The organism is Paenibacillus sp. FSL R7-0345 (assembly GCF_038595055.1).
Lineage (GTDB): Bacteria > Bacillota > Bacilli > Paenibacillales > Paenibacillaceae > Paenibacillus_AQ.
Window position 1 is genome coordinate 5,550,001 of the sequence record NZ_CP152002.1, and the last position, 57,671, is coordinate 5,607,671.

The window sequence follows — 57,671 nt, forward strand, 5'->3', positions numbered from 1 at the left end:
TCCGAAGAGGGGCACTATCTCTAATGCTTTCATCGGGATGTCAAGACCTGGTAAGGTTCTTCGCGTTGCTTCGAATTAAACCACATACTCCACTGCTTGTGCGGGTCCCCGTCAATTCCTTTGAGTTTCAGTCTTGCGACCGTACTCCCCAGGCGGAGTGCTTACTGTGTTAACTTCGGCACCAAGGGTATCGAAACCCCTAACACCTAGCACTCATCGTTTACGGCGTGGACTACCAGGGTATCTAATCCTGTTTGCTCCCCACGCTTTCGCGCCTCAGCGTCAGTTACAGCCCAGAAAGTCGCCTTCGCCACTGGTGTTCCTCCACATCTCTACGCATTTCACCGCTACACGTGGAATTCCACTTTCCTCTTCTGTACTCAAGCCACCCAGTTTCCAGTGCGACCTCAGGTTGAGCCCAAGGTTTAAACACCAGACTTAAATAGCCGCCTGCGCGCGCTTTACGCCCAATAATTCCGGACAACGCTTGCCCCCTACGTATTACCGCGGCTGCTGGCACGTAGTTAGCCGGGGCTTTCTTCTCAGGTACCGTCACTCCGGTAGCAGTTACTCTACCGGACGTTCTTCCCTGGCAACAGAGCTTTACGATCCGAAAACCTTCATCACTCACGCGGCGTTGCTCCGTCAGGCTTTCGCCCATTGCGGAAGATTCCCTACTGCTGCCTCCCGTAGGAGTCTGGGCCGTGTCTCAGTCCCAGTGTGGCCGTTCACCCTCTCAGGTCGGCTACGCATCGTCGCCTTGGTGAGCCGTTACCCCACCAACTAGCTAATGCGCCGCAGGCCCATCCCTTACCAGCAGATTGCTCCGCCTTTCATTCTCTCCTCATGCGAAAAGAGAAATTATCCGGTATTAGCTACCGTTTCCGGTAGTTATCCCAGACTAAGGGGCAGGTTGCCTACGTGTTACTCACCCGTCCGCCGCTAAGCTTATCCCGAAGGATAAGCTCCGCTCGACTTGCATGTATTAGGCACGCCGCCAGCGTTCGTCCTGAGCCAGGATCAAACTCTCCAATAAGGTTTTTCCGAGCAGCTACTTCACCCGAATGACTCCGAGGAAATAACCATCCGAAAACTATCGAAAAGAGCGATTGCTCATTTTGAAACATCTGACGAGAATTTACATTCTCTACTTTGGATCTCACCGAAGTGATTTCCTATACTCACTCGTTGTTCAGTTTTCAAAGATCAAGCTCGTCGTCGACTTCGATATTATCGTCATCAGCAACTCTTATAATATATCATGTTCTTCGATTTAACGCAACACTTTTTTTCAAAGTGATTTACAATGGTTTCGAAAAACATATTTCAATCTTTAGCAGTTATTAGCTGCTTGTGACTGGATTTATAATATACCATGGCATGTCCTAGAAAGACAACCCACAATATTTCCCAATTAAAAAATTGTTGCATTAGCCCAAAAGCTCTATACGTACTATATCTCTTTTACCATAATAAAAAAAGCATGCAGGACTGCTTAATGCATCCCGCATGCTTCCTTCAGACTATTTATTTCTAGTCCCGGTTAATTCGAAATCCATGGATTCTTGCTTTTTTTACTCTCCCGGCTTGTTCCCTGTTTAGACGTTGTTTTCGACGATCTACCCTCGCTGTGGCTGGAGACCTTGGCTTTTGCTCCAGTGGACTTACCGCTGCGCGCTTTCGCCTTCGCTGCAGTCTCTTTTAGTTCAGCGGATGCTTGAGCGGGCTCCTGTACAGCAATCTCCGGTTCCAAAATTTCCGGCACACGGTTATGCACAGCGTTCTCCATCCCCGGATACACCGGATAGGCCGGAATGCCGGCAACCGCCGGACTTGAATATGTCCCTAACGGTGCTGCAGCATTAATGCCGGGACCAGAAACTGAATCTGCCATAACTCCATATGGAGAAATTCCGCTTGGCTGAGGCGTATACGCAGGATAAGTGCCGTATACCGGCTGCTCATAGCTGTATGGCTGAATCACAGGTTCACCCCCGCAGCCGCAGGACGGCCAAGGCAAATTCACCTGCTGTTCGCCGTATTGCGGAATACCATAAGACGGATATTCGGCAGCCGGATTCACACCGGAAACCGGCAATGTCTGATAATCAGGCATCATTGCCGGATACCAGGCACCTTGCGCCTCAGGAACTGGATAGATGCTGTCGTGGCAGCCATACGGCACACCGTAAGGGATCATATATTCCGGCCCATACATAGCGGGATGAACCATATTATCCAGCGGATTCACCCCTGTTACCGGCAGAGCCTGCTCATAGTACGGATATACAGGAGGGCAATCATAGGCATACGGATTCTCATGCAGTCCGGGATAACCCGCTGCAGGATCACAACCCTTTTCCTTGCTTGCCGGAGCCCATGTTGCTGGTTCAACCGCCGTTTTCCCCTTTTCCTTCGGCTCGTAGACTACCGCTTCCTGAGCAGGAACGGAAATCTGCACAAACAGGCTTTGTGATTCATGAACCATCTGCACAGGTGCAACCTCAGGAGCTTTATTCACTATAGGAGCTACGTTCACTTCCGGAGCTACGTTCACTTCCGGAGCAACATTCACTTCAGGCGCTTTATTAATTACAGGCTCAGGAACCGTTTCAGCCACAGGAGCCGTCTCTGTTTCCTTGGCAGGCTCTGTTATAGGTCCGGTATAGGTTTTCCCGCCAATTTTTGTCTTGTCAACAATAGCCGGTGATCCGCCTTCAGCTGGAAGTGTTGTGGCACCTCCCTGGACCGCCTGTGGCTGAATGGAGGTTGCATTCGACTTCTTGGGGATATTCACAATCTCACCGGTCAAAAGCGCATTCGGATTTTTGAGCTGCGGGTTGGCATCGATCACTTCCTTGAGGGTAATTCCCCAGGCTTTGGATAATTTCCACAGGGTATCCCCTTGCTTGACCGTATGCTTATAAAAAAGCTCGCTTGCTTCCGGCACCGAGGCCGGAGCTGAAGGGATCTTAACCTTATCCCCTACATTAAGCACCTCCGGATTACTGATCTGCGGATTAGCCTCAATGATTTTTTGCAGCGGTACTCCGTACTTTTGCGATAATGCATAGAGCGTATCGCCTTGTTTAACAATGTGTATTTTCACGCAGCATTAACCTCCCAAAAAATGCGTAATTGTTGGAGCGCGTTGCAAGCTTTACAGCCATGTCGTCCTTTATCCGGCTGTAAATTCCGGCTCAGAGAAGCATCCGTCCCCACTCCCGGGTAACTGCTCCCTGAGCATCGTTATATGCGGTACAGCTGTCTCCTTCGTTACTACATCTTATGCAGCCCATGGGCGATTGACATCCCTGCAGCAAAAAAAATCCCCACATGCCTTAGACGAGACTGATCATTTGTCGATGAACAAAGACCAATCCGCCTGCATGAAGGGATTTATAATATCAATTCAAAGGTTACACTGCGCGGAAAAAGTTACTCCCAGACTTTATAGCCGTCTTTATCCACGGCGTTACGGAATTCTTCAAGCAGCTGCAGCGTGATCGGACCGGCATGTCCTTCGCCGATAATCCGCCCGTCGATCTCGCGTGCGGCGATAACTTCGGCAGCAGTTCCGGTGAAGAACACTTCATCAGCAATATACACGTCATGCATAGTGAAAGGCTCTTCCTTTAAAGGCAGACCCAGCTTCTCACACAGCTCAATGATTGCAAGACGGGTGATGCCTTCCAGCGCGCCCAGGTAGCAAGGCGGCGTGTACACGACTCCTTTTTTAACGATAAAGATATTATCACCGGAGCCTTCAGTTACGTAGCCCTGGGCATTCATCATGATCGCTTCGTCAGCTTCAGCCAGGTTAGACTGGATTTTGACGAGGATATTGTTCAGATAGTTAAGCGACTTGATCTTCGGATTGAGCGCATCCGGAAGGTTGCGGCGCTGGGATACAGATACGGCACGCAAGCCGTTGAGGTAAGCCTGCTCCGGATAGATCGCAAGCTGCTCGACAACGATGATTACACTGGCCTTAGGACAGCGGCGCGGATCGAGTCCAAGATTACCTACACCGCGCGAAACAATCAGACGGATATAGCCGTCGCGCATTTCATTCAGGCGGATCGTTTCCGCCATGGCTTCCAGCATCTCATCATACGTCAGCGGAATGTCCAGCATAATAGATTTGGCCGAATCATACAGCCTGTCCAGATGCTCTTTGCATTTAAAAATGTTGCCGTTATAAATACGGATGCCTTCGAAAATACCGTCACCGTAAAGAAAACCATGATCAAATACGGATACCTTTGCATTTTCCTTATTTACGTGTTGTCCATCCAGATAGATCCATTGCTCAGCCATGAACTACTGCACCTCCGCTTTCTCTTCTTCATAGGTGTATGTGGGATACGAGCCCAGAATCCGTACCTGGCAGCCCAATGCCTTGATCTCTTCGATCGCAGCAGGCAGCAGGACCGATTCGATCGGTTCCAGCACATCAATGTAAAAATAATAAGTACCCAATTTCTTCTTGGTCGGCCTTGATTCAATGCGTGATAAGTTCAGCCGCCGCCAGGCAAAGGCAGCCAGCACCTGATGCAGGGCTCCCGGGAAATCCTCCGGCAGCGTTACAAGAATGCTGGTCTTGTCCCCGGAGCTTTTCTTCTGAAGGCTCAGCTTCTGCGGTCCTACCAGAACAAAGCGCGTGTAGTTATTATGGTGATCCGTAATTTTGCGCTCGACAATCTCCAGGCCGTGTGTGGCGGCTCCAAGCGCTGTGCCGATAGCGGCCCAGCCCCGGCCAGGATTGTTCTTCACAATTTCCACAGCCTCGGAAGTGCTTCCCACTGATTCGAGCTCAGCCCATGGCGCATGCTCACGGATAAACTGCAGACACTGTGCCATAGCAACGGGATGAGAGAGGATCTTCACAATTCCGGAATAGTCCTTTTCGCCGCTGCTATTCTTGAACTCTCCGGGATGACCGATCAGATTCTGAATGGACGGAAAGATCCATTCCGCCTGCATAGGCAGATTCACTTCATTGATAAGCCAGTCAATATGCAGGCTTACCGAACCGTCGATCGTATTCTCAATCGGAATCACACTATAATCCGTAGTTCCGCCTGCCGTCGAGAGAAAAACATCGGAGATCAGCTTGTGATGATTAATGCTGACCGGCTCGTCACCAAATAAATGCAGCAGCGCTTCGTGGGATACCGTACCCTGCGGCAATACCGCTATTGATTTCATGACTATACTTCTCCTTTTATCATATCCAAAAATGAGCTGTTTTGCATCCCGTTTCTTTCCACCAGCTCTGCCTTCACGCCGTCAATACACGGAGGCAGCCAGCGGGTCTGAGCCGGAATCCCATGTTCGGCCATTGTCTCCTTCAGGAACAGCTCCAGCTCCTGCTTCCTGCTGCTGCCGGCATCCACCAGACAGAGCAGCGTCGGGCCTGCGCCGCTAAGCGCAATTCCCAGCGCACCGTGCTGCGGGGCTTCTTTAAGCAGCTTCTCCATGCCGGGAACGAGCGGCGCACGGTAAGGCTGGTGCAGCCGATCCTGCATCGCCCGGCCGATCAGATCAAGCCTGCCTGCGGCAAAGGCAGCAGTTAACAGCGAGCTGCGGCTGATATTATACACGGCATCGCTGACGGTAATCTCAGTCGGAAGCACACCCCGTGCTTTGGTCGTAGCCAGCTCGAACTCCGGAATAACGACGAGTACCTCCATGTCCCCAGGCGGCTCGATCCGGATATAATCGGCATGAGTGCCGTCCCAAACCGCTGCAATGATCCCGCCGAACAGGGAGGCCCCGACATTGTCGGGATGCTTTTCGAGGGAGCAGGCCAGATCAAACAGTTTGGCGTTATCCAGCGGCGACCCGATCATCGCGTTGGCTGCAGCGAGTGCACCGATAATTGCCGATGCGCTGCTGCCCAGCCCCCGGGTCAGCGGAATATCCGAATACATCGAAATGGACAGCTCGGGAACAGAAACGCCCGCTTCGTCAAATACCATCTGGGCCACCTGGTAGAGCAGATTGCTTTTATCACAGGGAAGCCCGTTCATCTGATCGCCGTAAAAGTGAAACACCGTCTCTTCGGCTTCTTCCATCTCAATCCAGGCATACAGCGACAAGGCCATCCCAAGCGTATCAAAGCCGGGTCCCAGATTGGCGGTACTGGCGGGTACTTTTACTCTAGACCTTCCATACATACTCATAGCGGGTGAAATCTCCTTCGTCTTTTTTGCGAGTACTATCCCTCTACACGGTAATGGCTCTTGATTCGGTGAATAACCGGAAGCTCCTCCAGATGGCGCAGCACCTTATTCATGCTTGCCCGGCTGGCATTATGCGTTACAATAATGATTTCTGCATCCGGATTATTCGGATTAGCCTGCTGAACCACGGAATCGAGACTGACGTCATATTCTGCGAACACCTGGGTAATTTTGGCCAGCACACCCGCTTTGTCATCAACATGCAGCAGCAGAAAGTTTTTATAAAAAATATCTTCGTCGCTCTTCAGCTTCTTCTGCTTGTAAGGCACAATCTGCTTCAGGCCGTTCACGCCCAGCTTCAGGTTCTTGATTACCGCCACCAGGTCAGCCACGATAGAGGTTGCTGTAGGCATTGCCCCTGCACCTGCGCCGTAGAACATCGTCTCACCAACCGCCTGCCCGTATACATAAACCGCATTAAAAACGCCATTCACAGAAGCGAGCGGATGGGAGGCGCGGATCATCGTCGGCTGTACACTGATGCTGAATTCCTCGTCTTCACACTCGGCAATCCCCAGCAGCTTCATATCATAACCAAGACGTTTGGCAAAGGCGATATCCTCCTTGCTCACGCCGGAAATCCCGCTGACACTGACATCATTCAGCTCCACATTGGTGCGGAAGCCGAGCGTGCCCAGAATAGCCATTTTGCGTGCTGCGTCAAGGCCTTCCACATCAGAGGTCGGGTCTGACTCGGCATAGCCCAGTCCCTGCGCTTCCTTCAGCACATCATGATAAGAGGCGCCTTCTTGACTCATTTTGCTCAGTATGTAATTGGTTGTACCGTTTACGATCCCCATGATTTTCTTGATTTTGTCCGAGGAAAAGCCTTCGATCAGCGTACGGATAATCGGAATCCCGCCGGCGACGCTGGCCTCATAAAATACGTCACACTGCTTCTCCTGCGCCTTAGCCAGGATCTCCGACCCGTGGAGTGCCATCAGGTCTTTATTGGCGGTTACGATATGCTTGCCGAGCTCCAGTGCCTCCAGAATATATTCCTTGGTGCCGGCGATGCCGCCCATGACTTCAACAATGACATCAATTTCCGGATCGCGGATAACCTCCCACGGATCGGTAGTGATCAGCGCTGCATCGACTTCGATGTCCCGCGGCTTATCAACATTTTTTACAGCTATGCGTTCAATAACGATCGGGGAACCCACCTGACTGCTCAGGTCCTCCTGATTTCCTTCGACGATACGGACTACGCCCGCACCGACCGTGCCAAGTCCTAATAATCCAACTTTAACCGGCTTCATGTGGTTCCTCCTAAAAGTTTTATGAAGCTATACTCCTTTGAACTTCTACGCAATAAAACTTGCTTCGTAAGCATCCGCTTAGTTTTATGAAGCTACACTTCTTATCCCTGACCTATAATTACAGCCCGCTTCACACCGGATATTTCCTTCAGACCGTCCAGCATGTCACCCAGCTCATGGTTCATATGCGAGATTTCCACAGAGATGACGACATTTGCCCGCCCCTGCAGAGGAATACTCTGATTGATCGTCAGCACATTCGCCCCATGAACCGCTACACAGCCGAGCACCTTGGACAGCATGCCCGATTCATGCTCCAGATCAAGGGAAATGGTTACGATCCGTTCCCGCTCCAGCTGATGAATCAGATGAATGCCGTCTTTGTATTTATAAAAAGCGCTGCGGCTAAGTCCAACCTGCTCCACACCCTCATGCACCGTCTTGGCGTCTCCTGCTTCCAGCAGCTGTTTGACCTGCATCGTCTTCAGCACTGCGTCAGGCAAAATGTCCTCCCGGACCAAATAATAGCGCTCTTTCACGAACGTCCTCACCCCAAAGACTTTTGTGTTTACATAGTGGACATTATACTGGAAAAGGCCTGAAAAAAGCAATAGATTTTCATCAGGGAAAAGAGTCCGGATACAGCAAAGCCCCGGCACAGGCCGGGGGCTACTGACAGCCAGCCGCTTCGCAGTTAACCGTAGGACAGGGCGGTTCCGCAATAGTCACAGCTTTTGGCCTGTCCGGGTGACACCGTATTTTGGGCACCGCAGCTTGTACAGCGGACGGACTCAGGCAGCTGTTGCGCGGCTTGAGCTTGTGTTCTGTCTGCCGTTTCGGCATGCCAGCGGGCTGATCCGGGAGCCGGACTGCCGGCTCCGGCAGAGCTGCCTGCGGCAGAAACCTCCGGGGCAGAATCTTCCGCAGCCGGAGCTGTACTCCCCTCCTGGAATACCAGTCTCCGGTCGAGAACGCCACAGTTCTGCAGATACAGCAGATCTCTGCGTACATCACTTTCGCTCTGGCCGGTCTCTCTGGATATAGTGCCGGTATGGCGGATAGCACGGCTGGCAGCCAGCTGCACATATTGTGCGGCAAGCCTGGAAAATTCATGCCTGCTCACAGCTGCCACATACGCAAATACAGCCGCCGGCACCAGAAAAAGCACACTGAAGGCAATCAAAAGGCTGATCAGCATCACTGTTCCGCCAAAGTCATACTGCTCACCCGCAACCAGATAAATTATAAAAATAATGATTTCGGCAAACCCGCCGGCAAAGGCATGATACAGCAGGCTGTAGTTAACCGGTTTACGGTAATTCTTATAATGGGAAAATATGAGCCGTACCAGCGCAAGCAGCAGACCGGCCGGCATGAACAGATAACATGCCGCTATTACAACATAATCAAAGGCGGTGCGGGCATATTTGGGGATATTAATTGAATCCCGGTTGCCCTGTCCGGATACCTGCCCTTCTGAATTCCCTGCAATGTTCACGTAGTATTCTTCCTCCTATTTTAACGCGGCAAGCTCCCTGTTCCGCCGCTGGAGCGTACCGGAAATACTGTCGGCCAGCTCGCTGGCCGTATTTTCCCAGTCGCTGCCCGGGTCCCTCAGCGCCAGCAGCAGCGCGACCTGGTCATGCAGCAAAGAAATCTGCCGGGTAAGCATATCCTCGGTATCATGCAGATCCGGCCGGGTAAGCGGATCGCTGTACCGGAACTGTTCCTCCAGCCCGGCGACAAGCTCAGTCAGCCATGGTGCCCCCGGGTTTCTCCAGCTTCCGGCAAGCTCCCGGATGTCCTGCAGCTCGGCCTGGTGCTGCCTGTGAGCCCTGGCGGCATCCGCAGACCGTCGCTCCCCTGCAGCGGCATTACGCCCGTACAGGCCTGTCACTGCAAGCAGAGCAATACCAGCCAGCAGCAGCGTCAGCTGCACGGTCATATAAATCAGCGGCTGCAGCTGCAGCCCCCAATCGAGCAGAACAGCGGCAATAATGACCGCAGACGCATAAACGCCTGTAATCCAGGCCTCGCTAATCAGCAGCGGCGAGGCATTCCGGTTCCTGCGGGCTGAGCCCAGCCAGAATAGGGCATAACCGTAGACTGCACTTTCAGCAACCAGTACGGCTACAACAGTAACAATGAAGCGAAGCCGCGGGCCGGGCGGCTCCAGGATGATTAAGAGAGCAATCGACAGAATGGCAGCTGCAGCATAGATTAGACTAATAATCCAGGTAGATCTCCTGTTCTTTTGCATAAATGCCCCCTTCAGCCTGTTCTTCTGCCACACTCGCCGCAGAACTTCTGCCCTGCTGCCAGTTCATGCCCGCAGCCCGCACATTTCAGAATCATACTCTCTCCGCAGTGCGTACAGAACCTGGCCCGTGCTGCCACCCGCTTTCCACAGCCCCTACAGGGAATGCTATCCTCCCCGGCTGAATCAGCCTCCTTGAACCCTTTGCCGCATCTGCTGCAGAACCGGGCGTAATCCGGGCTTACTTCCCCGCAGTCCGGACAGGCTTTGCCGTTAAAGCCGCCTGCGGCAGCTCCGCCCTGCTCCCTGATGCCCCTGGTCATCCGGCCGACCATGTCAGCAGCCGGGCCGGCAAAACCAAAGCCCATCCCCATGCCAAGACCGGCATTCATGATCCCGGCCCCTAAATTGCCGGGATTCCCTGCCGCTTCTTCAATCGTATCAAAGCTGCGTTCCTGCTGATAGGTATAGCCGATGATATCCATCTCTGCTTTTTTGGCCAGAGCTTCCTTCAGCCGCAGTGTAACCGGGTCATCTTCGGGAATGTTAATGGAGTCAATATAGAAATTGTTAAGTTCAATGCCATTGTCCAAAAAGGCAGGTGCCAGCCGGCCTTGAATGTGCCGGGAGATCTCCACTACATAAGCATTGATTTCCAGCACGCTGATTTTTTTATGAACCAGATAGGAGGAAATCAGCTCATTGATATTGGACATCAGCAGCCCGCGGAAATAACTCAGCATGGTCTCCTGGTCAAACCGGGGCAGTGTACCCACCAGCTTCAGCAGAAATTTGCGTGCATCGTCGATTCTTACCCCAAACTGTCCAAAGGAGCGGACCGACACCATCACATTATATTTAGGGTCCTGGAGCTGGAGCGGTGAGCTGGTGCCCCATTTGACGTTCATGGAATTGAGCTTGTTCACAAACCACACCTCAGCTGTAAAAGGGGACTTCCCTCCGAACGGCAGGTTCACAATGCTAGAAAGGACCGGGATATTTGCTGTACTGAGCGTATGTCTCCCGGCTGTAAAAGAATCCAGCGCCTGCCCTCCCTTAAACAGGATAGCCTCCTGCGATTCATTGACGATAAGCTGCGTCCAGGTACCGAGCTCCTGCTCAGGGTACTTCCAGGCGAACACGCCGGGAGGCCCGTCATATTTCACTACCTCAATAATAGCCATCCGCGCTTCCTTCTTTCCTGATCTTAAGTATGTATTTTATATATCGGCAGCTCTGCTCTGATAAAAAAGCAATCATCCGCTTATATGGAAAATCATGCATTTCCGCTTACCATTGTATACGATCTGCCGGCAGTTTGGGTGTGTTTTTTGATGACAAAATAACCCCGTCAAGCGCGGCCTCATGGATGCTGGCTCATGTGCTTTTTGGGGAACCGGATGCTTCTCTATTATCAAAAAAGCCGGCAGCGCCCTCCGCAAAGGAGAAGCACTGCCGGCTTTATATAGCTGCCTGCACGCAGACAGGCCAATGATTAATTAATAGTAGCTGCTGCTCTCAACAAACTCGAATTCGAAATCTCCGATCCGGACGATCGTCCCTTCCACAGCTCCGCGTTTGCGCAGCTCGGCATCGACACCCATATGACGCAGTGTACGGGCCAGCTTCAGGATCGCATCATGAGTGCTCAGCTGCATACGTTTGAGCATCTTCTCAATGCGCGGGCTGCTGACAACATAGGCTTCGTTGTCACGCGTGATAGTGAAGCTGTCATCCGCCTCGGCCTCCAGCTTGTACACCTTGCGCTCCACAATCTCGGCAACTTCCTCGACTACCGGTGCGACCGGAATGCTGTCAAGAATATCCGCCGCCCGGTAGAGCAGCTCCTGAATACCCTGCCGGGTAAGTGAAGAAATCGGCATAATCTCCAGATCCGGGCGGATCTCCGCGATTTTTTCACGGAAAGTAGCGAGATTGGCCTCCGAATCCGGCATATCCATCTTATTCGCCGCCACGATCTGCGGACGGTCAAGCAGATTAGCATTATACTGCTTCAGCTCGTCGTTAATCAGCACCCAATCCTCAAACGGATCGCGTCCCTCGGAGCCGGACATATCCACCACATGAATAATAATCCGTGTCCGTTCAACGTGGCGCAGGAATTCATGTCCAAGGCCCACACCTTCACTGGCCCCTTCAATCAGTCCCGGCAGATCCGCCATAACGAAGCTGCGCCCGTCACCTGCTGCAACCACACCAAGGTTCGGGGTAATTGTAGTAAAGTGATATGCACCGATCTTAGGCTGCGCCGCCGATACTACCGACAACAGCGTGGATTTGCCTACGCTCGGGAAGCCTACCAGGCCCACATCAGCCATAACCTTCAGTTCCATTACAATATAGCGTTCCTGGCCCTCTTCCCCATTCTCGGCAAGTTCAGGTGCAGGATTATTAGCAGTGGCGAACCGGACATTTCCGCGGCCGCCCCGACCGCCCTTCGCTACAACCACTTGCTGGCCGTGACGGGTCATGTCGGCAATCACTTCCTGGGTATCATCATCAATCAGTATGGTTCCTGGAGGAATCCTTACGATCATATGGTCAGCATTTGCGCCGTGCTGGCTTTTGTTACGGCCTTTAATGCCGCGGTCAGCCTTGAAATGGCGCTGATAACGGAAATCCATCAGGGTGCGCAAGCCTTCATCCACACGGAAAATAACGTCGCCTCCGCGGCCGCCGTCACCACCGGCCGGTCCGCCTTCCGGAACATATTTCTCACGGCGGAAGGCTACGAGACCATCCCCGCCGTCGCCGCCTTTAACATAAATCTTAGCTTTGTCTACGAACATTTAAGTTCACCTTCCTTACATCTCCAGCGGTACACGCAGTTCTACGTAAGCCTCGCCCGGCTTCGACTGCTCCGCCTTCATGATTTTTCCTTGGACTATATTATAAATTTGCCCCTGCAGCAGCTCGGGATTGCCATGCTCTCCCCTGCTTTCGAAAGAGATAAGAATGTCACCCTTATCCTGTATAAATCCCAGACGGAGTGTCCGCGTATCACCCTGTGACACCATTCCGCTGTATTGGTAAGCCCTTACCGTCTGCATAATCACGGAAGTCAGCTCGTCCCCCCGGCCGGGAGTCAGCTTGTCGTCCAGCTGCAGTCCTTCTTCGATCTGTACTTCGAGCTCCAGAGTGCTGCTGTAGGTACGGAAGGAATGCAGATAGAATACCAGTGACGGAATGCCCAGCTTGGAGATCCTGCTGTCAAGCGCAATTCGTTCCTTTATTCTTTCCACACATTGCACGGATTTATCAGGCTTGCCCAGCTGGATATATCCGTAAAGCACTTGCAGATCATTCATCCAGTCATGACGATGATGATTCAGTGTCCGGTTTGCCGCCTGCTGCAGAGTTTTCTCCTGTATATGCAGTTCCTCTTCATAATGACGCCGGTTGTAATAAAGGCTGAGAGCAAGCGCTGCAGCTGTCCATACGCCGAGCAGCAGGCATGTGAAAAGGGAGGTGTGCCAATACACGAGACCTAAAGGAAGCGTTACGGATAACATGACTGCCCAGATTATACTTTTCCAGGATTTCATTCTTTCTCCCCGTCCCTCAGTTCGCAAAATTGATGCCAAATTTAGTTATTCTTCCCCGAAGGGGCTTTCACCATTTTCCAGTATAACACACGCACCCGGGTGCAATCATCAGCATTCAGACACTTTCCGGGAAACCCCTAATCCGACCTTTACCACTTATCAAAAAAACCCCCGGCACTCAGGCCGGAGGCTTCTACATACAAATGTGGTTCGGAAAGCTTACGCTTCCACTGCCGCTGCTACCGGAGCGACATCAACCGGGTACACGCTCACTTTTTTGCGATCGCGTCCCCAACGTTCGAACTTCACTACGCCATCAACCAGAGCGAACAGCGTATCATCTTTACCGATGCCTACGTTAGTGCCCGGGTGAATCTTTGTTCCGCGTTGACGAACCAGGATGTTACCGCCGGTAACTGCCTGACCATCAGCACGTTTCACGCCAAGACGCTTGGAGTGGGAGTCACGTCCGTTCTTTGTGGAACCTACACCTTTTTTCGATGCGAATAACTGAAGATCCAATTTCAACATGTTGGTCAACCTCCTTCTTTAAATGATAACTTGCTGTATCTTAATATACTTCCCGTATGATTCTGCGATATCACTGAGCATTAAGACCATGGATTCCAGCAGCAGTTGAACTTTGACGGAGATTTCGGCATCCTCCACTGAACCCAGGGTTCCGCTTAAAAAGCCGTTCTTCATGGACGTATCCATGATAATTCCGGTCAGAGCCTCAATTGAGTTGACGGTGCCCACTGTAACAGCAGATACTCCGGCACACACAATATCTTCACCGCGTTTGGCATAACCTGCATGCCCTTCCACCTCAAAACCGATAACAGTACCTATGTCCGAAGCCCGTGTAATCCGCACGTTAATCATTAACGCACCTTCTTACGCCTGAATCTTCTCAATAGTTACTTTAGTGTACGGTTGACGATGGCCTTGTTTCTTGTGGTAGTTCTTCTTCGGTTTGTATTTGTAAACTACAACCTTCTGACCCTTACCGTGTTTCTCGACCTTAGCTGTTACAGACGCGCCGCTTACGAGCGGAGTTCCTGCAGTCAGACCGCCTTCGTTGGAAACAGCCAATACACGGTCAAACGTTACGCTTGCGCCGTCTTCAGCTTCCAGCTTCTCGATGAACAGAACATCGCCCTCTTGGACTCTGTATTGTTTACCACCAGTTTCGATAATTGCATACATTGTACTTGCACCTCCTCATGTCTCAGACTCGCCTAGTCTAGGTGGCAGACTCCCGGAGGAACTGCGCTTATGTACCCGATCGGAGCGGTTACAGCATGTGCAAGATTAGGATAACCAAACACACACTTGAAGATATTATCATACTTATCTACTATAGTCAACGATAGAAGCTGAATTTATTTACTCCAGCCAGGCACCGACTTTGCCTGTCCCTCCGCAGCACTGGCAGATTACCGGGGCAAAGCTTGCTTCGTCATGCCTTGCCTTTTTACGGGTCATTTCCAGCAGGCCAAGCTGTGTCCAGCCCAGAATATGTGTCTTGGTACGGTCATTGCAGATCACACGCTCCAGCCGTTCCAGCACCTGACGGCGGTGCTCTTCCAGCTCCATGTCAATAAAATCGACGATGATAATGCCTCCGGTATCACGCAGCCGGATCAGCCGGCCAATCTCCTCTGCTGCAAGAAGATTCGTCTGCGTCACGGTTTCTTCCAGTGTCGAACCGCCTGTATACTGGGCTGTGTTCACATCAATCACCGTGAGCGCTTCTGTTTCATCCCAGATCAGTGTCCCCCCGCCTTCGAGGACGATCTTGCGGCTGAAGCTTCTCTGCAGCTGCTCCTGCACGCCGTAAGCGGCAAAGATCGACTCCTGCCCGCGGTAGAAGCCGACCGGCTTATAGCCGTCAGGGGCCATTTCAGCCAAAAAGGCCTCTGCTTCCCGCACCGCTTTAGCCGAGTCAATCATCAGCTCATCCCGCTGCGGGTTAAAGGCATCGCGGATAAACCGCTGCACAATGCTCAGATCAGTATGCAGGAGAGCCGGAGCGGATGCTTCCTCTGCCCTGCGGAGAATCATTTCCCATTGCGCCCGCAGGAAGGAAAGATCGCCTTCGACCGCATCCGTCTGCTCATCCTCCGATACAGTCCGCATAATCAGCCCTTCTTCACGCCGCCGCAGCCGATCGCCGATCGACTTCAGCCGGTTCCGTTCGGATTCGCGGCTGATTTTTTTGGACACTCCGACATATTCGGCAAACGGCATGTACACCATCCAGCGTCCCGGCAGCGTATAGTGGGTGGTTACCCGTGCCCCTTTACCGCCGCGCGGCTCTTTGCGCACCTGGACAATAATCTCCTGGCCGGGCTGCAGCAGGGTATCAATGGAGGGCTTCACCTGCGGCTGCTTCTCCAGATGGGGATGAAGGACATCATCAACATATAAAAAGGCATTTTTCTTCTGTCCGATATCGACAAAAGCAGCCTGCATGCCTGGCAGAACATTCATAACCCGGCCTTTGTAATAACTGCCGACCAGCCCTTGCTGCTGATCGCGTTCAGCCGCATACTCCACGAGCCGCCCGTTCTCCAGAAGTGCCATCCGGGTAACATGCTGCGTGCAGTGAACGATCATTTGTTTCATGGCTTCACCTCTGGTCTAAATCTTCATTCGTCGCCATCCGCTGTGCAGTCCTGGGTCATGCTCTATCTCCCGAAATAGGAGGAAATCAGGCGCTGCTCCGGTACAACGGCTACCACATTGTTATCATCATTCATCACATAAATAAAATGATAATGGTTACGTTTAAATAGACGCAATATATCATCTAAAGGTTTCGCGGAAAAAGCAACTATCGGCTGCGCCGCGCTGCCCAGACGCAGATGACGTTCATAAGCAGCCTCCCTGTTCATCAGAAACGCCAGAAAGCGGTAAGGCAGATTGCGCTGATCTGTAGTATTGGAATAGAGCAGGAACGCTCCGATCATAAGCAGGTTGAGCCGCAATCCGGCCCCTGCAGTCAGCGGCAGCAGCGCATAGGCAATAACCAGCCCGCTTGCCGCAATGCTCACCCTTCCGCTCCAGAGCAGGGTATAGTAATAGGGCAGCAGCATACTCAGAATAGCCTGAACTACCTTACCTCCGTCCAGCGGGAGCACCGGCAAAAGATTAAACAGCGCAATGATAGCGTTGGCCTGGATAAAATAAGAGATAAAGGCGCTGTTCCCGTTCCCAAGATGCTGTAAGAGGAGCGCAATCAGAATCATAATTCCGTTCTGCAGCGGGCCGGCGAGCGCAATGGCAATCTCCCGGCCGGCATTCAGCCGTCCATGATCCTCAATAACAGCTACCCCGCCAAAAGGCAGCAGCTGGACAGACTTCACCGTAACCCCGTTCAGCAGAGCAGCACATACATGTCCCATTTCGTGGATAAACACGATTATAAATAATGTCAGCAGCTCCAGGAACTGACCAGTGATAACGGAAAGAAGCATAACCAGCACAAACAGCGGATGCAGCGACAGCTGTATTCCAAATACCCTAATCAAACGATACCACTTCGGCAGGATCAATATAAGTCTTGTCTTTCTTCACCGCAAAAAACAGCAGCGGCGCAGCTGTGCTCTCCGTCTCCTGCAGCCAGCCGACAGGATCCCCGCTCTCCACCCAGTCATCCGCCGACAGCCGGGTTCCGCTTAAATGCCCGTATTCCGCCGTTAAGCTGCCTGTATGGCGGATAACGACCCGGATGCCTCCCTGTGCTTCCTTGGACACAGACAGGACCCGGCCCGTATCTACACTTTTCACCGTGACACTTCCGTTTGAATCGGTCTTAGACGTAATTTCAACACCGTATAAAGTATCGGCAAAGGAACGCAGGACACTGCCCTCCAGCGGGGCACTCAGGGTATGCGAGGCATTAACCTTCTCAGCCGGAACCTCATTCTCCCCAAAGATCGGTATAAATGAGGGCGCACCGTTAAAATGGGTTTCATACCAGACCTGTGCAGCCGCAAAATCCATATCATTGCTTAGCGCATCTGTAATAAAAGCCTGTGCCTTAACGGCCCAGGGTTCCCGGGCGAGAAAAATCCCCCATACCGCCCCGAACACAAGCACACTTGCAACCGCTCTGCGGATAAACCCGGCAGTGAACCGCGGACTGCCGCCCCCGCCGCCGTCCTCGTCCATCCAGCCTCCGCGGTTCTGCTTCCACAGAAGCTCGGGATCCGGCTCGTAACCGGGTTCCCGCTCATCCTGCGGCTTGCCCCACTCCCTATAGCCGGGTGTATCCTCCAGTGTATATGGCGGTGGCGGTGCAGCTTCCGTATGCTCATCCAGCAAACTGCGGATACGCTCCTCGCGGCGTCCTTTGATCCCTGATCTCTGTTCCATACTGATCCCTCCGGCGGGCTTGTTTTACTGCTAGTTTATGAGAGGCCCGCACCTGTTTAGAACAAGCCCCCGGAGGGCACCATGCGCTAAAACCGTATAGCAAAAGGTCCACAACGATCATCGCGGTCAAAGGGGCCTGCCTATCTGCCTGCACCACAAAAATCCCGCCGCAGTGTGCCCCGCAGCGGGATTTTTCATTTCATTCATTATGATTGCTGAATAAGAGTTAGCCCATGCCGAAAAACTTCTTGAATTTCTTAAACGTGCCCATCTTCCGGTCCAGCTGCATTAGCGGAACGGCGTCGCCAAGAATCCGGCGGGCAATATTGCGGTAGGCAATGGCGGCGCTGGAGTCAGGATTCATGACGGTAGGTTCACCGTTATTGGCTGCCTTAATCACCAGCTCGTCGTCCGGAACGATCCCGATCAGATCAATATTCAGCACCTGCAGTACATCTTCAATATCAAGCATATCCCCGGATTTGACGAGTCCTGGCCGGATCCGGTTAACGATAAGCTTCGGTGACTCCACACTGGATTGCTCGAGCAGCCCGATAATCCGGTCTGCATCTCTTACAGCCGCATGCTCCGGAGTTGTGACCACGATGGCCTTGTCTGCGCCGGCTATGGCATTGCGGAATCCGTGTTCGATTCCGGCCGGACAGTCAATCAGGATGTATTCGTACTCCTTTTTCAGCTCAAGGATGATATCCTTGACCTGCTCCGGAGTAACAGAGGTCTTATCTTTGGTCTGGGCAGCCGGGAGCATATACAGCTCATCAAAACGCTTGTCCTTGACCAGCGCCTGGTTCAGGCGGCAGCGCCCTTCAGCCACGTCAACAAGATCATAAATGATCCGGTTCTCCAGCCCCATAACCACATCCAGATTCCGCAGTCCGATATCCGTATCAACCAGACATACTTTTTTGCCCTGCAGTGCAAGTGCGGTTCCAATATTGGCTGTTGTGGTCGTTTTGCCAACACCGCCTTTGCCCGAGGTTACGACAATCGCTTCTCCCATGGAGGCTACACCCCTTTAAACACATTTAAACCCTGACGTAATTTGACTATATTATGAATTTTGTCAATTTGCATAGCACCATCAGACAAATAGGCAAATTCCATATTGCTTTCCCGTGTCCCCCATTCATCCGGAGGCCGGCTGATCACATCGGCAATCCGCAGTTGGGTCGGGGTTAATAAAGAAGCGGCGATAATCGCCTCCTGATTACCGTCTACGCCTGCATGGGCAATGCCCCTGAGCGCTCCCAGAATATAAATATCACCCGTACAGGTAACCGATGCCCCAGGATTGACATCACCCAGATACAGCAGGTTACCGACATGATGAACCACTTGGCCCGAACGGATGATTCCGCTCATAATAAACAGGGCATCCTGATCAATCTCTACAGACTCGACAACCGAATCGATGGAACGGATCAGCAGATTACCCTGCCCCTTGAGAATATCCAGGACGGCCGCTTTATCTTCCTCGGTAACGAGACGGCTGCCCAGTTTGATATCCACATGTACAATGGGTCCGGTAAGAATATTCTGATGACTGTGCTCCAGCTTGTAGCGCAGCTCGCTTAAAAGGTCTTCAAAGGGACACTTGTCGTCTAGCAGGAATACCAGGCCGTCCTTGATGCCCTTAATCCTTACATGCTTGGATTTAACTGTCATATGCCTGTCCCCCCATCCTCATTCATTCGTTCCGGATCAGGTAAATTCCTGCTTTGCCTGAAAGAAAATGCGGAGCCCGGTTATGCTGACTCTTCCTTCTGTGTCTCTTTCTTAAGCAGCTCCAGCTGCCGCCGTACGGGAATGTATAGAAGCAGTCCAACCGCAAAATGAAAGAGCATTGTCGGCAGCATATGATTCAGAAGCGCCCAATTGTAAGGCTCCCTGTTCAGATTGAACACACTGTAAATACCGAACAGGATACTGTCTTCTAATAGGCTGCCAAGCAGCACAACCGTCATCATCAAAGGCAGGGGTGCACGTGGAATCTGGAAGATCAGACCGATAAGATAGGCGGACAGCCCCATCGCAAAGGAGTGGGCTCCGAGAATTCTGCCATAAAAAACTACATCATGCAGCATGCCGAAAGACAAGCCCAGTATAAGTGCTGTATGCCGGTGATGATAAATGGTTACAAACAGGATCACGATAAACACAAGGTTGGGAATAACCCGCATCTCCCAGACATTCGGCAGCAGCCAGGGCAAAAGCGTTCCCTGGACAATAAAGAGAAGAAACAACAAAAGGACAAGTACTGATCTGCGCATCCTCACTATTCAGCACGCTCCTCCGTAAACACCACGAACAGATCCTTCCAGTCCTGAAAATTGGCGCTCGGCTCAATCAGTGCAGTTGATGTATATCCGTAGGCCCCCTCTTGGACGCTCTTGACTGTACCAATGGTTAATCCCCGCGGATATACTCCGCCGCCGCCTGAAGAAATAACAGTATCACCTACCGCGATCGGATCGCCTACAGGGATTTTGTTCATTTCCAGCAGGCCGGTCTGCGGGTCATAGCTCTCGATCATCCCGAAGCTGTTCTGCTCTTTGTTGAGTGCAGTCCCGGCAATCGGAGGCTGGGAATTCGGGTCTTTACTGTCCATCATTGTCATCAGCTTCACCGTCGAGGTGAAATTACTCACCTGGCTGATGACACCGATCATTCCCTCTACAGAAATCACAGACATATTCGGCTTAATGCCGTCCTTCGAGCCAAGATCAATAACAACCGAACTGTTGCTTGGCTCTGTCGTCAGGCTGATTACCTGGGCGATATGCAGTTCATAATCATAAAGCACCTTTTGGGCATCACGGAATTCAAGTTCATCTTTATAATTCTCATTCTGCATTTTGGTAAAATTATAAATCGCTTTATCCCGCGCATACTGTGCGGCAAGAATTTTGAGCTGCTCATTTTCTTCAGCCAGATCATGCAAATTCGCTATATCTTGGAAGAAGCCCGCTACGTAACCAGCGGGCTTGTACACCAAATTTTGCACGAATCCGGTCGTATCGCGAAGGAAGTTCTCCGGCCAGGACAAGGACTTCCTTGTTCCCAGGCTGAACCCCATGACCACGATGAACATCACCAGTGTAATCAGCAGGATGAACAGACGTTTATTGTTAAACAATTTAAACAGTTTCAACACCCTCTAACAACCGTATTCCACCCCTATCAAGGGTTGATGTGCACAATATCAATATAACTTAGCGTTTCGTACGCAATCCTGTATTGTTGCGGCTCTTGAACAGATGAATGTTCTCCAGTGCCTTGCCTGTACCGATAGCAACGCAGTCCAGCGGATTCTCGGCTACAATGACCGGCATTCCCGTTTCACGGGCAAGCAGCTTATCCAGGTTGCGCAGCAGTGCGCCACCGCCGGTGAGTACAATCCCCCGGTCCATGATGTCAGCTGCCAGCTCAGGCGGGCATTTCTCCAGTGTTACTTTTACAGCTTCTACAATTGCATTTACAGTATCCGACAAGGCTTCGCAAATTTCGTCCGAAGTGATCGTCAGCGTCTTAGGCAGCCCGGTTACCAGGTCACGGCCGCGGATTTCCATCGTTTCAGCCTTCTCCAGCGGCAGAGCTGAGCCCACATCCATCTTGAGCTGCTCGGAAGTACGTTCACCGATCATCAGGTTATACTGGCGTTTGATGTACTGGATAATTGACTCATCCGCTTCATCGCCGGCCACACGCACAGAACGGCTGGTTACAATACCGCCAAGCGAAATAACCGCAACTTCCGTTGTTCCTCCGCCGATATCCACCACCATGCTGCCTGTAGGCTCCCATACCGGAAGATCTGCACCGATTGCAGCAGCAAACGGTTCTTCGATAATGTAGGCTTCGCGCGCGCCTGCCTGCTTGGTAGCATCCTCAACAGCACGCTGCTCAACTGCAGTGATGCCGGAAGGAACACACACCATCACGTTCGGGTGACGCTGGAACATGGAGCGCTGCTTCTGCGCCTGGCGGATAAAATATTTAATCATCGTCGCCGTCGTATCAAAATCAGCAATAACCCCGTCTTTCATCGGACGGATGGCACGGATGTTGCCAGGTGTGCGTCCGATCATTTTTTTGGCAGATTCGCCTACCGCTTCAATTGTCTTAGTATCAGTATTAATGGCAACCACGGAAGGCTCTCTCACAACAATTCCCTTACCGCGTACATAGACAAGCGTATTCGCTGTCCCCAGGTCAATCCCTAAATCTTTCGTAAAACCACCTAACATGCTTGTATTCTCCTTTTCCTAATGAATCTGCACAATTATATTACATATAGCCTTTTTCTTTCAAACTTACGAACCGGCTGTCGCCGATAATCAGGTGATCCAGCACGTCAATTCCGACAATTTCGCCTGCCTGAACCAGTCTGGACGTCAGGGCAATATCCTCGGGACTCGGCGTTGGATCGCCGCTCGGATGGTTATGAGCACAAATAATCGCAGCACTGCTGCATTTCATGGCAGCACGGAACACCTCGCGCGGATGCACGATTGATGCGTTAAGACTCCCCATCGACAAGGTTTCCTGCGATACTACATGATTCTTCGTATTCAGAAACAGGCAGACAAAATGTTCCTTCTGTAAATAACGCAGCTGCTCCGTCAGAATCTCTGCTGCGTCCTGCGGGCTGCGGATGATGACCGGCTCGGTAAGCCTGGAGTTCGCCATCCGCCTGCCCAGCTCTATGCCAGCTTTCAGTTGCACCGCCTTGGCAGGGCCGATGCCTTTAATATTCGTCAGTTCTTCAATGCTGAGATCCGCGAGCCCGCGGAGTCCGCCTGAATGTCCCAGCAGCTGCTGGGCAATATGAATGGCTGATTCCCGGCGCGTTCCCGTGCGCAGGAGGATCGCCAGCAGTTCCGCCTGGCTGAGTGATTCCGCCCCATAATGCATCATGCGCTCTCGTGGTCGTTCTTCATGGGGGAGGTCCCGCAGCATAAATGTGTGCGACTCCATCCCTATCCCTCTCTCCTGTACTATCCTTGCCGGCCCAGCACGGATATGCCAAACCGGGGCAGCATGCCGCCAAGCAGCGACAGCGGTAGTCCGACCACATTAAAATAGCAGCCGTGAATCTCTTCAACCAGTGTGGCACCAAGCCCTTGTATCGCATAGGAGCCGGCTTTGTCAGCAGGCTCTCCAGTCGCTATGTAGGCGGAGATTTCGTCTTCGCCGAGTGATCTCATGGTTACCGAGGTTACCCGGTGCGCTACTTCAGACCTGCCGTCCGGCAGCCCGATGCAGGCTACGCCGGTATACACTTTATGTGTACGGCCCTGAAGCATGCTCAGCATAGCATGGCTGTCCTGCGCATCCTTAGGCTTGCCCAGTACTTTACCGTCCAGCACGACAATAGTGTCGCTGCCGACAATGACTGCATTCCGCTCTCCGGCGGCAGGCAATACGGCTTCTGCCTTGCGCAAAGCCAGGGTATGCACGATCATCTCCGGTGTGTAATCTGCGGGCGTACTTTCATCCGCATCACTGACCAGCACCTCAAAAGGCAGGCCAAGATTGGATAACAGCTCCCGGCGGCGGGGTGAGCCTGAGGCAAGGATAATGATTCGTGAGTTGTCATGCTCCACTTGTATAAACGTCCCTTCTAAAGTCAGCAGCTGAAAGCTACAGCCTGCGGTACAGCCAGACGGCTGTAATCATACCGGCAAGACTGAGCAGGCACAATTTCAAATGAATGGTGATGTCGTAGGTAATGATGTCCAAATCGGCTTGCGGCGACCATGAGAGAACAGTCGAAGCGGTAAGCAGAGACAGGGCTTTTACAGGCTCCAGCAGCTTTGCGATCCACGCCCCGGCGAGCCAGCCCAGAATAAGAAATAACAGCAGTGTTCCTACATTTTTCTTCTTCATGCACGTCTTCCCTCGCCATTTTTTGACACCCTAATTATTATACGGTGAAACTTGGCTCAATACAAACTCAAAATCCCAAGCGGAAATGATTACCACACATCTGCTGCCGGCGGGCAGTTTTATCACAGAAAATAGGGATTGGCAGTACGGAAATCAGCGGGAGGTCTGCTGACTCGCCTTACTGGTTCATTGGCGCAGGCGTGAAAATGCAGGGCAATTTGCGCCATCGTCCGGAGCTAAGGCATTTTTGTCTTTCATTCAGGCCAATTTGTATCATGTACTAGAATCAAAGGCATTTTTGCCTTTCATTTCGGCCATTTCGCGTCATGTGCCAGAATCAAAGGCATTTTTGTCTTTCATTTCGGCCATTTCGCGTCATGTGCCAGAATCAAAGGCATTTTTGTCTTTCATTTCGGCCATTTCGCGTCATGTGCCAGAATCAAAGGCATTTTTGTCTTTCATTCAGGCCGGTTTGCATCACGTGGCAAAATGAAGTGGATTTTCCCCATTAGCTTGCTCATTATCATGCACATACGGCCTGTGCGTAGCCCCTATTAGCTCTATACTATTCTATTTACCGAGACAAAAATCCCCCGGCACCGCGGGTGACCGCAGCCGGGGGATTCTCCATCAGCTTAAGAAAGCAGGGATAGCAGGGTTTTCTGGCCGGTAAGGAAGCTCATCATCGATTCCTGCACTTCCCAGAGCAGGCCCTGCGCCTGGTTCTTGTTGTATTCATTCAGGGCGGCGATGCCCTGGCTCATAGCTTTTTGCAGGCTGGCGCAGAGGCTCTGCCCTTGTTCACTCAGGCCGGGCTCCAGCGCTTTGACTGCTTCGGCCCACTGCATGTGAAGATCACTGACGGCCGTGGTATCCGGCACGCCTCCGGCACTGCTTAACAAGGAAGCCGACAGGCTGCTCAGCTCATCCAGCAGCTCCGCACTGGCTGTAAAATAGCGGTTCACCGCCTCACCGTCACCGGAAAAAGCAGCCTGCTCCATAGCCGGCAGGGTCATCTCCCTGACGTAGAGCTCAATCCCCTGATGCTTCAGGCCGCTGCTCAGCAGCTTGGCCTGTTCGCGGTCAGGCGACACTCCCGCATAGACGCGGTTGCCGCCGTCAGGATCAGCTCCCGCAGCCAGCCCTGCGGCGAGCAGCTCCTCCTGTGCCTGCTGCGCTCCGGCAGGAGAGCTGAATACCCCGTACTGCAGCATGTAATAGCTCTGCGCAGCAACGGCAACCGGGATGCGGCCGGCGTCGCTCCCGGCAGACGGCAGGCCGGTATCAGCAGCAACCGGCTGGCCGTTAGTGCCCCCGCCGGCTGTCTGCACAGCAGCCGGATTAGCCCCGCCGCCGCTGTCGTTCACGCCGCTGATAAAATTCAGCGCTGCGTATCCCAGCAGCAGCCCTGTACCAAGAGCACCCGCGACGGAAAGCGCAAATTTCCACCAGCGGGTAGGCCGGCGGCTCTGATAGGAACCCCCTCCGCCATAGCTGAGCCCTGAGTAGGAGATATCCCCGAAGTCCACCGGGTCATCGTCTCCCGTTAGCTCGGGATACACTGTACTTTGTCTGTACCCTCTCTCTTGAGCAGCCTCCACCGTACGGATCGGTTGTGTTTCCTCCCAAGAGGCAGTTTCCGGCTCCTCTCTACGGCGCGGGGGGTTTCTTTCCCATAGGTCAGTCACCGGCTCCGGGCGGAAAAAGGACGCTGAACCCTCTGATCCGCGGCCCGGATCATCCCGGTCCCCGTAATGTCTTGTCCGTGTCTCCGCTTCAAGAATACCCTCTAAAGTATGCCCGTACTGCTCCCGCGCACTAGATCCGCCAGTTACATTGTACGGCTGGACGACTACAGGAATATCAGAACTGTGCAGCGGAGCACCGGAGTCTTTAACTACGTCATATTCCTTATTTTTACTGTATCTCATGACAGCCCAAGTATCCTTAGCTCTACCGTATTCCTTCACTATGCTATAATCCTTGGACGAACCATCAATCCCAGAATCCCGCCCCGCACCGGAACCCTTAACTTCCCCATAATCCGGAACGGTACCGTCTTCGCCGGCTGTGCCGTACCCCTTAACCGCTCCATATTCCTTACCCGCGCCGTAATCCCTGGCCGTGCCGAGTGATCCGTGCGCGAAACCCGGACCCTTTTTTTCCTCGGCTTGTCCTTCCGGCTCTTTCCCGACCCGCCCATGATTCCCCTTATCCGGACCTGTATCAAAGCGGAACGTCATCTTCCCGTTACTCAAAGTCCCACACCTCACTATCTTCAATTCGTTAGTAGAATATATGATAGAGAGGAGGGGGATATGCTATTTTTGGATAATAATATATTTATACCAGACTGAGCACCTTAGACCGGACATTGCTGGCCTCATAATGCTTCTGCAGAGTCTTGTACGCCTGATCGGCAATGATTGGTCCCAGCTCCGGCGTCTGCAGCAGCTTCAGCACTTGTTCAGCCATCTCACCGGTGGTACCGGCCAGCAGAATGTTGCGGCCCGGCTCACAGGTCAATCCTTCTGCACTCTTCAGTCCGGTAACTACGGGTGTCCGAAGCGCCCATGCCTCCAGAATCCGCAGCTGGCCGCCGCAGCCTTCACGCATGGAGGCTACAACCACTTTGGAACGCCGTATGTATTCTTGCACAGCACCACTTTCTTTCACAATCTGTACAGAGGAGTCCTGCTTAGCCAGTGCCGTTACCTCGGGATGTATCTCCTCGCCGATAATATAGCATTTGCAGCCCGGTACTTTGTCTTTAATCAGCGGAAATACCCTCTTATGGAAGGTCAGCGCAGCATTCTTGCCCTGGCTGGTCTGCATATTCCAGTGCAGCACAATGGCCTCTTCCTTCACGGCAGACTCGCTGAACTGGTATTCCTCCAGATCAATGAATTGCGGTACCACATGAACCTTCCCGGCATCCGCAAAGGACAAAGCCTTAAAGGATAAAGCCTCCCACTCAGACGCAGTCAGCAGCAGCCCGGTTTTGTTCATCAGCCTGCGCTCATCCCGCCGTGACAGCGCTGCATTCAGCATATGATAGCGTCTGCTCAGACCCCGCTTGCCGGCTGCCTTCCCCTCCGACTGCCGGCTCTCCGGATGCAGCACATCTGTAATGATAACGGCTTCAGGCAGCAGTGAGGATATGAGATCCACGCAGCTGCCCGGTACGCCCCGGTTAATAAAAACATGACTGTAGTCATTGAATTTGCACAGGCTTCTGATCTCGTTCTGCAAGCCTCTATGCGTATCGGTATGATATGCGCTGCCGCGCAGCTTGTTCAGTGAACCCTTAAGAAGGATGTGCGGTCTTCGCGCAGGTGTAACCGAATGTATTTTTAGCGCAGGATCCGGTCTTAGCTCAGTCTTTCGTCCGTAACTGCAATATTCCAGCAGATCGATATCAAACCGCTCCAGCAGGATGCCGATCATGCCTTCTGTACGTGCTTCTTCCTCAATCTCTCCCTCCGGTCCGTGGTTCTGGGCGGAAAGGTACAGCATTCTCTCTCTCATCTCTTACGACTCCTTGATTCTAGCAAATGTATATAGCAGACAGCCAAGCCGCAGAAAAACAGGCCGGAATCACCAAGCCTGCCGCTATACATGAAACTTTAGTTGTAGAACAATAGTAGCGCAGTTTTCTGTGAAAGATTGTCGATTTATGGGATATAATTTTTTTTATTTTCTAAATCAGGAGATTCTCAGACAAGACCCAGCAGCTTTTCCTTCACACTCTCTGCCTCATAATGGGCCAGCAGCGTCTGATAAGCATGATCTGCCAGTTGTTTTCCCTGTTCCCGGTCCCCCAGCAGCTGCAGTACACTGGCGGCAAAGTCAGCCGGGCTGTCGGCAATCAATATATTTTTTCCATGCTCATAAAATAGTCCTTCCGCCCCTATGGTGCTGGAAACTACAGGCGTTTTAAGCGCCCAGGCCTCCAGGATCTTCAGCCGGGTTCCGCTGCCCTCCAGCAGAGGTACAATCACAACCCCGGATTTCCGCACATAATCTGCAACACTGTCAACGTAGCCGGTGATGATAATCGACGAATCCTGGGCAGCCAGCGCAGCCACATCCGGATGCACATCCCGGCCGACGATATACCATTTGATATTTGGAAGCTTTGCTTTGATCAAAGGATAAATCTCGCGGCAAAAGTAGGCGGCAGCATGAACATTCGGAAAATAGTTCATATTACCCGGCAGAATAACCGATTGTTCTTTGTCTGCATCCGGTTTGCCGGTATAATCGCTGATCCGGATAAAATTGGGGATGACATGCACCTTGTGCGAGTTTTTAAAGGAGAGGGCTTTGAATAACAAACCATCCTCCTCAGAAGTGGCCAGCAGCAGGCTCGTCTTATCCATCAGCTTTAACTCATCCTGCCTCGTCCACACCGTATTAAGCCGGAAGTACAGCTTGGCAATTCCCTGTTTCTTCTTCACCAGCTGCGCGGATAGGCTGCTCTCGAAATTATGGGCATCCGTGATAATAACCGCCTCCGGCAGTACCCTGCGTACAATATCGATACAAGCTCCGAGCAGGCTGTGAGAAATGAAAACCTGGGCATAACGGTTCTCTTCGCTGAGCATGACGATTTCATCGTGCATGTCTTTATCGGCATGACTCAGGTAAGAGCAGTTGCGCCACTTGTAGATCGAGCGGAGCATGGCCTTGCGGTAGCTCATCGTGCGCTCCACTTCATGCACAGCAAGGTCCGGATCATGCTCATGCCGATTCTCTGTCCGCTGATTCCGGTAGGTCAGCAGATCCACCTCATATTTTTCCATAAGCAGCTTCAGGATATTGCCGGTCCTCAGCTTGCCGCCGCTGTCCTGCGGAAAAGGGTTCTCAGCGGAAATGAACAGTAATTTCTTCTTTCTCATCTTCCCATCTCCTGGACTCTGTATGTGTATATGTATGTTCATTACACTGATGTCTAGCATATATTACCCAGCTGAAGGTTCATTTCCCACTATTTTTTGGAAAAATATTTTAAATATTTCTAATTCCTTCTTTTGTATGAATATCCCTTATTTTCGCCATAAAAAAAGCACCTTCCCCGTTATGAGGATGGCACCTTCTCGTCTATCTCATTTAATAAAAAATCGGGCTCGCAGGTTCTGACTACGCGGTTCCGGCCGTTCTGCTTGGCCTCGTACAGAGCTAAATCCGTCAGCTTATATAATCTGCTCAGAGGAACCAGCTTCTCCGAATGGATAGTAATGACTCCAATACTGATGGTATACGGCAGCATAGTACCATCAATAACAGCACCCAGTACACACCGCCTGAGCCGTTCGGAAAGCTCATTGCTGGTTGTCTCATCCGCCCTGTGCAGCAGCACTGCGAATTCTTCGCCTCCATATCTGCCGAACAGGTCGCCGCTGCTCAGCTGGGCCTCAATTTTGCGTGAAAAATCCCACAGCACCTTATCTCCGGTGTCATGTCCGAACGTATCATTGATATGCTTGAAGTGATCCACATCGATGAGCATAAATGAAAAGGGCTGATCCTCTTTGGCCGCAGCAGCAATCATCGGGCGGGCCCGCAGTATAAAAGCCCGGCGGTTCAGAATGCCGGTAAGCTCGTCATAGGTAGCCACGCGCTCCAGTTCAGCATAGGTATGCTCCCGGGAGAGCAGCATATAGCCGGCAGTACCCAGAAACATCAGCAGGTAAATGCTGATGTAGAACACGGCCTGCAGCCAGCCGGACGCTGCTGTACCCGCCAGATACGGCGCATACAGCAGCCGGACTGCCTGGCCAAGCAGCGCAAGGATGACGAGGCTGTACAGCAGTCCGACCAGCTGTTGCAGCGGAGTCACTTTAAGCTTCACGCAGAGTAAATAGACAGGATAGACAATCATGACGGCGCCCGCCGCTGCAGTCAAAGCACCAGCCGTCATTACTGAAGAGTACAGCCGCACCAGCAGCAATATGCTAACAGCTGATATAGCGGCCAGCCCGTAATATAACCGCCTGAGTCCGGCGCTGTATACGCCCAGCAGCTTCAGCAGGGCAAAGGCTTCCAGCATCCCCCCGGCCAGACATAACAGCATCACGGGCAGCTGAACACCGTGTAGCTCCGCTGCGGCTTCCAGCAGCAGCAGCATCCATATGAGCAGCTGAATCAGCTTGGCGAGGATGTACGGTCTCAGCAGTCTGCCTTTCGGATATCGTGAGCGGTGCGACAGTATGAACAGCAGTGTAAAGAAATTGACAATAAAAAGGCAGACCAGCATCGTTTTGAAATCTAGACTGACAGCTGTCGCTATGTGGTTCACCTTCCTGCAGGATTATTCCTGAATCCCTATATGTATTTTGCTGCTCTTGCTGTCCTCCTGGCTGTTGTAACGGACGACCCGGTTCCTGCCCTCCCGCTTGGCCTGGTAAAGGGCACGGTCACACAGCTTGAACAGCGTGTTAACCGAGGTACACGGCTCAGGAAGAACGGTTATTACACCGATGCTCACCGTATGTGCGCCAGTGCCTGTGCTCCGGGAGGCTTCTGCCACCGCCACGCGCAGCTGCTCGGCCTTAAGGCTGCTGTCTGCTTCATCCATCCCGTACAGGACGGCGGCAAATTCCTCTCCGCCGACTCTGCCGAACAGAGCCCCGTTGCCAAGATTGTTCTCCACGGTATAGGCGAATTCCTGCAATACCCCGTCCCCCTGATCATGCCCGTAGGTATCATTGATCTTCTTGAAATGATCAAGATCCAGCAGCAGCAGGGAATAGGGCCGGCTCTTTTTTAGAGCAAGCGTAAGCTTCAGCTCTGCCTCCAGCAGGAACGCTCTGCGGCTCAGGATGCCTGTGAGGGAGTCGTAGGTGGCCATTCTTTTCAGCTTTTCGTAGGAGTGCTCATTAGAAAGAAGAATGAAGGCAGCGGTGCCCGTAACCAGCAGAAAAAACATGCCGACATAATATAGATATTGCGGCAGGTTAGCCGATAATACGCCCATCTCGGGCCTGATAAAAAGCGCCGCAAGAAACCGGCCCAGCATGGTAACGGCAATGCCATAAAAAATAAACCCGGTTATCCTGTGCAAGGGAGGCCGCTCTTTGCCCGCAGACAGCCGGACAGCCGGGTAGAGGACATATAGCAGCACAGACATTGAGGCTGAGGCTACCCGCAGATTAGGCTGGTTGAAAAACAGGGCAATCACGCAGAAGCTGGTGACACTTCCTGCTGTAAGCACCGTATAATACAGTCCGGCCATACGCCCGAAAATATCCATCATCATCATCAGAGCCGTGATCTCCAGTCCCCCACCCACCAGAATAAACAGATTGCTCAGCGGAATCATCAGCTTATGCGGCAAATGATCCCACAGGAGAATTGAGCTCCAGAAAAGCACCTGCACCCATTTGCCGGTGATAAACAGGCCTGATGCCATGTCCTTTGGAGCGTCGAAACGGTAAAAGGTAATCAGAAGCCCTGTAATTAAATTCCCAAGGAGGAACAGGTACAACAAGGTTTTGATATCCAGCTGAAAATCCATAATTACACCACCAAATGTCCGGGAATCAGTAACGTTATCAGCAAACTTTAATCTGTCAGAGTTATTATCGGCAGACACCTTCCAAGAATTGACCTGCAGCAAATAAACCCCAAAAAAGCATTATAAAAAAGCGCATTCCCTCTGAATACTCAGAGAGAATACGCTTTGAACAACGGGTACCGCCCGTGACGGTACAGCTCCGCTGGTTTATTCCTTACTTTTCAAGTTCCCGCAGGCCTTCGGCCAGCGTGTAGCCTACCTTCCAGATATCGCCTGCACCCATAGTAAGTACGAGGTCGCCGGGAGCGATACGGCCCTGCAGATCGGCAATCACCGCTTCTTTGGTCGGCAGATGCCTAGCACTCTTATTGCTGTTCTGCACGATCAGCTCTACGAGCCTCGCGGAGGTTACGCCCTCAATCTGCTTCTCACCGGCCGGTGAGTAGATGTCGGTAATAATAACCTCGTCCGCTTCACTGAAGGCACGGCTGAATGCATCCAGCAGGAAGAAGGTACGGGTATAGCGCTGCGGCTGGAAGACGGCGATAATCTTTTTGCCGGTCGCCTTGGCTGCACTGATTGTAGCCTGAATCTCTGTAGGATGATGGGCATAATCGTCAATGACGAGAATGTCATTCACCTCGCCCAGCACCTGGAAACGGCGCTTCGCGCCATGGAACTTCACAATAGCACCAGCAATAGCTTCAAAAGCAACGCCTGATTTCAGGCAGGCGATTACCGCAGCCATCGAGTTATAAAGATTGTATTTGCCCGGGATGGACAGCTCAATCTTGCCCAGCACCTGTCCCTGATGATTCATTGTATAAGAAACCTGTCTGTCTCCCAGCATGATATCAGTAGCAGTGTAGTCCGCATCCGGAGAGTCAATACCGTAAGTGATAATATTGCCCTTCACCTCAGACAAAAGAGAGCTGGCTGTCTCATCATCAGCACATACAATCGCCGTGCCGTCATCACGCAGCTGATTCATAAACTGCACGTAAGCGGCCTTCAGCTTGCCGAAATCTCCGCCGTAATTCTCCAGATGATCCGCTTCAATATTGGTGACAATCGCCAGCCAAGGGTGGTACTGGAGGAAGGAGCCGTCGCTCTCGTCTGCTTCCGCTACAACGTATTCTCCTTGTCCTGCCTTGGCATTCGTGCCGACATTCATAATCTCCCCGCCGATAATATACGTCGGGTCTACCCCGCAGTCCTCCATGATCAGGGCGATCATCGAGGAGGTAGTGGTTTTGCCGTGCGCCCCTGCAACGGCAACGCCCTTGCGTTCATTCAGCAGCCGTGCCAGCATCTGGGAACGGTGCAGCACCGGGATGTTCAGGCGCTCAGCCTCCACCCACTCCACATTGTCGCTTGCCAGCGCAGTTGAATAGACAACAAGATCAGCACCTTTAACCTGTTCGGCCGTATGTCCGATATAGACCTTGGCGCCTTTGGCAATCAGTTTCTCGGTCAATTCCTGGGCAGCCACATCGGAGCCCGTAACCGTGTATCCCATTTCCAGCATTACCCGGGCAATCGCGCTCATACCGTAGCCGCCGATCCCTATAAAATGCACACGTTCAGTAGTATCCAACAGTTCGTCACCAGCCTTTTTCAGAATCGGGTTGCTGCAAAAGCGTACTGCGTACATCGGAAATCAGATACAGTGTGCCGGACACGACCGCAAGATCCTTCTCCGACGTGATCGACTGCAGCAGCTGCAGCGCTTTGCCCCAATTACGTTCTACTATGATTTCCAAATGATCCTTGGCATATTTCTCCCGCAGACTTTCTGCGATAGCCTGCAGTTCTTCCGCGTCCATTTTCTTCCGGAAATCCGGTTCGGTCAGGATGAGCGTATCCACTATAGGCAGTATATGCTTGAAGTATGACTCATGATGCTTATTAGCCAGCATCCCCATGAGTAAATTTAATTTACCGTACTTGTAAAACTGCGGCAGGCTTCTGGCCAGGCTCTCTGCGCCTTCGGGATTATGCGCGCCGTCGAGTACGATCCGCGGATGCTGGCTGACCTCCTCCAGACGTCCGGCCCAAAAAGTATCCTTGAAGCCTTGCAGCACATCCTCATCGTCCAGCATGAAGGCCATATACTGGCGCAGTACCTCCAGCGCCATCATTGCTACGGCTGCATTACTCAGCTGATGCTCGCCTTTCATGGCGATACCCACCTGAAGATCACGGAACGGCCCCTTGAAGTTAAAACTCTGCACACCTTCTTCGATGCCGGCAAGCTCATAGCTGAAATCTTCACCGGCCAGATAGAGCTTGGTGCGGCAGGCTTCCGCCCGTTCCTTCAGGACAGCGATCACTTCCGGCTGGCTGACACAGCTGACCACAGGAACACCGGGCTTGATAATCCCGGCCTTCTCAAAGGCAATCTTCTCCAGCGTATCGCCCAGCACATCGGTATGGTCATGGCCGACATTGGTAATTACGGACACCACTGGCAGCACGATGTTCGTTACATCCAGCCTTCCCCCAAGCCCTGTCTCCCATACGACTACATCAGGGAAACAGCATTCGGCATAATAGAGGATGGCCAGCGCTGTCGCGACCTCGAACATCGTCGGTGAACCAAGCTCGCCGGCGGCGATTTCTTCCACCAGGGGACGCAGCCTCGCAGCAAGCGCAGTGAGTGTGTCTTCAGGAATATCCGTACCGTTATATTGAAAACGGTTGGTGAATTTGGTGATGTAGGGGGAAGTAAACGTCCCTACACTGTAGCCGCTCTTCAGCAGCACGCTTGTCAAAAAAGCGCAGGTCGAGCCTTTGCCGTTCGTCCCCGCCACATGGATGAATTTCAGCCTGCGGTGCGGATTGCCGAGCTTCTCCATGAGGAGCTCAATCCGCTCCAGGCCGGGACGGATACCGAAGGGAATCAGCCCGTTGATCCAGTCCACTGCTTCTGTATAAGAACCCAAAGGAGCGGCGTTACCGCTCCCGATCATCTCTTCCATATCCCTTATCCTCTCAGCTCTGCGATGCGGGCCAGCACTGTCTCGCGTTTGGCGGAATAATCCGCCTGCTTCGCCCGTTCCTCTTCGATGACTTTAGCCGGAGCCTTGGCAACAAAGCCCTGATTGCCAAGCTTTTTCTCTACGCGTTCCACTTCACTGTTCAGCGTCTGCACTTCTTTTTCGAGACGGATAATTTCCTGCTCAATATCGATCAGCCCCGACAGCGGCAGCAGCAGCTCTGCTCCGGTAACGACTGCGGACATTACTTTATCCGGCGTCTGCGGATCAAGTCCGGCTTCGAACGACGACGTGTTGCAGAAGCGTCCGATGTAATTGTCGTTGCGGCTGATAATGCTGAGTGTCTCTGCACTGCCAGCCTTGATGATCAGCTCTACCTTTTTGCTCATCGGCACATTAACCTCTGCACGGATGTTGCGTACCGCACGGATAACGTCCATCAGCAGGTTCATTTCAGCCACAGCCTCAGGACTCTCAAGCGCTGCATCGTACTTAGGCCATTCTGCCAAAGTAATCGTTGCACCCTCATGCGGCAGATGCTGCCAGATCTCCTCGGTAATGAACGGCATGAACGGATGAATCAGGCGCAGCGTGCGGTCGAGCACGTAGGCGAGCACGGATTGGGTTTTGGCTTTGGCAGCCGCATCGCTGCCGTACAGCGACAGCTTCGCGAACTCGATATACCAGTCGCACAGGTCATCCCAGATGAAGTTGTACAGCAGACGGCCGGTCTCGCCGTACTCGTACGAGTCAATTAGACGCGTAATATCGCGGGAAGTTTCGTTCAGGCGGTGCAAAATCCAGCGGTCAGCCGTTGTAAGCTCACCTGTAATGTCAATATCTGCAAAGTTTACACCCTCCAGATTCATTAGCGCAAAGCGCGATGCGTTCCAGATCTTGTTGGCAAAATTGCGCGCCTGCTCTACCTTTTCCATCCGGAAACGCAGATCCTGCCCGGCAGTAATACCGGTAGAAATCATATAGCGCATAGCGTCCGCTCCGTACTGCTCAATAACATCCAGCGGATCGATCCCGTTGCCAAGCGATTTGGACATTTTGCGGCCGTCGGCATCGCGTACCAGGCCGTGCATGAATACATCGGCGAACGGCTTCTGGCCGGTAAATTCAAAGGCGGAGAAGATCATGCGCGCTACCCAGAAGTAGATGATGTCGTATCCGGTAACGAGCACGTTGTTCGGATAGTAACGCTGGTAGTCGCTGCTGCTCTCGTCAGGCCAGCCCAGTGTGGCGAACGGCCAGAGGTTTGAGCTGAACCAGGTGTCCAGCACATCCTCATCCTGCTTCAGATCATCAAGTCCGCTTATTTCGCGTGCTTCTTCTTCACTATAGGCTACAAATACTTCACCTGTGGACTCCGAGTACCAGGCCGGAATGCGGTGTCCCCACCATAGCTGGCGGGAGATACACCAGTCGCGTACATTTTCGATCCAGTTCAGGTAGGTCTTCTCGAAGCGCTCAGGTACAAAGTTAACGCCGTTGCCCTCCTTCTGCGCATTGATGGCCACTTCAGCCAGCGGCTGCATCTTTACGAACCATTGGGTGGACAGATAAGGCTCAACTACAGCGCCGGAGCGCTCGCTGTGTCCTACCTGGTGTACGTGATCCTCGATGGAGATCAGAACGCCCTGCTCCTTCAGATCAGCAACGATATTCTTGCGGCATTCACTGCGGTCCTGACCGTTGTAAGGTCCGGCTTCCTCATTCATTACGCCGCCCTCATCCATCACATTGATCTGCGGCAGATTGTGGCGCTGGCCTACCTCAAAGTCATTCGGGTCATGGGCCGGCGTAATCTTCACAGCGCCGCTGCCGAAATCCTTATCTACATAATCATCGGCGATGATCGGAATTTCACGGCCTACAATCGGCAGGATCAGCGTTTTGCCGATCAGATCCTTGTAGCGCTCATCCTTCGGATGTACGGCTACTGCTGTATCGCCAAGCATCGTCTCCGGACGTGTAGTGGCTACAGTGATGTGACCGCTGCCGTCCTTAAGCGGATAACGAAGATGGTACAGGTGGCCGTTCACCTCTTTGTATTCAACCTCAATATCGGACAGGGCTGTACGTGCAGCCGGGTCCCAGTTGATGATGCGTTTGCCGCGGTAGATCAGGCCTTTGCGGTACAGCTCTACGAATACCTGGCGTACCCCTTTAGTCAAGCCTTCATCCAGCGTGAAGCGTTCGCGGGAATAGTCAAGGGACAAGCCCATCTTTGCCCATTGCTCGTGAATCGTTTCGGCATACTGATCCTTCCAGGCCCATACCTGCTCAAGGAACTTCTCACGTCCGAGATCATGGCGGGAAATGCCCTGCTGGCGCAGCTTCTGCTCCACCTTAGTCTGGGTAGCAATACCCGCATGGTCGGTTCCCGGCAGCCAAAGGGTGTCGAAGCCCTGCATCCGCTTCGTGCGGATCAGAATATCCTGCAGGGTGAAGTCGAGCGCGTGCCCGATATGCAGCATCCCCGTTACGTTCGGCGGCGGGATTACGATGCTGTAAGGCTCTGCGTCCGGCCGCTGGCCGGCCTTGAAGAATTCATTCTCCATCCAGTAGGTATACCACTTGTGCTCTGCCGCTTTCGGGTCGTACGTAGTCGGCATGTCGTTCCTGGTGCTATTGTCAGCTGCAGCCTGCGCTGCCGCTTCCTGCGTCTCCGGCAGCATCTCTGCCGCTTTGCCTTGATCAGCCATGTTCTGAACCTCCATTAAATTTCTTATCTTCTCTTCTGAAAATACAAAAAGGCCTTTCGTCTCAAAGGACGAAAGGCCATTCTTTCGCGGTACCACCTTTGTTTCGCGCCAATAAAAAATAAACCTGTGCCCCGGCAGCTGATGCTCCCGAAGCTTAGCGCGACACTCATGCAGATAACGGCTGCGTCCGGCCACATCCTACACTGATCAGCCTGTTACAGGCAGGATCATTCGAAAGGGCGACTCCGGGGCGACTTCGGTGGCAAACATCCTGCGGAAATTCACAGCACTTACAATTCCGCTCTCTGAAGGGCTGACGACCTACTCTTCCCGTTCCCAGTCTTTAGCTAAGTTTTACTTATTCCCATAATACATTTAGTACTATTCCTAGTCAACCAGCATACACACAAACAGCGGGACTTATACTCGCGGATTTGTCATTTGCCGCTAAGCTAAAAAAAGCCCTCCCGTTTATGCATCCCTGCTCTCCTGCTCTCCTGCTCCCTTGCCAGCTAATACTTCAACAAACAGCTCACGTTCACGCCCGCTCTCTAACGGACTCAGATGCGCTTACTTCCGGATAATTTCCATTTCCGGCATGCTAACGGACACCAGCGGCCTTATGTGCAGATATATGGAGCAATAAGGGCTGTTTGGAGGGTAATAAGTGCAATACGTTCCGTTAGCCGGACAAAATGCTATTTTTCTGCAAAATAAGATCACTCAGGTCCGTTAGCGGCTGAAAGCGATTGAGCTGCCGGCTCACCACTCCCGTTCTCTCCCCAACAAAAAACAGAGCAACGCTCCCTGCAAGCAGGAGACCGCTACTCTGTCCTGTTCCACAACATTAACCTAAGGGATATATAAAACCTGCCCCTCTTCCACGTTCTGGCCGGCCAGCCGGTTATACATGACCAGCTCCCTGGCGCTGAGCTGATACTTCTCGGCAATGGTGTCCAGCGTATCTTCGCGCTGTACAATGCACATCCGGACCTTGCGGAACAGCTCCGCACCGCCGGTCCTGCTGATGAAGCGGCTCTTCCAGTCGCTGTCGCCCGCCGCCGCTTCCTGAACCGCCGGCTGCGGAGCCGCCGCAGCTGTTACTGCGTCCTCCTGCTCCTTATTGGCACGGCTTGAGCTGAGCAGGGAGGAGAAGGTGAGATGCTCCTTCGCCTGGCTTCCCTCTTCCTTCTTACTGCCGAATGCGACCTTCAGATCCCCCTTCTCCTCCTGGGCAGGCAGGGCCTCAGGGGATTGCAGCGGCTCATTCTCCTTGGTTTCTTCTGCTTCCGGCAGTGCCGCCTCAGCCTGAACCTCCGGTGGAGTGTACTCCGGCTCAACTGCGGCAACCGGCTCCTCCTGTCTCTCAGCATAGAGCTGTCCAGAGGCGATGTCCGGAAAATCAAATGGCTGCGCAGCTGCCGGAACGAACTCCTCTGCAGCATCACCGGCCTCAGCCCGCGTAATCTCTGCCGCCGCAGAAGAAGCAGGCTTCACTGCCGTCTCCTTCTCGCGTGCGCCGAAAAAGTACCCGGATACCGGCTCCGCCGGTGCCTTTCCCTTTTGCCAGGCGTCCGCAGCTGCAGCCGCCCCGCCGGTGAGGTCCGCCTGCGCCTCTAGGCTATGCGTGCGCAGCTTCGCTTCTTTATCCTTCTGCGGCTGGGCAGCAGGCCCGGCCGCCTGTGTATAGACAGATTCCTGCACTACCAGCGGATGCACCGCCGCCGCATCCGGTACAAAAGCTGCATACCCCTGCTGATCCGCAAGCGCATCCGCAGGAATTTCTGCTGTACCCTCGCCGTAGGTCCACAGCGAGTTTTCGTACAGGGCGTCGTTCTCATGCTCCCGTCCCTCGGCCGGGACAGCGCTGCCCCGGTCCGCTTCTTCGGGAGAATAGGCTACTGTGTATTCTTCCTGCTGCCAGGCTGCCCCCGGGTCACTCCCGCCGATCCCCCGCAGGGAAAGTACGCCGGTTATGTTGACTGTACGCATCGTAAGCAGGTCGATATCGAAATTTTCGATTTCCACCCCTATGTCATCAAGTGAGCTGACCCGGGTCAGCGGGACTGTAATTTCAACAGGAATCGCATGCTCCAGGCGCTCCGTCCGGTCATTTTCTCCCCGGTAAAGTCCGGTGAGCAGCAGCTGGCCGTAGAGCTCCGCCCGGTCTTCCCGCTGAATCACCTGAATTTCCGGAATGAGCTCCACCTCTTCCAGCTCAGCGATTCCCGGAAGTTCTGCAGGCAGGTGAATGCGTTCATAAATATCAAACCGCAAGCCATGGGACTGGTCAAACACGGGAAATTTCCTCCTTCTTGGCATAATCTAACCCTGAGACAAGCCCAGAGCATAAGCCCAAAATGTTACTCCACTCATGTATATGCTCCAATCAGGAAGGCATGACTAATTTGGACATATCCGTATCTGCCCGGCATTTACCTGCTTTATCCGGGCAGAATGTTAGCATCCGGCACCTGATAATCTGCCGGAAGTCCGCTGCGCAGCACAGGCCCCAGCGGATTGCCGGGGCTGATGACGTTCAGCAGATCGGCCGGATGAAAAGCGTCCGGTATGCGCCGGACTGGCTGCCGGTCGCCGCGGCTCATCTGCATGTGCTGCGGCCAATTATGCATCGCTAACGCTCTGCGGTAAACCCCCAGCGTCCCTTCCACCATGGTATCCAGTGAGCGGTTTGCCATGGCCCACTGCCGGGCTGCAGAGCCGGTTCCGGCCCGCAGGCCATCATCGCGGAGCAGCAGCTCCAGCTGGTCTGCCAGCGCTGCAGGATGTTCTGCCGGCACGATCCAGCCTGTCACCCCGTGCCGGACCATTTCCGGCATCCCGGTCGTGCCGGCTACAACCGGAGCGATGCCGGCAAGCTGTGCTTCCGTCACCGAAAAAGGCTGGGTATCCTGCAGGCTCGGCTGAACATATACATCAGCGGCGGTCAGCGCCGAGGGGATATTGTCTATTTTTCCGGTAAACAGAATGTCATCCTGAATGCCCAGCGCCTGTGCCTGCACCTTTAGCTCCTCCATCAGACTCCCGCTGCCGGCGATGACACAGGTCCAGTCCCCGCGCCGCTGATGCAGCAGGCCAAGCGCACTGATCAAAACGTGAACCCCCTTAATATATTCGAGCCGCCCGGCGTACATGATGAGCTTTTTACCGGGCTGACGCTTCAGCGTAGAAGGCACCTGAGCCTTAGCTTCATACTCCTTTAAATTGACCCCGTAGGGCAGAATATGAATCCGCTCTGCAGGAGCGCCATGTCCGCCCACAACCTGTCCAATCCACTGTGAAGATACCAGAATCAGATCAGCCGCATTTACGGCGAGCTGCTCCATCCTCCGGAAATAGCGCCAGATCGGCCGGCTCTCGTACTCCGCCTGTGTCAGCCCCGGCTCAAGCCCCCTGTATTCATAATAGGACTCGCGGGCGAGCGCCCCGTGCATACTTGCTACCAAAGGCACTGCTTTTTTCATAACCCGCCGCAGCGCATACGCCGATATCGGGTCCTGGGCATGAATCACATCATACTGCTCAAGACCGAGCGCGGCAGCACCGCCTTCAAACACATAACGCCCCAGCTCAAAGCTGAAAATCCCGTGCTCCTGATGCAGATGGGGAAACCTCAGCGGATCCAGATAGGGAAGCAGCGCTGAATAGTACGCTTTTTTGTCGAAACAGACATTCCGGTCCAGCAGATACAACGTATTACTGTCCACATGGCTGCCCATTAGCGTAACCTCGTGCCCCTGCTCTGCCAGCTTGTCTGAGAGCTGCTTCATATACGTCCAGATCCCGCCCATATTCGTGAGTCCCCAGTAGGTGACCAGCAATATTTTCATGAAGCCCCTCCTCCGGTTATAAAAATTCATTGCAAAATAGCAGCAGCCGGCTTAAGCATCAACAAAGTATTATATGTCCACCACCGTCTTCCCGGCATGGGTACGGGTCTCAATTCTATGAATAAAGCAAAGTGTGAATAATTTTGAAACTATTTTCATTATGTTTGAACATTTCGGGTATAATCGGTATAACCCGTGAAAGGAATGTTACTGATATGTCTAAAGCAAGATTATTTGATCTTTCCTTATTCGTAGCTGCTGTAGGCCTGGCGCTTTTTACGCACCCCTCGGTAGTTCTGGATGGTACCTATATAAAAGCCATGCTGCTCTACTGGGTCTTTGCCAGCTTTTACTTTCAGCTGCGCATTGTTACCCGCAAAGGGAATTCTACGATTGATTATGCAATCAGCTATACTTCTTCCTTTGGTATTTTTGCCGGACCGCTCGGCACCCTTATTTATGAGATTTTTTACCGGACTACGGTCTACTTTTACAAAAAGAAAACGAAAACCGCGGATCCGGGAGAACTCCTGGACACTTTTTATAATATAGGCTCCTTCACGCTTGGCGGTACCGCTGCCTACTATCTGTATACGCTGCTCTACCCGGTTGCCGCACATGTGCCTGCCGGTTACTGGCTGCTGTTTCTGCTGGTAGTTTGTGTGACAACCTTTTTGTCCTCCGGGTTCCTGGTCATTACCTTTGCCCTCTCCGGGGACATAAAGACACGCAAAGAAGCGTTCGACCTGCTGCTCAGAAGCAGAAACCTGCTTGATTTCAGTAAAGTAGCGCTAACCAACGCCCTCCTGCTGCGCCTGCTGCAACTGGAAAAATGGGAGATGCTGATCGCCCTGTTCCTGCTGAACTATATTGTCAGCCTCTCTTTCTTCTCCAAATCCCAGAGCGCCCAGCACAAGTTCGAGCGGGACAAATTCGAGCAGATGGCTTACCAGGACTTCCTGACCGGAACCTTTAACCGGGCCCATATGGACAAGAGGATGAACGAGCTCGACCACAGCGGAGAATCTATCGGCATCGTGGTAGCGGACATCGACCGGTTCAAAAAAATCAACGATACTTACAACCATGCTGTCGGTGACAAGGTCATTATTCATTTTGCTAATATACTCAAGGACCACCTGCAGGAGGAGGATATTCTGTTCCGCAGCGGCGGGGAGGAGTTCACCCTTTTTCTGAGGAGCAAATCTTTCCGTGAGTGCCATCTGATTCTTCAGGAAACGCTGCTTGATGTGGAAAGGCAGGCTGTTAAGGCAGATTACGAGGACCAGCAGATCGAGGTACACTACTCTGCATCCTTCGGCCTCTTTTACTTTAAAGCAGACCAGAATACTTCCATGGAAAAAGGGTACGTCCGCGCCGACCAGCTGCTGCTGGAGTCCAAAAAGCTCGGCCGCAACCGGCTCTCGGCACACAATGCGCTGGCTGAGTGATTTACATTTTTGCATATTAAAAAGCCGTTCCACCGGTTCTTCCGGTTGAAACGGCTTTTTATGTCTGCGGAGCTCTGTAAACAGTGCTTCCTCTGCAGTTCCACTACTATACATGATGCGGCTTCACTCTATAGCTCGGCAGCGTTAAAAGTATCTCCGCCGGCAATCGTGCCTGAGTTAAAGCCTTTGTAGAACCAGCGTTTGCGCTGCTCCGACGTCCCGTGCGTGAAGCTGTCCGGCACTGCATAGCCCTGGGCCTGCTTCTGGATCGTATCATCGCCGACCGCACTGGCCGCCGTTAAAGCTTCCTCCAGATCGCCTTCCTCCAGCAGATTCATCCCCTGGGCATGGTTCGCCCAGACACCCGCCAGATAGTCGGCCTGAAGCTCGAAGCGGACCTGATACTTGTTGTATTCCTTCTCGCTCAGGGTACGGCGGTAGGAATCCAGCTGCTTCGTCGTTCCAAGCAGAGTCTGGACGTGATGCCCCACTTCATGGGCAATGACATAAGCCATCGCAAAATCACCAGGCGCCTTAAAGCGCTGCTGCAGCTCATCATAGAAGCTCAGGTCAATATACAGCTTGCTGTCCCCCGGGCAATAAAACGGTCCGACCGCCGAAGTCGCTGTTCCGCAGGCCGAGTTCACACTGCCGCTATAGAGCACCAGTGTAGGATCGGTATAAGTCATCCCCTGCTCTGCAAAAAGCTGACTCCACACATCCTCCGTGTCCGCCAGCACGACCGAAACAAATTGCGCCAGCTCCTGCTCCTCCGCCGTTTCCTGGTAAGGCGTATTGGAGGTAGTGGCCGTGGTTCCGCCTGAAGTCAGATTCCCCAGAATATCCCCGACATTGCCGCCGCTCAGCAGTGTGACGACAACGACCAGGATAATACCGCCAATCCCGCCGCCAATCAGCTTCCCGCCTCCGCCTCCGCCGCTGCCTCTGCGGTCCTCTACATTCGAGCTGCCTCTTCTTCCCTGCCACTTCATGTCCCGTCCCCCAGTCTGTTTACACTAATGGATTATTGTTTCCGGGAAACCGGAAACGTATTATGCTTGTTTACTCTTAATAATGTTATACCCAAAACCGGCCGGGTTCGATTCTGTTGGGGAATTAAGGTAATGTGCGGGATTGCGCGGGATTGCGCGGGAGCGAAAGTAATAAGGGCGCAGGCCTGGGGCTAAGGTGACCGCCCCTCTCACTCTGCCGGAAGTGGCCTCCTATTAGGCTAGGCGTATGTAGTTAAGCGGATTTGAGCTTGGAGAGTGTAGCTACACGGATTTAGTTGGATTTTTGCCATCTAAATCCCCCGGTTCTCATCTTTTGCAAACACTAGTTGGAAAAATGACACTTAATTTAGGCCACAGCCCCCTTTTGGGGCGAAAAGCTTAAAATCAAGTAGCCTTTTTCCACTTAGGTTCCGTTTTCTGGCGTTTCGATGAGAAATAGATAGCAATTTTCCACTTAGATTCTGTAGCGGCATTCTATGGAGGAACTGCTTAAGTTGGCGATGGCCATATTTAAGGCACTCCTTAGGCTTGCGCGAAAAACCCCGCATGACCCTGCCAGATTATTGGCGGGTCATACGGGGTTTATTGTTTGATGAGACAGCGGTTAGCACGCTGGCGGTTTAAGCATTCTTAGTAAAGCGAAGTATTAACAGCTGCAGCTCGTGGAGAGTAGTGTGCTTACAGTTATTCCTCCACATTGCAATAATTGCCCCAAACTGTTGGCTGGTAGCGCCCCGTTCTGCCCCGTGCCTGGTTAGTCCAGTGCAAAGACTAGCCAACGCATGACGCCATCCGTTACTTCGGCGCAACGAACAGTTACTCTCACAGACTGTCTCACACTGCGGGCGAAATCAATTCTACTCTCTCGAGCGCACCCCACAGTGAAAGTTCAATTCACTCTCTCCAGCGTGCTCTATCCTAGAGGTACGCCGCCCAGCGACTCGCGTAGCCGCAGCATATCTTCCGGCCAGGGATCGGCAACTACGGTCAGCTTCCTGGTCCAGGGGTGGCGGAACGCCAAGGCTTCGCCGTGCAGCGCCTGGCGCCCGCGTTCCGCCAGTCCCCAGCGTGGACCGCCGTACAGCTCATCCCCGATGAGCGGATGGCCGGCATGACTCAGGTGAACGCGGATCTGGTGCGTCCGCCCGGTCTCAAGCTCGACCTGCAGCGAGGTTGCACCGCGCAGTACTTCACGGCCGGTGATCCGCGTTACCGCAGGCTGGCCGCCGGGCGATACCCGCCTCCGGGCCGCATGATGGCGGTCGCGGCCAATCGGCTCATCGATGACCGTCAGCTGAGCCGGCACGGCACCTGCAGTGATCGCGGCATAGCGCCGCGAAATGTCTTTGCTGCGCATGTCCTCATCGAGTACAAGCTGCGCGTACTCATTCTTCGCATAAAGCACCGGGCCGGTCGTGTCCTTGTCCAGCCGGTGGATATGGCGCACGGCAATCCCGCAGCCGGAAGCAGCGTAATGGGCAGCTACGATATGGTCCAGCGTTGTGTCCGACCCGCTGCCGTCAGGATGGACTGCCATACCTGCAGGTTTATGGACAACAAGGCAGAAGTCGTCCTCATATAGCACTTCTGCCTCTTGCCATACCGGCTCTATGCCGGCCTCCCGCTCCGGCCAAAGGGCCAGCCGCAGCCGGTCGCCCCGCCACTGGATGCCGCCTTCACGGCGCAGACGGGCATGGAGCTTCGCCGGCATCCCGGCGGTCTCCAGCAGCCACCGGTCAATGGCGGCTTCCTTATCGGCCGCTCCTGTAACCACACGGCCGGGCATGGCCTCAAGCCATTCCCCGCGCCGTTTCCAGGCACCGCCGCCCGGAAGCGACTTGTTTTCGGCAGTCTCTGCAGCTTGGTCTTCGCTGCTTTTTGCAGCCTTGTCCGGACTGCCTGGGAACGCCTTGTTCCCGGCACCCTTTTCATTTGTGTTCTGGCTGCCTTTTGCAGCTTTATTCCAACTGCCCTTTGCGGTCTTGTTCTCGTTAACTATTGCAGTCTGATCCCAGCTACCTCTCAACGTTTGATTATCGGTGCCCTTAGCAGCCCTATTCCCGCTGCCTTGGACCGCTTTATCCCAACTGCCTTTTACCGTCTTGTTCTCGTTGACTATTGCAGCCCTATCCCAGCGGCCTCTGCCCGCCTTATTCTCAACGCCTTTTACGGCCTTGCTCTCGCTGCCGCTTCCTGTCTTATCCCATCCGCCAGCCATCAAAGTGACTTCAGCGCTTCGTAGTGCGCCTCAAGCGTATCGTCAATATCCTGCTCGCTGTGCACGCCTGACACGAACATGCCCTCGAACTGGGAAGGAGGCACGCTGATGCCCTGGTCGAGCATTTTGCCGAAGTAAGTACGGAATTGCTCCAGATTACTGGTCTTGGCCGTTTCGAAGTTATAGACTGGCCCCTCCGTAAAGAACGGGCAGACCATTGAGCCGATCCGGTTGACCGTGAGCGGGATACCTGTATCAACGCTGTTACGCTTCAGTCCAGCTTCCAGACGTGCGCCCAGCGTTTCCAGCCGGTCGTAGACCTCCGGAGTCAGCAGCTTCAGCGTGCTGTAGCCGGCAGCCATTGCCAGCGGATTGCCGCTGAGCGTACCCGCCTGGTAGATCGGCCCCGCCGGAGCCATCTGCTCCATGATCTCCCTGCGGCCGCCGTAAGCGCCGACGGGAAGTCCGCCGCCGATGACCTTGCCGAAGCAGGTCAGATCCGGCCGGGTCCCGAACAGGCCCTGTGCACAGCTGATGTTCACCCGGAAGCCGGTCATTACCTCATCAAAAATCAGCAGCGCTCCGTAACCCGTAGTCACCTTGCGCAAGCCCTCAAGGAAGCCCGGCTGCGGCGGTACAACGCCCATATTGCCGGCAATCGGCTCGACGATAATTGCGGCGATTTCGTTGCCATAGCGTTCGAAGGCGATTTTGACACCTTCCAGGTCGTTGTAAGGTACAGTGATCGTGTTCACTGCTACCCCTTCCGGTACTCCCGGACTATCGGGCAGACCCAGTGTAGCTACACCAGATCCGGCTTTGATCAGCAGACTGTCGGCGTGTCCGTGGTAGGAGCCTTCGAACTTGAGGATTTTGCTGCGTCCGGTATAGCCGCGGGCCAGACGGATGGCACTCATCGTAGCTTCCGTACCAGAGTTAACCATCCGCACGATATCAACAGACGGCACACGTTCTACGACCAGTTTGGCCATCTCCGTCTCCAGCAGCGTCGGTGCGCCGAAGCTGGTCCCTTTTACCGCAGTCTCCTGCAGCGCTTTGACCACCTCAGGATGGGCATGTCCCATAATGAGCGGCCCCCAGGAGCAGACGTAGTCGATAAAGCTGTTGCCGTCGATATCATAAATGCGTGAGCCGATCCCGTGATCCACGTACACCGGTGTCAGGCCTACTGATTTGAACGCCCGCACCGGGCTGTTCACCCCGCCGGGAATATACTGCTTAGCTTCTTCAAAAGCGTTCCGGGAAGCTTCTTCCCGCCGCGACAATGGCACATTGCCCATGTTATTCACTCCTGTTCAGTTCGTAAGTTTAGCCGCGCAGCCAGCGGGCCGCATCCTTGGCAAAATAAGTGATAATAATGTCCGCACCCGCACGCTTCATGCCGGTCAGCATCTCCATTACGATTGCTTTTTCATCGATCCAGCCCTGCAGCGCTGCCGCTTTGACCATTGAGTACTCACCGCTCACGTTATAAGCCACCAGCGGCAGATCGAACTGGTCGCGGATCGTCCGGATCACATCGAGATAAGCCAGCGCCGGCTTGACCATCAGCATGTCCGCACCCTCGAGCACATCAGAGTCCGCTTCACGGATCGCTTCCCGCAGGTTAGCCGGGTCCATCTGGTACGTTTTGCGGTTGCCGAACTGCGGCGCGGAATCAGCAGCCTCGCGGAACGGGCCGTAGAAAGCGGAGGCGTATTTTACCGAATAAGACATAATCGGCACATGCTCGAACCCGTTGTCGTCCAGTCCGGCGCGGATCGCCTGCACAAAACCGTCCATCATGTTCGAAGGCGCGATAATATCAGCCCCGGCCTTGGCCTGCGATACCGCCGTGCGGGTCAGCAGCTCCAGCGAAGCATCGTTTATAACATCACCGTGTACAACTCCGTCCACCACATGAGTATGAACCATACCGCAGTGGCCGTGGTCCGTGAACTCACACAGACAGGTGTCGGCTACGACCAGCAGCTCGGGGTACCATTGTTTAATCAGCCTTGTCGCTTCCTGTACAATCCCGTCATCCGCAAAACCCGACGTTCCAACCGCATCCTTGGTCTCCGGAATCCCGAACAGCAGAACCGCCGGAATCCCCAGCGCGGCAATCTCGTCAACCTCAGCCTTCAGCATATCAAGCGAAAAATGATACACACCCGGCATCGAGCCAATCTCCGTCTTCACACCTGTTCCATAGGTCACAAAAATCGGCTGGATCAGATCAAGTGTATTCAGCACGGTCTCCCGCACCATCCCGCGAATTCCGGCTGTACCGCGCAGACGGCGGTGCCGGGTAATTGGAAAGCTCATTGATGTATCCTCCTGTGTAGTTAATATGTAAAAAAAGTCCGGCAGCACTGTGCAATGTCAGCGCCTGTCCGGAGTTACTGTAATGTTCGGGTGTTCATAACAACGAGCGGTGAATTCATGCTGCTCCGGCTGGATGCTCCCGCCCTCAAACTAACTTTAACTGCACTCTGTACAACTATTCCGCCAGTTTTCCCCTGAGTAACCAGTTTAGTTGTAGTTTGTGCAGTTATTTTGGCGTAAAAAGCAAATTTCAGCCGATTAAAGCAGATTTAGTTGTACAGAGTGCAGCTATTCCGTACTGGAGCCAGATTTGACCGGGTTTAGTTGCACAAAGTGCAGTTAAACCGCTAAGGGAGCGTGTTACCTGCCTTTCACGCAGACATCAGGCGCACCTACCTCACAGCCTAGCTCATCCAGCCAGCACTAATGTGTTCAGCACTTCCGCAGACATCAGGCGCACCTACCTCACAGCCTAGCTCATCCAGCCAGCACACTAATGTGTTCAGCACTTCCACAGACATCCGGCTTCATCTAACAGCAGACGTCCTAGCTCATCCAGCCAGCACACTAATATGTTCAGCACTTCCGCAGACATCCGGCGCATTAACAACATACAGCCTAGCTCATCCAGCCAGCACGAATGTGTTCAACACTCCCGCGGACTTCTGGCGCATTAACAGTACATAGCATGTCCCATCTATCCCAGCTAACCATTGTCACCTGTACACTCAGCCTGCTCCTATCAACTGCTCCGGCAGCCCTTTGCCGTAAGTAACTATCCTTAAGCTGCCTCGCGGGCAGGGGATGATAAAGCCCCTACCGTACTCTCGTCGACTCGTTCCAGCGGCATAGCTCCTGTAGCAGGCCTTCGATGGTGGCCTCGTCCGGCAGCAGGCCGGGGGTCAGGCCGGCGGCGACGGCCGTTTCCTCGGTCACCGGGCCGATGCAGGCGATCTTGACGCCGGCCAGCACGGCCACCGGATCTTCCAGACCCATGCGCTTCAGGATCTCGATGAAGTTGCGCACGGTCGAAGAGCTGGTGAAGGTAACCGCATGGATGCGTTTCTCCTCGAGCAGGCGCAGCAGCTCGATGTCGTCCTCGCCCGTCACCACCGTCTCGTAGGTGTCGATCTCGGTCACTTCCAGCCCAAGCCCGCGCAGCTTGGCCGGAAGCCACTCCCGCGCGAGGTCCCCGCGCGGCAAAAGAACCTTCTGGCCCGCCTCAAGCCGCGGGCCAAATGCCTCCAGCAGCCCTTCCGCCTGGAAGCGGGCGGGCAGCTCCTCGGCCACCAGCCCGCGCTCCGCCAGCGCGGCGGCTGTGGCCGGCCCCACCGCGCCGATGCGCGCGCGGTGCAAGCCGCGGATGTCCACCTTCAGCTCCGCCAGGTGGCGCCAAAAGAATTCCACGCCGTTCGGGCTCGTGAAGAAAACCCAGTCATAGGCTTCCAGCGCTCCCAGCGCGGAAGCTATGGCGGCTTTCTTCCCGGCATCCTCCGGCATGACCGTCTCAATGACCGGGAACTCGTACGGCTCGCCGCCGAGCTCCTCAATGCGGTCCACCAGCTCGCTCGCCTGGCTGCGGGCGCGGGTAACCACGATGCGCTTGCCGAACAGCGGCAGCGCCTCGGCCCACATCAGCTGCTGGCGCTGGCGCACCACTTCGCCGACGACAATGACCGCCGGCGGCTTGAAGTCCGCCGCAATGACCTTCGCCTCGATGTCGGCGAGCGTGCCGGTCAGCGTGTCCTGCTCCGCACGCGTGCCCCAGCGCACCAGCGCCACCGGTGTCTCCGGCGGACGGCCGTGCTTGATCAGCTGGCCGCTGATGTAGCCGATCTTGGCGACGCCCATCAGGAAGACCAGCGTTCCGGTCGCATGGGTAACCTTGTCCCAATGGATGGAATGGTCCAGCTTATCCGGGCTTTCATGTCCGGTGATGATCGACAGGGAAGACGCATAATCCCGGTGCGTGACCGGGATGCCGGCATAAGCCGGTACGCTGATTGCCGACGTAATGCCCGGCACAATCTCGTAGTAGATGCCGTTCCGGCGCAGCAGCTCCGCTTCTTCGCCTACCCGGCCAAAAATCGTCGGGTCCCCGCCCTTGAGCCGCACGACCGTTTTGCCTTCCAGAGCAAGATCAACCAGCAGCTGGTTGATCTCCTCCTGCTTCATGGTGTGACGGTCGGGCAGCTTGCCGACATAGATTTTGTCACCGCCGGGCTTCATCTGCTTCAGCAGCCTGGGACTTGCCAGCCGGTCGTAGACCAGCACATCCGCCTTGCGGATGCACTCCAGCCCCTTCACAGTGATCAGCTTCGCATCGCCCGGTCCTGCACCTACCAGATATACTTTCCCCGTCTTCTCCGCCATCTCCATCATCCCCTTGTATCCGCCAGAATCTTCTCCGCACCCCGGGCAATCAGCTTGCGGGCTACCTCTTCGCCAAGCTGTACCGGGTCAACTCCCGTAAGCGTCTCTTTGAGAATTACCGAACCGTCCGGTGTTCCCACCATCCCTGTCAAAGTAATTACCCGTCCTGCAGGATTAGTTGACCCGGCAGGCCCGGACTCCTCCGCTTTACCCGAAACCGCCTCTGCTACCTTATCTTTATCCTCTAGACTGTCCGCCGATACGGCTTCCCCCTCGGCTTCCTGGTTCTCCGCAGTTGCACTCGCTCCTTCGCGCCCTGCTCCACCTTCCGCTCCCTCAGCTTCAAGCACCGCAAACGCGCCAATCGGCACCTGACAGCCGCCGTTTAGCGCACCGAGAAACGTCCGTTCCGCAGCTACAGTCAGAGCTGTCTGCTCATCATTATACAGCGCCAAAAGCTCACGCAGCTCGGTATCGTCCTCGCGGCATTCAATACCAAGCGCACCCTGGCCGACTGCCGGCAGACATACCTCCGGCTCCAGATAGGCGGTCACACGGTCCTGCCAGCCCATCCGGGTCAGGCCGGCTGCGGCCAGCAGAATGGCGTCGTATTCGCCGTTCTCCAGCTTTTTCAGCCGGGAGTCGATGTTGCCGCGCACCGGTTCAATCACCAGATCAGGGCGCAGCGCAGCCAGCTGGCTGGAGCGGCGCAGGCTGCTCGTGCCGACGCGCGCACCCTGAGGCAGCTCATCCAGGCTTGACGCACCTGTTGCAATCAGGCAGTCACGCGGATCAACCCGCTTCGGCACAGCACCGTTAATAAGGCCCTCCGGTAATTCGGACGGCATATCCTTCATACTGTGTACAGCCATATCAATGACTTTATCGAGCATGGCCTGTTCAATTTCCTTTACGAACAGCCCTTTGCCGCCTACTTTGGACAACGTGACATCGAGAATCCGGTCGCCTTTGGTGATAATCTTGTGTACCTCAAAGGTGAACCCGAAGCCGTGCTCCTCACTCAGCCGCGTAAGATCATCAATTACATGCCCAGTCTGGGTCAGCGCCAGCGCGCTTTGTCTGCTGCCTACTATAATTTTGCGCATTCTCATCTTCCTCCCGGTAACCCATTATTCAGCCAGTTTCCTTCCTCCGCTACTCCGCCCGGTTCGCCGCAATCCAAGCCCGGACTGCCTCGGGCGACCATTCTATAAAGGTGCCCTGCCGCACACTATTCAACACATCCAGCCGGCCGAGCCGGTGCAGCAGCCGTCTGCGTTCCTCAGCCGAGGGTACAAGCGACTTAATCTCAGTGCGCATCATGTGCAAAAAATCCAGATAAGGCCCGTATTCCTCGCCCAAAACCTCAGCCAGCTGCGACGTAATCTCAGCCGCAGCAGAGGGTCCTGCACCAGATGTGGAGACGGCCACAGTCAGCCTTCCCCGGCGCAGAACCCCCGGTGTTATAAAATTCCCCGCTTCCGCATGGCTGGCTACATTGACCGGCAGTCCAAGCGCCTTGGCTTCGGCAGCCGCCGCTTCATTCACCGCAGGATCACTGCTTGCAGCGTATACCAGAAACGCGCCCCGGACATCTCCGGGTTCATATCCGCGGGCAACCCACTGTATCTTGCCTTCCTCAACCAGCCCGGAGAGCACAGCCGTGAGCGCAGGGCTGATCACCGTAACCGCGGCCCCCGCTTCAAGCAGAGACTGCACCTTGCGCTCCGCCACCGTTCCGCCGCCGATCACAGCAATCTTTTGCCCGCTGACATCCAGCATGACCGGCAAATACCCTGCCATTCTGCTCACCTCCCGCTCCAGCCATGAAAGTCTGATAACGAATTCAGCAGGAAATTAAGAATAATAAAAGCATACCCCGAAATCGCCCAGCGGGCCATCGCCGTACCGCTTCTGCGCCTTGACCTTTTCAGCAGAATATAGGTTATATATACCCCAAGCCCGACCATTGTGGTCAGTACCTTGGAATCCTGAAATAGCGGTGTCCGTCCCTCGGCAACAATCGACATCGCGGCCAGTACCAGCGACACAATCATCAGCGGCACACCGGCCAGAATCGCCGTATACGAATATTTGTCCATCGTTTCCAGGCTCGGGAGCCGCCGGATGCGGTCATCCCATTTCTTATTCTTGAGCTTCCTGTGCAGGAACAGATACATTATCGCAAATACCGTGCCCAGTGTCAGTGCGCCAAAGCTCAGGTTGGCCAAAATAATATGCATCGCCAGCCAGCCGTGCACCGCCCTCCAGCTCTCCAGCCCATGATCTGCCGCCGTCAGCCAGACCCGGTTCAGCATAAAGACACTAAAGCCGGCCCCGCTGAGCAGCAGAATCGTAAATTCACCGCCGCGTGTATAGGCAATGGCTAGTGACGTAATGACAATAAGGAAGGAGAACCAGAACAGGAAATCATAAGGGGTAAAAATCGGCAGCCCGCCCTCCTGGGAGAACCGGACCGCAAGTCCCGCCATCTGCAGCAGACCCGTAACAGCAAGAAGCCCTGTGCCCAGCCGCTTTCCGCCCGGATTACGCTTAAGGCAATCCGAGAAAATAAACAGCAGGCTCAGGGCATATAGCAGCAGAGCGGCATCATATATTCCGTTCAGCAGTTGCATGCTGCTCACCCGCCCAGCAGGCCTGCCGGAGCAAAAACGGTCTTAGGCACAAGGAATTCGGCAGCAGATACACGGTCATTCTCTTTTTTCTGCACAGGAGCCGGGCTGCTTCCATTTCCGCCCCCGCCAGCTTCGAGCTGACTCTGCAGAGCAAAAATCTGCGTGAAATACGCAAGGGCTTCTGTTCCCTGATCGCTGCCGGACATTTCCTTGATTACATTAATCGGATCGTGCATCATCTGGTTCACGATGCTCTTGGTCAGCTGGCGGATCACCTTGCGCTGATGCTCATCCAGCTCAGGCAGCTTGTTGAACAGGCTGTCCATCGTATCTTCATAGATGCCATTGGATTTGTCCTGCAGCGCACGGATCACTGGTCTCACGCCAAGCGTCTTCAGCCACACCTGGAATTCGTCCATCTCTTCCGCAATCATCACTTCGATCTTCGCGGCTTCACTGCGGCGCATCTCCAGATTGCTCTCCACGATGCCTTCCAGATCATCAATATCGTACAGGAACACACCCTGCACATTGGCAGCTTCCGGATCGATGTCACGCGGCACGGCGATGTCGATCATGAACAGCGGCCGCGACGGGCGGCGCTTCATGCCGGCAGACACCTGGTCCGCAGACAGCACATAGCCCTCAGCTCCGGTGGAGCTGATTACAATATCAACCTCATCCAGATGCTGCAGCGCATCATCAATCGTGCTCGGCTTGCCGGAGAACTTCTCCGCCAGCTCAACCGCGCGCGAAAGCGTACGGTTCGCAACAATGACTTCAGCCGCTCCGCTGCTGTACAGGTGCTTGACGGTCAGCTCACTCATTTTGCCAGCGCCGAGAATCAGCACTCTTTTGCCGGTGAACATGCCAAAGATCCGCTTACCCAGCTCCACAGCCGCATAGCTCACTGAAACGGCACTCTCACCGATCGAAGTCTCGTTATGGGCACGTTTGCCGAGCGTCACGGCCTGCTTGAACAGCTGGTTGAACCAGGTACCGGTCACACCCTCGCCCTGGGCAGTCAAAAAAGCATTACGCACCTGTCCCAGAATCTGCGTCTCACCAATCACCATCGAATCCAGACCGCAGGTTACGCGGAACAGATGGGCAATGGCCTGCTCATCCTCGTATATATACATATGCTGCGTAAATTGCTCACTTTTTACATTGAACCACTGCTCCATAAAGCTACGGATGAAATATCCGCACATATGAAGGCGGTCGACGACCACATAAATTTCCGTCCGGTTACAGGTGGCAACGACAACCCCTTCCAGAACGCTTTTGGTCTTCATCAGCTGATGAAGCGCTTCGGGCAGATCCTTCTCTGCAAAAGCGAACTGTTCCCTCACCTCAACGGGAGCCGTACGGTAATTCAGGCCAACGACGACAATATGCATCGCTTGTTCACCATCCTAGTCTATATTCAGTGGTGTAGGCACTGTCTTTCACACAATCTCAAATCACGTGTGTTAAGTATATCACATCAAAATGCGGCATTTTACAAAACCTTTGAACTCTTTATGACATACAGATAATAATGATTATAAATAAAAAACCATAAAAGTACTATGGTTTATGATGGGTTATTTTTATTTTATTTATAAGTCAGACGAAACGTAACACCATTCCTGTTTTGCCAAACAAAGCCTTCATTATCATTAATGTTATATAACATTACATTAAATCAAGGATTGACACACACAAACCTCGGTGATAGCATATATAAAAATAATACGAGTCACAATATATAACATGTATATTACAAATGAATAACTCTTGTATAAGCTCATTAATCCGGTTTGAGCGTTTCTACAGGCAACCGTAAATTGCCCCAGGCTACAAGAGACACCGCAATAACAAAGAAGCTATGATTCGCACTGCTGCAGACTTTACTGTAACCGTGCGCTTTTAGCCGCATTTGCTCTGCGTGTGTCTCTTGTATTCCGGGGTTTTTGCATATTCAGACAAAGGGAGTGAAGGCCATGAGCGCATCCTATGCACGGCTCAGTGAATCCATCAGCAGCGCCAAGAACGTGAGGATCTTCAAAAATAAGGACACTACCTATGATTTTAAGCTGTACCCTTTTGGCGAACGCGGCACCTACATCCACCCGGAGCTGATCAGTGAAATTACCGCTAATCTGGCCAGCAGCATTACGGAGCAGTTCCCGGCCTTTGATTACATCGTATCGCCCGAGCCGGGCGGTCATACCTGGGGGATGCTGGCAGCCTACAAGCTGAACAAGCCGATGAACATTCTGCGGCTCAGCACCGAGCTGTACGACAATTATGAGGTATGCATCAAGCGGGAGACCGCGTATAACGAAAATTATATTTATTTTGACGGCTTCAAGTCGGGGGACAGGGTGCTTATTCTCGATGATGTCATCAGCTCGGGCGCAACAATCCGCTGCATTGCGGATCAAATGAAGATTATGGGGATCGAGCTTGTCGGGGTGCAGGGCATTCTGGCCAAAGGCGAGCACTATAAGAAGCTTGAGGCAGACTACGGATTTCCGGTTCGGGTGCTGTCAGCGGTGTAACGGACACGGACGGTTCAATGAAAGAAGAATACTGTGGAATTTACAAAAGCGGACTGCCTGCGGCAACAGTTAAGGAGACGCACTCACCATACCTTTAAGGAGTGAACACAATGGCTTACTATTATGAGCAGCCGTCCAGAACGTTCAGCGAATTCCTGCTCGTTCCGAGTCTGACGACCAAAGCATGTATCCCGGGAAATGTGGATCTCCGCACGCCCGTAACCAAATTCAAGCGCGGCGAGACGCCGGCCCTAACGATGAACCTGCCGGTGACCTCTGCCGTTATGCAGGCGGTCTCTGACCACAATATGGCGATTGCTCTGGCCAAAAGCGGCGGCATCTCCTTCATCTACGGCTCCCAATCCGTCGAGCAGCAGGTCGAGATGGTCCGCCGGGTCAAAAAATTCAAAGCAGGCTTCGTCGTAAGCGACGCTAACCTTCGTCCGGAGGATACCCTGCAGGATGTGCTCGCCCTCAAAGCCCGCAGCGGCCACTCCACCATCGCCATCACCGACAACGGGGAGCCGACCGGCAAGCTGATGGGCATCGTTACCAGCCGTGATTACCGCGAAAACCGGCTGCCCCGGGAATGTCCGATTACCGGATTCATGACCCCGCTCTCCTCCTTAATTTACGCTCAAGAAGGCATTACCCTGACTGAAGCCAATGATATGATCTGGGATCACAAGCTGAACTGCCTGCCGGTTGTGAACAGCGAGGGCAATCTGATGTACCTGGTCTTCCGCAAGGATTATGACAGCCATCAGGAATATCCGCTGGAGCTGCATGACAGCAACAAGCAGCTGATCGTCGGCGCCGGCATTAACTCGCGTGACTATAAGGAGCGGGTTCCGGCACTGGTGGAAGCTGGAGCGGATGTGCTCTGCATCGACTCCTCAGACGGCTATTCCGAATGGCAGGCCGAGACAATCCGGTATATTAAGGAAACGTTCGGGGAGGCTGTAAAGGTTGGCGCCGGCAATGTCGTGGATAAGGAGGGTTTTCTCTACCTAGTGGAGGCTGGAGCAGATTTCATCAAGGTCGGGATCGGCGGAGGCTCCATCTGCATTACCCGGGAGCAAAAAGGCATCGGCCGCGGCCAGGCCTCCTCTGTAATCGAAGTAGCTGCCGCCCGCCAGGAGTACTACGAGCAAACTGGAATCTACGTGCCGATCTGCTCTGACGGCGGGATCGTTCACGACTACCATATTGTGCTCGCCCTGGCGATGGGCGCTGATTTTGTTATGCTGGGCCGCTACTTTGCCCGGTTCGACGAGAGCCCTGGCCGCAAGCTGCTGGTCGGCGGGAACTTCGTCAAGGAATACTGGGGCGAAGGCTCCAGCCGGGCCCGCAACTGGCAGCGTTACGACTTCGGCAATGCCGACAAGGAGAGCAAGCTGGAATTCGAGGAAGGCGTCGATTCCTTCATCCCGTATGCCGGCCGGCTCAAGGATAATCTCGATCTATCCATCAGCAAAATCAAATCAACCATGTGCAACTGCGGCGCCCTGACCATCCCCCAGCTGCAGCAGCACGCCAAAATCACCCTTGTCTCCGCAACAACTATTTACGAAGGCGGGGCACATGATGTTATGCTAAAGGAGAAGGATCGTACATCCTGACAGATAATATCGACGCACAAGGAGCAGTGGTTATGAACGAATTACGCAAGGTACTGGTAAGCAAGGCAGAGCTGGAGAGCAAAGTACGGGAGCTGGGCGCCGTCATCTCACGCGATTATGAAGGCAAGGAGCTTGTCCTCATCGGCATCCTGAAGGGAGCCGCCGTATTCATGTCCGATCTGATGCGGGAGATCACCTTCCCGGTCGCCGTTGACTATATGTCCGTATCCAGCTATGGCAGCAGCGCTACCACTTCAGGTGTCATCACCATCAAGCAGGACATCGACACCGACATCCGCGGCAAACACGTCCTGCTCGTCGAGGACCTGATCGACACCGGCCTCACCCTGCAGCACCTGAAGCAGCTCTTCGCCCTCCGCGAAGCCGCCAGCGTCCGCATCTGCACCATCCTCAGCAAGCCCTCCCGCCGCGTGGCCGATATTCCTATCGACTACAACGGCATCGACATCCCCGACGAATTCGTCGTCGGCTACGGCCTCGACTACGCCGAGCAATACCGCAACCTGCCGGAGGTATGGATTGTGGAGACGGATGGCGGGCATTAAGCTGTAGGAAAACAAAGAAACCCAGGGTCTTCAAACGACCTGGGTTTCACGACATTCTGACGGAGGCCTTTAGGCCTCCGTTTTGCTGTCCACTTTCTGCCGACTCAGCAGCTGCCGTCTCCGTGATCCGAACTTCACCCAGACCCGGTCATCATCATCCCGGAAGAAGCGGATCTTCACCCACTTCAGCGGTGTCCAGATTTCCT

General features: G+C 53.7%; 49 protein-coding genes, 1 rRNA gene, 1 riboswitch and 2 other annotated features (2 of these 53 only partly in view). Of the genes, 4 read left to right on the plus strand and 46 right to left on the minus strand.

Translation table 11 applies throughout. The features are described from left to right. From NST84_RS23910 to NST84_RS24085, 36 genes are all read right to left on the minus strand, one after another. Window positions 1-1,036: ribosomal RNA gene (locus tag NST84_RS23910) — 16S ribosomal RNA — on the minus strand (it extends 512 nt beyond the left edge of the window). Window positions 1,037-1,543: 507 nt separating this feature from the next. Continuing rightward, window positions 1,544-3,109, minus strand: a complete 1,566-nt coding sequence (locus NST84_RS23915) for a LysM peptidoglycan-binding domain-containing protein (protein ID WP_342562604.1) — start codon at window positions 3,107-3,109, stop codon at window positions 1,544-1,546. 329 nt (window positions 3,110-3,438) lie between these two features. After that, on the minus strand, window positions 3,439-4,320 hold the full coding sequence (gene ilvE / locus NST84_RS23920) for a branched-chain-amino-acid transaminase (protein ID WP_342562605.1): 882 nt from the start codon (window positions 4,318-4,320) through the stop codon (window positions 3,439-3,441). Window positions 4,321-4,323: 3 nt separating this feature from the next. Next, window positions 4,324-5,211, minus strand: coding sequence for a prephenate dehydratase (gene pheA, locus NST84_RS23925; RefSeq protein ID WP_342562606.1), 888 nt, complete (start codon window positions 5,209-5,211; stop codon window positions 4,324-4,326). A gap of 2 nt (window positions 5,212-5,213) precedes the next feature. After that, window positions 5,214-6,188, minus strand: a complete 975-nt coding sequence (gene thrB, locus NST84_RS23930) for a homoserine kinase (protein WP_342562607.1) — start codon at window positions 6,186-6,188, stop codon at window positions 5,214-5,216. Window positions 6,189-6,223: 35 nt separating this feature from the next. Then, window positions 6,224-7,510, minus strand: a complete 1,287-nt coding sequence (locus tag NST84_RS23935) for a homoserine dehydrogenase (RefSeq protein WP_342562608.1) — start codon at window positions 7,508-7,510, stop codon at window positions 6,224-6,226. 101 nt (window positions 7,511-7,611) lie between these two features. Next, window positions 7,612-8,049: an ACT domain-containing protein gene (locus NST84_RS23940; protein ID WP_342562609.1), complete on the minus strand. Its 438-nt coding sequence runs from the start codon at window positions 8,047-8,049 to the stop codon at window positions 7,612-7,614. A gap of 155 nt (window positions 8,050-8,204) precedes the next feature. Next, entirely contained in the window at window positions 8,205-9,008 is an 804-nt protein-coding gene (locus NST84_RS23945; RefSeq protein WP_342562610.1) for a hypothetical protein, read from the minus strand. A gap of 15 nt (window positions 9,009-9,023) precedes the next feature. Beyond that, window positions 9,024-9,770: a hypothetical protein gene (locus NST84_RS23950; protein ID WP_342562611.1), complete on the minus strand. Its 747-nt coding sequence runs from the start codon at window positions 9,768-9,770 to the stop codon at window positions 9,024-9,026. Between the two features lie 11 nt (window positions 9,771-9,781). Next, entirely contained in the window at window positions 9,782-10,951 is a 1,170-nt protein-coding gene (locus tag NST84_RS23955) for an SPFH domain-containing protein (protein ID WP_342562612.1), read from the minus strand. Between the two features lie 315 nt (window positions 10,952-11,266). Beyond that, window positions 11,267-12,577, minus strand: a complete 1,311-nt coding sequence (obgE, locus tag NST84_RS23960; protein WP_342562613.1) for a GTPase ObgE — start codon at window positions 12,575-12,577, stop codon at window positions 11,267-11,269. A gap of 15 nt (window positions 12,578-12,592) precedes the next feature. Beyond that, window positions 12,593-13,333: a Spo0B domain-containing protein gene (locus tag NST84_RS23965; protein WP_342562614.1), complete on the minus strand. Its 741-nt coding sequence runs from the start codon at window positions 13,331-13,333 to the stop codon at window positions 12,593-12,595. A 219-nt stretch (window positions 13,334-13,552) separates the two neighbouring features. Next, entirely contained in the window at window positions 13,553-13,864 is a 312-nt protein-coding gene (rpmA, locus tag NST84_RS23970; protein WP_039876443.1) for a 50S ribosomal protein L27, read from the minus strand. An 18-nt stretch (window positions 13,865-13,882) separates the two neighbouring features. Further along, window positions 13,883-14,218, minus strand: a complete 336-nt coding sequence (locus tag NST84_RS23975; protein WP_342562615.1) for a ribosomal-processing cysteine protease Prp — start codon at window positions 14,216-14,218, stop codon at window positions 13,883-13,885. Window positions 14,219-14,230: 12 nt separating this feature from the next. After that, entirely contained in the window at window positions 14,231-14,542 is a 312-nt protein-coding gene (rplU, locus tag NST84_RS23980; RefSeq protein ID WP_019908991.1) for a 50S ribosomal protein L21, read from the minus strand. A 14-nt stretch (window positions 14,543-14,556) separates the two neighbouring features. Then, window positions 14,557-14,642, minus strand: a sequence feature (ribosomal protein L21 leader region). An 80-nt stretch (window positions 14,643-14,722) separates the two neighbouring features. Next, on the minus strand, window positions 14,723-15,964 hold the full coding sequence (locus NST84_RS23985; RefSeq protein WP_342562616.1) for an Rne/Rng family ribonuclease: 1,242 nt from the start codon (window positions 15,962-15,964) through the stop codon (window positions 14,723-14,725). A 62-nt stretch (window positions 15,965-16,026) separates the two neighbouring features. After that, the gene (locus tag NST84_RS23990) at window positions 16,027-16,869 is read right to left on the minus strand and encodes a M50 family metallopeptidase (protein WP_342562617.1); all 843 of its coding nucleotides are present in this window, start codon (window positions 16,867-16,869) and stop codon (window positions 16,027-16,029) included. Next, complete coding sequence (locus NST84_RS23995) at window positions 16,862-17,716, minus strand: M23 family metallopeptidase (protein WP_342562618.1); 855 nt, start codon at window positions 17,714-17,716, stop codon at window positions 16,862-16,864. Before NST84_RS23995 ends, NST84_RS23990 begins: the two co-directional genes overlap by 8 nt. A 226-nt stretch (window positions 17,717-17,942) precedes the next feature. After that, window positions 17,943-18,737 carry a septum site-determining protein MinD gene (gene minD, locus NST84_RS24000; protein ID WP_342562619.1) on the minus strand — a complete coding sequence of 265 codons (795 nt, stop codon included), beginning with the start codon at window positions 18,735-18,737 and terminating at the stop codon, window positions 17,943-17,945. Between the two features lie 5 nt (window positions 18,738-18,742). Then, on the minus strand, window positions 18,743-19,402 hold the full coding sequence (minC, locus tag NST84_RS24005) for a septum site-determining protein MinC (protein WP_342562620.1): 660 nt from the start codon (window positions 19,400-19,402) through the stop codon (window positions 18,743-18,745). Window positions 19,403-19,482: 80 nt separating this feature from the next. Continuing rightward, window positions 19,483-20,013 carry a rod shape-determining protein MreD gene (gene mreD, locus NST84_RS24010; RefSeq protein ID WP_342562621.1) on the minus strand — a complete coding sequence of 177 codons (531 nt, stop codon included), beginning with the start codon at window positions 20,011-20,013 and terminating at the stop codon, window positions 19,483-19,485. After that, window positions 20,013-20,891 carry a rod shape-determining protein MreC gene (gene mreC / locus NST84_RS24015; RefSeq protein WP_342562622.1) on the minus strand — a complete coding sequence of 293 codons (879 nt, stop codon included), beginning with the start codon at window positions 20,889-20,891 and terminating at the stop codon, window positions 20,013-20,015. The genes mreD and mreC overlap by 1 nt, the downstream gene beginning before the upstream one ends. Before the next feature lie 58 nt (window positions 20,892-20,949). Then, entirely contained in the window at window positions 20,950-21,984 is a 1,035-nt protein-coding gene (locus NST84_RS24020) for a rod shape-determining protein (protein ID WP_042199647.1), read from the minus strand. Between the two features lie 40 nt (window positions 21,985-22,024). Beyond that, a complete protein-coding gene (gene radC, locus NST84_RS24025; protein ID WP_342562623.1) occupies window positions 22,025-22,714 on the minus strand; it encodes a DNA repair protein RadC in 690 nt (229 codons plus the stop codon). Between the two features lie 20 nt (window positions 22,715-22,734). Next, window positions 22,735-23,343 (minus strand): Maf family protein, encoded by a 609-nt coding sequence (locus tag NST84_RS24030; protein ID WP_342562624.1) that lies wholly within the window; start codon window positions 23,341-23,343, stop codon window positions 22,735-22,737. A 37-nt stretch (window positions 23,344-23,380) separates the two neighbouring features. Beyond that, window positions 23,381-23,626 carry a DUF4321 domain-containing protein gene (locus NST84_RS24035; protein WP_068728431.1) on the minus strand — a complete coding sequence of 82 codons (246 nt, stop codon included), beginning with the start codon at window positions 23,624-23,626 and terminating at the stop codon, window positions 23,381-23,383. A 635-nt stretch (window positions 23,627-24,261) separates the two neighbouring features. Next, window positions 24,262-25,884 (minus strand): SPOR domain-containing protein, encoded by a 1,623-nt coding sequence (locus NST84_RS24040; protein WP_342562625.1) that lies wholly within the window; start codon window positions 25,882-25,884, stop codon window positions 24,262-24,264. An 85-nt stretch (window positions 25,885-25,969) separates the two neighbouring features. Beyond that, window positions 25,970-27,154 carry a glycosyltransferase gene (locus NST84_RS24045; protein WP_342562626.1) on the minus strand — a complete coding sequence of 395 codons (1,185 nt, stop codon included), beginning with the start codon at window positions 27,152-27,154 and terminating at the stop codon, window positions 25,970-25,972. Window positions 27,155-27,342: 188 nt separating this feature from the next. Continuing rightward, window positions 27,343-28,527, minus strand: coding sequence for a glycosyltransferase family 4 protein (locus NST84_RS24050; RefSeq protein ID WP_342562627.1), 1,185 nt, complete (start codon window positions 28,525-28,527; stop codon window positions 27,343-27,345). 179 nt (window positions 28,528-28,706) lie between these two features. Continuing rightward, window positions 28,707-29,927: a GGDEF domain-containing protein gene (locus NST84_RS24055; protein ID WP_342562628.1), complete on the minus strand. Its 1,221-nt coding sequence runs from the start codon at window positions 29,925-29,927 to the stop codon at window positions 28,707-28,709. 12 nt (window positions 29,928-29,939) lie between these two features. Then, window positions 29,940-31,145, minus strand: coding sequence for a GGDEF domain-containing protein (locus NST84_RS24060; RefSeq protein ID WP_342562629.1), 1,206 nt, complete (start codon window positions 31,143-31,145; stop codon window positions 29,940-29,942). A 214-nt stretch (window positions 31,146-31,359) separates the two neighbouring features. Next, on the minus strand, window positions 31,360-32,742 hold the full coding sequence (gene murC / locus NST84_RS24065) for a UDP-N-acetylmuramate--L-alanine ligase (protein WP_342566509.1): 1,383 nt from the start codon (window positions 32,740-32,742) through the stop codon (window positions 31,360-31,362). A 7-nt stretch (window positions 32,743-32,749) separates the two neighbouring features. Next, window positions 32,750-34,126 (minus strand): folylpolyglutamate synthase/dihydrofolate synthase family protein, encoded by a 1,377-nt coding sequence (locus NST84_RS24070; protein ID WP_342562630.1) that lies wholly within the window; start codon window positions 34,124-34,126, stop codon window positions 32,750-32,752. 5 nt (window positions 34,127-34,131) lie between these two features. Beyond that, window positions 34,132-36,768, minus strand: coding sequence for a valine--tRNA ligase (locus tag NST84_RS24075; RefSeq protein WP_342566510.1), 2,637 nt, complete (start codon window positions 36,766-36,768; stop codon window positions 34,132-34,134). Between the two features lie 151 nt (window positions 36,769-36,919). Then, window positions 36,920-37,205 (minus strand) — a binding site (T-box leader). Window positions 37,206-37,710: 505 nt separating this feature from the next. Further along, window positions 37,711-39,156 carry a LysM peptidoglycan-binding domain-containing protein gene (locus NST84_RS24080; RefSeq protein ID WP_342562631.1) on the minus strand — a complete coding sequence of 482 codons (1,446 nt, stop codon included), beginning with the start codon at window positions 39,154-39,156 and terminating at the stop codon, window positions 37,711-37,713. A gap of 146 nt (window positions 39,157-39,302) precedes the next feature. Beyond that, window positions 39,303-40,709, minus strand: a complete 1,407-nt coding sequence (locus NST84_RS24085; protein WP_342562632.1) for a glycosyltransferase family 4 protein — start codon at window positions 40,707-40,709, stop codon at window positions 39,303-39,305. A gap of 215 nt (window positions 40,710-40,924) precedes the next feature. Here NST84_RS24085 and NST84_RS24090 point away from each other — a divergent pair, with 215 nt between their 5' ends. After that, window positions 40,925-42,160: a GGDEF domain-containing protein gene (locus NST84_RS24090; RefSeq protein WP_342562633.1), complete on the plus strand. Its 1,236-nt coding sequence runs from the start codon at window positions 40,925-40,927 to the stop codon at window positions 42,158-42,160. A 128-nt stretch (window positions 42,161-42,288) separates the two neighbouring features. On the opposite strand, the gene NST84_RS24095 is transcribed toward NST84_RS24090, so the two are convergent. From NST84_RS24095 to hemA, 9 genes are all read right to left on the minus strand, one after another. Further along, window positions 42,289-43,152, minus strand: a complete 864-nt coding sequence (locus tag NST84_RS24095; RefSeq protein WP_342562634.1) for a neutral zinc metallopeptidase — start codon at window positions 43,150-43,152, stop codon at window positions 42,289-42,291. A 934-nt stretch (window positions 43,153-44,086) separates the two neighbouring features. Next, window positions 44,087-44,959 (minus strand): RluA family pseudouridine synthase, encoded by an 873-nt coding sequence (locus NST84_RS24100; RefSeq protein WP_342566511.1) that lies wholly within the window; start codon window positions 44,957-44,959, stop codon window positions 44,087-44,089. Between the two features lie 431 nt (window positions 44,960-45,390). Further along, window positions 45,391-46,692: a glutamate-1-semialdehyde 2,1-aminomutase gene (gene hemL / locus NST84_RS24105; protein ID WP_342562635.1), complete on the minus strand. Its 1,302-nt coding sequence runs from the start codon at window positions 46,690-46,692 to the stop codon at window positions 45,391-45,393. Window positions 46,693-46,720: 28 nt separating this feature from the next. Further along, window positions 46,721-47,719: a porphobilinogen synthase gene (gene hemB / locus NST84_RS24110; protein WP_342562636.1), complete on the minus strand. Its 999-nt coding sequence runs from the start codon at window positions 47,717-47,719 to the stop codon at window positions 46,721-46,723. A gap of 816 nt (window positions 47,720-48,535) precedes the next feature. Further along, complete coding sequence (cobA, locus tag NST84_RS24115; protein ID WP_342562637.1) at window positions 48,536-50,092, minus strand: uroporphyrinogen-III C-methyltransferase; 1,557 nt, start codon at window positions 50,090-50,092, stop codon at window positions 48,536-48,538. Window positions 50,093-50,097: 5 nt separating this feature from the next. Next, entirely contained in the window at window positions 50,098-51,198 is a 1,101-nt protein-coding gene (hemC, locus tag NST84_RS24120) for a hydroxymethylbilane synthase (protein WP_342562638.1), read from the minus strand. Between the two features lie 49 nt (window positions 51,199-51,247). Next, window positions 51,248-51,895, minus strand: a complete 648-nt coding sequence (locus NST84_RS24125; protein ID WP_342562639.1) for an NAD(P)-dependent oxidoreductase — start codon at window positions 51,893-51,895, stop codon at window positions 51,248-51,250. A 5-nt stretch (window positions 51,896-51,900) separates the two neighbouring features. Then, on the minus strand, window positions 51,901-52,728 hold the full coding sequence (gene ccsA, locus NST84_RS24130) for a cytochrome c biogenesis protein CcsA (protein ID WP_342566512.1): 828 nt from the start codon (window positions 52,726-52,728) through the stop codon (window positions 51,901-51,903). A 5-nt stretch (window positions 52,729-52,733) separates the two neighbouring features. Beyond that, a complete protein-coding gene (gene hemA, locus NST84_RS24135) occupies window positions 52,734-54,131 on the minus strand; it encodes a glutamyl-tRNA reductase (RefSeq protein WP_342562640.1) in 1,398 nt (465 codons plus the stop codon). A gap of 359 nt (window positions 54,132-54,490) precedes the next feature. After that, window positions 54,491-54,593, plus strand: a riboswitch (purine riboswitch). A gap of 123 nt (window positions 54,594-54,716) precedes the next feature. Between hemA and NST84_RS24140 the strand changes: the two genes are divergently transcribed. The 3 genes from NST84_RS24140 to hpt all read left to right on the plus strand — a co-directional run bounded on the left by NST84_RS24140 (window position 54,717) and on the right by hpt (window position 57,465). Then, window positions 54,717-55,277, plus strand: coding sequence for a phosphoribosyltransferase (locus NST84_RS24140; protein ID WP_342562641.1), 561 nt, complete (start codon window positions 54,717-54,719; stop codon window positions 55,275-55,277). Between the two features lie 110 nt (window positions 55,278-55,387). Continuing rightward, the gene (locus NST84_RS24145; RefSeq protein WP_342562642.1) at window positions 55,388-56,899 is read left to right on the plus strand and encodes an IMP dehydrogenase; all 1,512 of its coding nucleotides are present in this window, start codon (window positions 55,388-55,390) and stop codon (window positions 56,897-56,899) included. Between the two features lie 32 nt (window positions 56,900-56,931). After that, on the plus strand, window positions 56,932-57,465 hold the full coding sequence (gene hpt, locus NST84_RS24150; protein ID WP_342562643.1) for a hypoxanthine phosphoribosyltransferase: 534 nt from the start codon (window positions 56,932-56,934) through the stop codon (window positions 57,463-57,465). 69 nt (window positions 57,466-57,534) lie between these two features. On the opposite strand, the gene NST84_RS24155 is transcribed toward hpt, so the two are convergent. After that, window positions 57,535-57,671: the 3' portion of a hypothetical protein gene (locus tag NST84_RS24155; RefSeq protein ID WP_342562644.1), read on the minus strand. The gene runs 19 nt beyond the window's last position; the window shows 137 of its 156 coding nt (coding positions 20-156); its start codon lies beyond the right edge, outside the window — the gene reads right to left on this strand; it ends in the stop codon at window positions 57,535-57,537.

Coding starts and splice junctions, on each gene's coding strand:
- ilvE (WP_342562605.1), bottom strand. CDS start 4,320: ATGGCTGAGCAATGGATCTATCTGGATGGACAACACGTAAATAAGGAA.
- pheA (WP_342562606.1), bottom strand. CDS start 5,211: ATGAAATCAATAGCGGTATTGCCGCAGGGTACGGTATCCCACGAAGCG.
- thrB (WP_342562607.1), bottom strand. CDS start 6,188: ATGAGTATGTATGGAAGGTCTAGAGTAAAAGTACCCGCCAGTACCGCC.
- NST84_RS23935 (WP_342562608.1), bottom strand. CDS start 7,510: ATGAAGCCGGTTAAAGTTGGATTATTAGGACTTGGCACGGTCGGTGCG.
- NST84_RS23950 (WP_342562611.1), bottom strand. CDS start 9,770: ATGCAAAAGAACAGGAGATCTACCTGGATTATTAGTCTAATCTATGCT.
- NST84_RS23955 (WP_342562612.1), bottom strand. CDS start 10,951: ATGGCTATTATTGAGGTAGTGAAATATGACGGGCCTCCCGGCGTGTTC.
- obgE (WP_342562613.1), bottom strand. CDS start 12,577: ATGTTCGTAGACAAAGCTAAGATTTATGTTAAAGGCGGCGACGGCGGG.
- NST84_RS23965 (WP_342562614.1), bottom strand. CDS start 13,333: ATGAAATCCTGGAAAAGTATAATCTGGGCAGTCATGTTATCCGTAACG.
- rpmA (WP_039876443.1), bottom strand. CDS start 13,864: ATGTTGAAATTGGATCTTCAGTTATTCGCATCGAAAAAAGGTGTAGGT.
- NST84_RS23975 (WP_342562615.1), bottom strand. CDS start 14,218: ATGATTAACGTGCGGATTACACGGGCTTCGGACATAGGTACTGTTATC.
- rplU (WP_019908991.1), bottom strand. CDS start 14,542: ATGTATGCAATTATCGAAACTGGTGGTAAACAATACAGAGTCCAAGAG.
- NST84_RS23985 (WP_342562616.1), bottom strand. CDS start 15,964: ATGAAACAAATGATCGTTCACTGCACGCAGCATGTTACCCGGATGGCA.
- NST84_RS23995 (WP_342562618.1), bottom strand. CDS start 17,716: ATGGAACAGAGATCAGGGATCAAAGGACGCCGCGAGGAGCGTATCCGC.
- minD (WP_342562619.1), bottom strand. CDS start 18,737: ATGGGAGAAGCGATTGTCGTAACCTCGGGCAAAGGCGGTGTTGGCAAA.
- minC (WP_342562620.1), bottom strand. CDS start 19,402: ATGACAGTTAAATCCAAGCATGTAAGGATTAAGGGCATCAAGGACGGC.
- NST84_RS24020 (WP_042199647.1), bottom strand. CDS start 21,984: ATGTTAGGTGGTTTTACGAAAGATTTAGGGATTGACCTGGGGACAGCG.
- radC (WP_342562623.1), bottom strand. CDS start 22,714: ATGGAGTCGCACACATTTATGCTGCGGGACCTCCCCCATGAAGAACGA.
- NST84_RS24035 (WP_068728431.1), bottom strand. CDS start 23,626: ATGAAGAAGAAAAATGTAGGAACACTGCTGTTATTTCTTATTCTGGGC.
- NST84_RS24045 (WP_342562626.1), bottom strand. CDS start 27,154: ATGAGAGAGAGAATGCTGTACCTTTCCGCCCAGAACCACGGACCGGAG.
- NST84_RS24050 (WP_342562627.1), bottom strand. CDS start 28,527: ATGAGAAAGAAGAAATTACTGTTCATTTCCGCTGAGAACCCTTTTCCG.
- NST84_RS24060 (WP_342562629.1), bottom strand. CDS start 31,145: ATGGATTTTCAGCTGGATATCAAAACCTTGTTGTACCTGTTCCTCCTT.
- NST84_RS24070 (WP_342562630.1), bottom strand. CDS start 34,126: ATGGAAGAGATGATCGGGAGCGGTAACGCCGCTCCTTTGGGTTCTTAT.
- NST84_RS24075 (WP_342566510.1), bottom strand. CDS start 36,768: ATGCCGACTACGTACGACCCGAAAGCGGCAGAGCACAAGTGGTATACC.
- NST84_RS24085 (WP_342562632.1), bottom strand. CDS start 40,709: ATGAAAATATTGCTGGTCACCTACTGGGGACTCACGAATATGGGCGGG.
- NST84_RS24090 (WP_342562633.1), top strand. CDS start 40,925: ATGTCTAAAGCAAGATTATTTGATCTTTCCTTATTCGTAGCTGCTGTA.
- NST84_RS24095 (WP_342562634.1), bottom strand. CDS start 43,152: ATGAAGTGGCAGGGAAGAAGAGGCAGCTCGAATGTAGAGGACCGCAGA.
- NST84_RS24100 (WP_342566511.1), bottom strand. CDS start 44,959: ATGCCCGGCCGTGTGGTTACAGGAGCGGCCGATAAGGAAGCCGCCATT.
- hemL (WP_342562635.1), bottom strand. CDS start 46,692: ATGGGCAATGTGCCATTGTCGCGGCGGGAAGAAGCTTCCCGGAACGCT.
- hemB (WP_342562636.1), bottom strand. CDS start 47,719: ATGAGCTTTCCAATTACCCGGCACCGCCGTCTGCGCGGTACAGCCGGA.
- cobA (WP_342562637.1), bottom strand. CDS start 50,092: ATGGCGGAGAAGACGGGGAAAGTATATCTGGTAGGTGCAGGACCGGGC.
- hemC (WP_342562638.1), bottom strand. CDS start 51,198: ATGCGCAAAATTATAGTAGGCAGCAGACAAAGCGCGCTGGCGCTGACC.
- NST84_RS24125 (WP_342562639.1), bottom strand. CDS start 51,895: ATGGCAGGGTATTTGCCGGTCATGCTGGATGTCAGCGGGCAAAAGATT.
- ccsA (WP_342566512.1), bottom strand. CDS start 52,728: ATGCAACTGCTGAACGGAATATATGATGCCGCTCTGCTGCTATATGCC.
- hemA (WP_342562640.1), bottom strand. CDS start 54,131: ATGCATATTGTCGTCGTTGGCCTGAATTACCGTACGGCTCCCGTTGAG.
- NST84_RS24140 (WP_342562641.1), top strand. CDS start 54,717: ATGAGCGCATCCTATGCACGGCTCAGTGAATCCATCAGCAGCGCCAAG.
- NST84_RS24145 (WP_342562642.1), top strand. CDS start 55,388: ATGGCTTACTATTATGAGCAGCCGTCCAGAACGTTCAGCGAATTCCTG.
- hpt (WP_342562643.1), top strand. CDS start 56,932: ATGAACGAATTACGCAAGGTACTGGTAAGCAAGGCAGAGCTGGAGAGC.